Origin of the sequence: Streptomyces sp. NPDC001231 (assembly GCF_042896885.1) — a bacterium.
Lineage (GTDB): Bacteria > Actinomycetota > Actinomycetes > Streptomycetales > Streptomycetaceae > Streptomyces.
Window position 1 is genome coordinate 1 of the sequence record NZ_JBIAXS010000024.1, and the last position, 56,481, is coordinate 56,481.

Sequence of the window (56,481 nt, forward strand, 5' to 3'; positions counted from 1 at the left end):
CACCCCCCAGGTCATGCGTGCGACAGGGGGCAAACAGCCATACCGGGCCCGGGGGCCAGGCGCCCCGTTGCGGGGCCATGAGAAAGGTAACGGGGTCAACGTGAGGGCGCCGTGGCGGAGTTCCCCGTGGTTGTCGGGAACTCCGCCACGACGCCCGTGTGTTGCGTGCGTGGCGGGACGCGTCAGCGGGCGGCGCCGCCGTCGGCGTTGGGACCCTCGTAGTCCTCGCCGTAGGCGCCCTTCGCGGGCCGGCGGCGGCGCATGGGCGGCTCGACGCCGTCCGCGAGCCGGCGGGCGGTGAGCAGGAAGCCGGTGTGGCCGATCATGCGGTGGTCCGGGCGGACGGCCAGGCCCTCGATGTGCCAGTTGCGGATCATCGTCTCCCAGGCGGTCGGCTCGTTGAAGCAGCCGATCTCGCGGATGGACTCCACGGTCCGGGCGAGCTGGGTGGTGGTCGCGACGTAGCAGCACAGGATGCCGCCGGGGACGAGCGCCTTGGAGACGGCCTCGAGGCACTCCCAGGGGGCGAGCATGTCGAGGATGACGCGGTCGACGTCGGTGTCGGAGAGGTTGTCCTGGAGGTCTCCGACCGTGAGCTGCCAGGCGGGGTGCGGGCCGCCGAAGTAGCGTTCCACGTTCGCCTGCGCGATCTCGGCGAAGTCGGCGCGCCGCTCGTAGCTGTGCAGCATGCCCTGGTCGCCGATGGCCCGCAGCAGGAAGCTGCTGAGCGAGCCGGAGCCGACGCCGGCCTCCACGACGCGCGCGCCGGGGAAGATGTCGGCGAAGGCGAGGATCTGCCCCGCGTCCTTGGGGTAGACGACGGCTGCCCCGCGGGGCATGGACAGGACGTAGTCGGGGAGCAGGGGGCGCAGCGCGAGGTAGGCGACGTTGCCGGTGGTGCGGACAACGCTGCCCTCGGGTGCGCCGATCAGTTCGTCGTGCGGGAAGGACCCCTTGTGGGTGTGGAAGTTCTTCCCTGCTTCGAGCGTGAACGTGTAGTGGCGGCCCTTGGGGTCGGTCAGCTGTACCTGGTCCCCGACCTTGAAGGGCCCGCGGCGGCGGGCGGCACCGGTCGGTTCGGACATGTGACCAGCCTACCGGTCCCCGACGGGCCCTCCGACCACGCTGACGGGCCCTACGCGGAGGCCGACGGGCGGGCCATGGCCTTCACGAAGGCGCGCTCCACGTCGGCCGCGGACAGCACGCCGTAGATCTCGCCGGTCTCCTCCACCACGAGGTACTCGGTCGCCGGGGTGGCGCGCAGCACGTCCAGGAGGTCCTCTCCGGCGAGTTCGGCGGAGACGCGCATGCCGTCGGTGAGCTCCTGGGCGAGTTCGCTGGCGTAGACCCAGGGGCGGCGGTGTTCGGGTACGCCGACGATGGCGGACTCGCGGACGAGGGAGAGCGGCTCGCCGTGGCCGTCGACGACGACCAGGGCGCGGGCGCCGGCGGTGTTGGCGCGGCGCAGGGCCTCCGCCAGGGAGGTGTTGGCCTCGACCGGTACGGCGCGGCGGGTGAGGGCACGGGCGCGCAGTTCGGGGAGGTGCTCGCGCAGCCGGGCCATGCGCAGGCTGTTGCCGGCGCCGGTCCAGATGATCGCGGCCAGGATGGCGGCGAGCAGGGCGTTGGTGACGGTGCCCATGCCGACGCTGTCCTCGGCGGTGGGGCCGAGGGCTCCGGACTGGGTGACCAGGGGCAGTCCGATCAGGACGGCGACCGCGAGCGCGCGGCCGACCCAGGCGGCGGCGACGGTGCCGCTCATCGGCCTGCCGGTGATCTTCCAGACGACGGCGCGGAGCATGCGGCCGCCGTCGAGGGGCAGACCGGGCAGCAGGTTGAAGGCGGCGACGATGAGGTTCGAGATCATCAGGCCGGCCAGCAGGACACCGGCGACCGTGCCGCGCTCGAGGGGCTGCAGGGCGGCGTAGAAGACACCGGCGAGGATCAGCGACAGCAGCGGGCCGACGAAGGCCAGGACGAACTCGCGGCCGGGGGTCTCGGCCTCCTTCTCGATCTCGGAGACGCCACCGAAGAACTGGAGCTGGATGCGCCGGACCGGGAGCTTGAAGCGGAGAGCGGCGATGGTGTGGGCGAGCTCGTGGACGAGGACGGAGCCGTAGAAGGCGACCGCGAAGAACAGGGCGACGAGGTAGCGGGCTGCGCCGAGTTCGGGCAGCACCCGGTCGAGCTGTCCGCCGAACACCCAGGTGATCAGCGCGGCCACGAGGAACCAGCTGGGCGCCACGTACACGGGCACCCCGAAGGGCCGCCCCATGAGGAGCCCGCCCCTGGGGTCGCTCGGGCGCCGCGGCGGCTCCTGTCCGGCCCCGGAACGGGCGAGAGCGCGGTCGGGGTGGGCCTCGGGACGCGTGCGGTCGCCGGGAGCGTGGGCGGGACGTTCGGTAGGGATACCGGTTTCGCGTCCGGCGGCCGGGTCACCGCCGTGGGCGTAACCGCGCTCGGGGTGGGCGTCGGGGCTGACGTCGCCGGTGACGGGCGGCTCCGGCGGAGTGTCACCGGGGTGGGCGTCGTCGGTGGTGGGCGGCTTCCGTGGGGTGTCGCCGGAACGGTCCCGTCCCTCCGTCTCCTCCGGCTGCTTCGCCCGCTCCGTCTCCTCCGTCGTCTCCGTCGGCTCCTCCGTCCCGCCCTCCGCTCCGGGGGCAGGGGTGGCCGTCGGCGGGGCCGGCTCGGGCGGGGCCGCGGCGGCCGGCTCGGCGCCCGGGCCCACGGAGTCGGGGGCCGGGTCCACCGGGCCCGTGCGGCGATCTGCCGACTCGTCCTTGCCGGAACGCGGCTGTCCGCTCCCGCCGCTCACGTCCACGGTGTCCCCTCGTTCGAAGCACGTCTTCCGAGCCTGACGGCCGGAAGGTCTCGGGTCGATGGTATGCGGCCGTGGCAACCGGTCACGCCCGGCACCCCAATGTGTTTTCCCCGCTTCGGGCACAACATGACCGTCCCTGGGTCACTGTCAGTGGTGGGCCGTAGGGTCTGGTGCATGGAGACGAGCACGGAGGGCGAGCCCGGCACCCCGCACGACGCCGTCGGACCGGCCCGGTCACGCCACAGCGCGCCGCGGGCCGCCGAGTTGCAGCCCGCGCCGGAGTCGGCTCAGCCGCCGGACGCGGCGCGGACGACGGTCCCCGCACAGGCGGCCGCCGGGCAGGGCACGACGACCGGCGCGGCCGGCGCCGATCTCGTGGCCGCGGGCAGCGCGAGGGGCGACGAGGCCGTGACGAGTGGTCCCGACGTGAGCAGTGCGAGCGCTCACGGAGCCGCCGCGCACGCTGCGACGGCAGGCGGGGGCGCCGCCGGCCCTGTGGCTGCGGGCGGTGCGGGCGGTCCGGACGGCGGTGGGGCGGATGTGCGCGAGGCGGCTGCGGCGACGGGTGCGGACATGCCGGGCGGCGAAGGGGGCTCGCACGTGGAGGCCCGCCGGGCTGTCGTACCGCCCAGTTCGCTGTCTCCCTCGCGGGCCGGGGACTTCATGCAGTGTCCGTTGCTGTACCGGTTCCGGGTGATCGACCGGTTGCCGGAGAAGCCGAGTGAGGCCGCGACGCGGGGCACGCTGGTGCACGCCGTGCTGGAGCGGCTGTTCGACGCGCCCGCCGGGGAGCGGACCGCGCCACGGGCCAAGGAACTGGTCCCGGGCCAGTGGCAGCGGCTGCGCGAGGCGCGGCCCGAGCTGGTGGAGCTGTTCGCGGACGACACCGACGGCGAGCGGCTGGCGCGCTGGCTGGCGGAGGCGGAGCGGCTGGTGGAGCGCTGGTTCACGCTGGAGGACCCGACCCGGCTGGAGCCCGCCGAGCGGGAGCTGTTCGTCGAGGCGGAGCTGGACTCGGGGCTGACGCTGCGCGGGATCATCGACCGGGTGGACGTGGCGCCCACGGGCGAGGTGCGGATCGTCGACTACAAGACGGGCAAGGCGCCCCGCCCCGAGTACGCCGAGGGCGCGCTGTTCCAGATGAAGTTCTACGCCCTGGTGGTGTGGCGGCTGAAGAGGGTCCTCCCGCGACGGCTGCAACTGGTGTACCTGGGCAGCGGCGACATACTGACCTACGACCCGGTCCTCGCCGACCTGGAGCGAGTGGAGCGCAAGCTGCTGGCGCTGTGGGAGGCGATCCGGCTGGCCACCGAGACCGGTGACTGGCGTCCGCGCCCCACCAAGCTGTGCGGCTGGTGCGACCACCAGGCCCACTGCCCGGAGTTCGGCGGCACTCCCCCGCCCTACCCGCTGCCGGTGAGGGCGGCGGAGTCCGGCACGGCGGCGCAAGGCAGAATGGGGCCGGACTAGCGAAGGAGACTCACGTGGCCATCCGCGTCCTACTGGTCGACGACCAGCCGCTGCTGCGCACCGGGTTCCGGATGATCCTGGAGGCCGAGCAGGACATCGCGGTCGTGGGCGAGGCCGGAGACGGTCTTCAGGCCCTGGACCAGGTGCGGGCCCTTCAGCCCGACGTGGTGCTGATGGACATCCGCATGCCGCGGATGGACGGCGTGGAGGCGACCCGGCAGATCACCGGACCGGAACGGAACGGTCCGGCGAAGGTGCTGGTCCTCACCACCTTCGACCTCGACGAGTACGTGGTGGAGGCGCTGCGCGCCGGCGCGAGCGGCTTCCTGCTCAAGGACGCGCCCGCCAACGAGCTGGTGCAGGCGATCCGGGTGGTCGCGGCCGGCGAGGCGATGCTGGCGCCGAGCATCACGCGCCGGCTGCTGGACAAGTACGCCACGCATCTGCCCTCCGGGGAGGAGCAGGTGCCGGACACGCTGCACACCCTCACCGACCGTGAGGTGGAGGTGCTGAAGCTGGTGGCGCGCGGCCTGTCCAACGCGGAGATCGCCGCCGATCTGTTCGTCAGCGAGACGACGGTCAAGACGCATGTCGGGCATGTACTGACGAAGCTGGGGCTGCGCGACCGCGTGCAGGCCGCGGTGTACGCGTACGAGAGCGGACTGGTGCGCCCCGGCGCGCAGTAGCGGCGGCCCCCGCAACGCAAGGCAACGGCGAAGGGCGCCCCTCCCGGAGGATCGGGAGGGGCGCCCTTCGCCGTAGGGATGGTGGCGGATCAGCCGCCCACACCGCGGCCGAGCTCCCACAGCTGAAGCGTCGCCGAGGAGTTGAGGGCGTACGCGGTGCCCGTGATGTTGTCGCGGGCGGCGACGTACTGCTTGCCCTGCCAGAGCGGGATCAGCGGGACCTCGCTGGCGACGATGTCCTGAATGTCCGTCAGGCTGGCGGACGCGGAGAGCCGGTCGGCCTGGCGACGGGACTGCGGGATCAGGGTGTTGCGGATCTCGCTGTTGGCGTAGGGGGTGTTGAGGGTGTTGCCCTTGTCGAGGAACGGCGCCAGGTAGTTGTCGGCGTCCGGGAAGTCAGGGAACCAGCCCATGCCGTAGACGTCGTACTGGCCCTTCTTCTCCGCCGGGCGGAAGGTGTCCCAGGGGGTGCCCTGGATCTCGACCTCGAACAGACCGCTGCCGTTGAGCTGCTGCCGAAGGATCTCGAACTCCTTCTTGGTGGCAGGCCCGTAGTGGTCCGTCGTGTAGTGCATCGTCAGCTTGACCGGGGTGGTGACACCGGCCTTCTCCAGCAGCGAACGGGCCTTGGCCACGCTGGGGTCGCCGTACCGGTTGAAGAAGGAGTTGGAGTGACCGGTGATGGTGGCCGGGACCATCGAGTACAGCGGCTCGGCCTGGGTGCCGTAGACCTCGGAGACGAGTTCGCTGCGGTTGATGATCTGGGCCATGGCCTCACGCACGGCCTTGGTCTTCACCGTCGGGGCGTCGGTGTTGAAGGCCAGGTAGCGGATCTCCAGGCCGGCCGTCTCGATGATGCCGACCTTGCTGTCCTTGGCTGCCGACAGCGTGCGGATCTGCTCGGGCGACATGCTGCGGGTCATGACGTCGATGTCGCCCTTGTCCAGCGCGTCACCCATGGCGTCGGCGTCCGCGAAGGAGCGGATCTGCACCTTGTCGTTGTTGAGCTTCAGCGTCCCCTGGTAGTTGGGGTTCTTGGTGAAGACCCCGTCGACCATCTCGCCGTTCTTGATGTTGGCCTTCAGGGTGTACGGGCCGGAGCCGTCCACGGCGAAGCCCTCGCGGAGCTTGTTCTTCTCGTAGTCCTTGGGGTTGACGATGCCCGCGACGGGCGTCGACAGCTTGTACGGGAAGATGGCGTCGGCCGTGTTGAGGTGGAAGATGACCTCACGGTCGCCCTGGGTCTCCACGGTGTCCACGGTGGAGAGCAGGCCGGACACACCACTGTCCGCGTTGATGGACATGGCGCGGTCGACGGAGAACTTCACGTCGGCCGCGGTGATGGGCTCGCCGCTGGCGAACTTCAGGCCCTCACGCAGGGTGCAGGCGTAGCGCTCGTTGCCGCTGTCCGTGAAGCCGCACTTCTCGGCCGCCTCCGGGACGGGGTCGCCGTCGCCCTTGGGCTGGATCATCAGGGTCTGCACGGTCTGGCGCAGGATGTTCCAGGTACCGACGTCGTAGGCGTACGCCGGGTCCATGGGCGCCGGGGCGTCCTGCGAAGCGGTGAACCGGTCCGTGGTGCCGACGACGATGGCGTCGCCGCTCTTGCTGCCGCTGTCGGAACCGCCGCACGCGGCGAGTACCGGCGCAAGCAGACCGACCACGGCCGGCAGCACCAAAGTCTTGCGGTTCATGCTCGAGTTTCTCCAGAGCTGTCTTGTCCGTGTATCCGGCATGCAGGGTGTTGCGACGGATCACGGGGGCAGGGCCGATGTTCTCGCGACGAGATTAGTCCTCCCTCGCAGGACCGTTCGCGGCTACCGGAGTTGAGCTCCCATCACGCAGCGGAACCGGGTGCGGACGGACCGGAAACCCGTCACCGGAAGGATTCGTGCAGCGTTCCACCAAACGGGACACAAGGGCGCGCGCACGACATCCGAGAGGGTGCGGACAGCACGCTACGGACCCGTTGTCGACCCCCCATGAAGTGGGGAACGTCACACGCACAAGTAGGGGAACGGGTGCCGGAATTCAGCCATACGGCAAGCTTTGAATTCGCCCGGACATCCGGTTCGGGGGCCTTTTCCGCGGAACTTGGCACGCTGGGTGAACGGTTAGCGCATTTCTGTCATCAGACCGCGCAGAAATGACAGGTCCACGTCTTCAAGGGTGGGGACGACGGTCCGCCGGAAGGCCGGGGGGATGGGGGCGACCGAGGGGACGGCGACGACCCGGCAGCCGGCGGCCTCCGCCGCGGCGACTCCGGTGACGGTGTCCTCGATCACGGCGCACCGGGTGGGATCCGCGCCGAGGCCCGCGGCGGCCAGCAGGTAGGGGTCGGGGTGCGGCTTGGTGCGCAAGACCTCGTCGCCGGCCACGGACAGGGCGAAGTGCTGGGGGCCGAGCGAGGTCAGGACCCGGTCGATGATGCGGCGGTGGGAGGCGGAGACCAGGGCGGTGGGGATCCGCTGCTCGGACAGTTCGGCCAGCAGCCGTGCGGCGCCCGGCATCAGGGGCAGCGCGCCGTCGATACGGGCCTCGAAGCCCTCGTTCAGCAGGATGGTGACCTCGGCGAGGGTCACGGCGGCGCCGGTGGCCTCGATGAGGAAGCCCGCGCTGCGGGTCATGGGGCCACCGACGACGACGTGTCTCCAGGAGTCGTCGAGTCTGTGTCCGAGTGCGGCGAAAACCTCCACCTCGACGTCCCACCAGAAGCCCTCGGTGTCCACCAGGGTTCCGTCCATGTCCAGGAGCACGGCCTGCAAGGCTGAGCCTTCGGCCATACGGGTTCCGAGCGCCGGTACCGTGCTGGTCATCCGCGCATACCTCCTTGAGGGACGATCAGGCCGGTTCCCACACGGGGAACCGGCCTGCGATGGACCGACAATTGTACGACGCCCACAACCGAAATGCCCGCACGAACCGCCCACAACGGCATCGGCGCACGACGGCACCGTGGTTGCGCGCGAGGACGGCCGGTCCGCGGTCCGCTGCCCTCCGCACAGGCCCGCGGGACCGCTCGACCATGCCGGTGGCCCGGGCAAACCCCGGGTCAGCGGGCGTTGAAGTACTTGGCCTCCGGGTGGTGGATGACGATGGCGTCGGTGGACTGTTCGGGGTGGAGCTGGAACTCTTCGGACAGGTGGACGCCGATCCGCTCGGGGCGGAGGAGGTCGGCGATCTTGGCGCGGTCCTCCAGGTCGGGGCAGGCGCCGTAGCCGAGGGAGAATCGGGCGCCCCGGTACTTCAGGGCGAACATGTCCTCGATGTCGGCGGGGTCCTCACCGGCGAAGCCCAGCTCGGCGCGCACCCGGGCGTGCCAGTACTCGGCGAGCGCCTCGGCCAGCTGCACGGACAGCCCGTGCAGCTCCAGATAGTCGCGGTAGGAGTCGGCGGCGAACAGCCGCGCGGTCTCCTCGCCGATCCTGGAGCCGACGGTGACGACCTGGAAGCCGACCACGTCCCTCTCCCCCGACTCCTCCGGGCGGAAGAAGTCCGCCAGGCACAGCCGGCGGCCGCGGCGCTGGCGGGGGAAGGTGAAGCGGGTGCGCTCGTTGCCCTGGTCGTCCAGGATGATCAGATCGTCGTCCTTGGACACGCAGGGGAAGTAGCCGTGGACCACCGCGGCCTCCAGCAGGCCGTCCGTCTGGAGCCTCTCCAGCAGGCCGCGCAGCCGGGGCCGGCCCTCGCTCTCGACGAGTTCCTCGTAGGTGGGCCCGGCACCGGTGCGGGCCTGCTTGAGCCCCCACTGGCCCTTGAACAGGGCGCCCTCGTCCAGCCAGGACGCGTACTCCTTGAGCTGGATGCCCTTGATCACCCGCGTGCCCCAGAACGGCGGCTCGGGGACCGGGTTGTCGGTGGCCACGTCGGAGCGGACGTGCCCCTCCTCCGGCCGCTGCTCCTCGACCACCTGGGCGGTGGCGGCCCGCACCCGGCGCTGCCGGAGTTCGGGCAGCTTCGCCCCGGGCACGCCCCGCTTGACCCCGATCAGGGCGTCCATCAGGCGCAGGCCCTCGAACGCGTCGCGGGCGTAGCGGACCTCCCCGTCGTACAGCTCGTGCAGGTCCTGTTCGACATAGGCGCGGGTCAGGGCGGCGCCACCGAGGATGACCGGGTAGCCGGTCGCCAGGCCGCGGGCGTTGAGCTCCTCCAGGTTCTCCTTCATGATCACCGTGGACTTCACCAGCAGCCCGGACATGCCGATCACGTCGGCCCGGTGCTCCTCGGCCGCCTCCAGGATCGCCGAGACCGGCTGCTTGATGCCCAGGTTGACCACGTTGTAGCCGTTGTTGGACAGGATGATGTCGACGAGGTTCTTGCCGATGTCGTGCACGTCACCGCGTACGGTCGCCAGCACGATCGTGCCCTTGCCCGCCTCGTCGGTCTTCTCCATGTGCGGCTCCAGGTGGGCGACCGCGTTCTTCATCACCTCGGCCGACTGGAGCACGAACGGCAGCTGCATCTGCCCGGAGCCGAACAGCTCACCGACCACCTTCATGCCGTCCAGCAGGGTGTCGTTGACGATGTCCAGGGCCTTGCGCGTCTCCAGGGCCTCGTCCAGGTCCTGCTCCAGCCCGTTCTTCTCGCCGTCGATGATCCGCCGCTTCAGCCGCTCCTCCAGCGGCAGTGCGGCCAGTTCCTCGGCCTTGCCCGCCTTCAGCGACTTCGCCGTGGCGCCCTCGAACAGCTGCATGAGCTTCTGCAGCGGGTCGTAGCCCTCGCGGCGGCGGTCGTGGATCAGGTCGAGCGCGGTGGTGACCTGCTCCTCGTCGAAGCGGGCGATCGGCAGGATCTTGCTGGCGTGCACGATCGCCGAGTCCAGGCCCGCCTTGACGCACTCGTCGAGGAACACGCTGTTCAGCAGGATCCGGGCGGCCGGGTTCAGACCGAAGGAGATGTTCGAAAGGCCCAGCGTGGTCTGCACCTCCGGGTGCCGCCGCTTCAGCTCCCGGATGCCCTCGATGGTGGCCACACCGTCGCCCCGGGACTCCTCCTGGCCGGTGCAGATGGTGAAGGTCAGGCAGTCGACGAGGATGTCCTCCTCACGGATGCCCCAGTTGCCGGTCAGGTCCGCGATCAGCCGCTCGGCGATCTCCACCTTCTTCTCGGCGGTACGGGCCTGGCCCTCCTCGTCGATGGTCAGCGCGATCAGCGCCGCCCCGTGCTCCCGCGCCAGGGCCGTCACCCGTGCGAACCGCGACTCGGGTCCGTCACCGTCCTCGTAGTTCACCGAGTTGATCACCGCGCGGCCGCCCAGCTGCTCCAGCCCGGCCCGGATCACGTCCACCTCGGTGGAGTCCAGCACGATCGGCAGCGTCGAGGCCGTGGCAAACCGGCCCGCCAGCTCCCGCATGTCCGCGACCCCGTCCCGGCCGACGTAGTCCACGCACAGATCCAGCATGTGCGCGCCCTCGCGGATCTGCTCGCGCGCCAGCTCCACGCAGTCGTCCCAGCGGCCCTCGAGCATGGCCTCACGGAACTTCTTCGACCCGTTGGCGTTCGTCCGCTCGCCGATCGCCAGGTAGGACGTGTCCTGGCGGAAGGGCACGGTCTGGTACAGGGAGGCCGCGCCCGGCTCCGGGCGCGGGCTGCGCTCCACCGGGGACAGGTCCCGCACCCGCTCGACCACCTGGCGCAGGTGCTCCGGCGTGGTGCCGCAGCAGCCGCCCACCAGGGACAGTCCGTAGTCGCGGACGAAGTGGCCCTGCGCGTCGGCCAGCTCCGGCGCCGTCAGCGGGTAGTGCGCGCCGTCCTTGGTGAGCACGGGGAGACCGGCGTTCGGCATGCACGACAGCGGGACGCGCGCGTGCCGGGACAGGTAGCGCAGGTGCTCGCTCATCTCGGCGGGGCCGGTGGCGCAGTTCAGGCCGATCATGTCGACGCCCAGCGGCTCCAGCGCCGTCAGCGCGGCGCCGATCTCCGAGCCCAGCAGCATGGTGCCGGTCGTCTCCACCGTCACCGACACGATCAGCGGGACCTCGTACCCGGCGGTCTCCATCGCGCGGCGGGCCGCGATGACGGAGGCCTTGGTCTGGAGCAGGTCCTGGGTGGTCTCCACCAGCAGCGCGTCCGCGCCTCCGGCGAGCAGACCCTCGGCGTTCTGCCGGTAGGCGTCGCGGATGGCGGCGAAGGTGGTGTGGCCGAGCGTCGGCAGCTTCGTACCCGGGCCCATGGAGCCCAGCACCCAACGGGGGCGGCCGTCCGCGACGGTGAACGCGTCCGCCGCCTCACGGGCGATACGGGCACCCGCCTCGGACAGCTCGGCGACCCGCTCGGCGATGTCGTACTCGCCCAGGGCGGTGAGGTTGGCCCCGAACGTGTTGGTCTCCACGCAGTCCACTCCGACCTCGAAGTAGGCGGAGTGGACCGAACGGACGATGTCGGGGCGGGTGACGTTCAGGACCTCGTTGCAGCCCTCCAGCTGCTGGAAGTCGTCCAGCGAGGGCTCCTGGGCCTGGAGCATGGTGCCCATCGCTCCGTCGGCGACCACCACACGGGTGGCGAGTGCCTCGCGCAGGGCGGACGCACGGGTCCGGCTGTCGGCGGAAGGGGTCGGCGGCAACGAGGCCATGAAGGGGCTCCCTTGGGGTGCGACGGCTGTCGGCTTTGCGCGTTCCCGGGAGCGAGCACAGCACTGCCCGGGCGAGGCGCACGCCGCCAGGGTAGCCGGGACCGGCCCCTGACGGTCACGGCGTCCACCAAGCGGACGAGGATGACGGTCGTAACACCCCGGGTGGTGGCGGGGTCGCGCGACAGGTGACGGCCGACCATTGGCGGGGGATCGGCACGGACCGGTAGTGTTCGGCATTGCCGAACGGGCGCCACGACGAGAGTCGTCCGCCGGCGGTCGAAGGGGACGGAGGCAGGACGGCGATGGCACGGAACATCCAGTCGCTCGAGCGGGCGGCCGCGATGCTGCGGTTGCTGGCGGGCGGTGAGCGGCGGCTGGGTCTGTCGGACATCGCCTCCTCACTGGGCCTCGCCAAGGGCACCGCCCACGGCATCCTGCGCACCCTCCAGCACGAGGGCTTCGTCGAACAGGACGAGGCCTCCGGGCGGTACCAGCTGGGCGCGGAGCTGCTGCGCCTGGGCACCACCTACCTCGACGTGCACGAACTGCGGGCCCGCGCGCTGGTGTGGACGGACGACCTGGCCCGGTCCAGCGGGGAGAGCGTGTACCTGGGCGTACTGCACCAGCACGGCGTGCTGATCGTGCACCACGTCTTCCGCCCGGACGACAGCCGGCAGGTGCTGGAGATCGGGGCGATGCAGCCGCTGCACTGCACGGCTCTGGGCAAGGTGCTGGCGGCGTACGACCCGGTGGCGCACAGCGAGGCGGTCGAGACCGACCGCAAGGCGTTCACGGACCGGACCGTGTGCGGGATCGACGACTTCGAGCACATCCTCGACCTCACGCGCGCGCGTGGCTACGCCGCCGACGTCGAGGAGACCTGGGAGGGCGTCGCCTCCATCGCCGCGCCCATTCACGACCGGCGGCGGATGCCGGTCGGCGCGGTCGGCATCACCGGCGCGGTGGAGCGGGTGTGCCGCGAGGGCGAGCTGCGCCACGAACTCGTCGCGGCGGTCCGGGACTGCGCCCGCGCGGTCTCCCGGGACCTGGGCGCCGGACGCTTCTGACCACCACAGGAAGCCACAGGACCGCGAGCCGCGTCCCGCGCAACCGAGCGCGGGGCCACCGCGCACGTCCCGTACGACCAGGCACGGACCACGGCGCGCCGCCCGCGCGACCGGGCCGGTAGGTCTTCGGGCGCACCTGCATTCGCCATGCCCGCGCGGCCGGTCACCGTGCCCGCCGACCGGCATCACCGGCGCCGTGGAACGGGTGTGCCGCGAGGGCGAGCCCCGCCACGAACTCGTCGCGCCGATCCGGGACCGGCCCCACGGGACCGCGGCGCCCGGCGCTTCCGACCGCCACGGGATCACTGGGCGCGTCCCGTACGACCAGGCGCGGGGCCACTGCGCGCCGCCCGTCCAACCAGGGGCCGGCACACCTCGGGCTGCACCGGCTTTCGGGCTGCCCGATCGCCATGCCCGCTCGGCCCGCCGCCGTGGCACGCAACCGGCATCACGGGCGCCATGGATCGGGAGCACCGAGAGGACGGGCTCCCCCACGAACTGGTCACGGCGGTCCGGGACCGCGCCCGCACGGTCCCGCGAAGCCTCGGCGCCGGATGCTTCCGACCGCCGCACAGAGCTGCGGAACCACTGGGCACGGCCCGTGCGACCAGGCGCGGGGCCACCCCCTTGCGACGGGGCGCGGGGCCACTGCGCGCCTCACGCCTCCAGACGCACCGGCCTTCGCCGTGCCGACCCGGCGTGCCGCTGTACCCGTCAGCCTGCCTCCGCACCCACGCGGCCCGCCATCGCACCCTCGCGCGCCTGCCATCGCGCCTGCACGGCCGACCACCGTGCCCACGCGATCCGCCACCGCGCCCGCCCAGCCGGCCTCCGCACCCACGCAGCCCGCCCTCACGCCCTCGCGCGCCCGCTCGGCCGGCCGTCGGCCTCGGGCGCCCTTCGCGATCAGTAACGATCGCGGTTTCGTTACCGGGGCCCTTGACGACCACGTGGTGCGAGGCGAGACTCCCGTCCAACGGTCGGCATTGCCGAACACCTTGCGGTAATACGCGCTAGAGTGTGACAACGCCAAGGGCCGGCATCGCCCTCACCCACGAGGGCGCGAGCTCCCGGACGGAGGGACCCGGGGTTCGGCTACCTCTGGACGAAGGACAAAGGAGTCGCGGGTGTCCAGCTCCGACATCTTCATCGGCGAGACCATCGGTACCGCCGTGCTCATCCTGCTCGGCGGCGGCGTCTGCGCCGCGGTGACGCTGAAGGCCTCCAAGGCCCGCAACACCGGCTGGCTCGCCATCGCCTTCGGGTGGGGCTTCGCCGTGATGACGGCCGTGTACATCTCGGGCCCGCTCTCCGGTGCCCACCTCAACCCGGCCGTGACGGTCGCCCTGGCCATCAAGAACAGCGACTGGACCAACCTGCCGACCTACCTCGGCGGCCAGATGCTCGGCGCCATGATCGGCGCGACCCTGGTCTGGGTGGCCTACTACGGCCAGTTCCACGCCCACCTCACCGACCGGGAGATCGTCGGCGGCCCCGGCGCCCAGGCCACCGCCGCCAAGGCCGTCGAGGCCCAGGAGAAGGGCGCGGGCCCCGTCCTCGGCATCTTCTCCACCGGCCCCGAGATCCGGCACGCGGCGCAGAACCTCGCCACGGAGATCGTCGGCACCGTCGTACTGATCCTCGCGGTCCTCACCCAGGGCCTGAACGACCAGGGCAACGGCCTCGGCGTCCTCGGCGGTCTGGTCACCGCCCTCGTCGTCGTCTCCATCGGCCTCTCCCTCGGCGGTCCCACGGGCTACGCCATCAACCCCGCCCGTGACCTCGGCCCCCGCATCGTCCACGCCCTGCTGCCCCTGCCCAACAAGGGCGGCTCCGACTGGGGCTACGCCTGGATCCCGGTGGTCGGCCCGCTCATCGGCGGCGCCATCGGCGCGGGCATCTACAACGCCGCCTTCGCCTGACGGGCACCGCTCTCCGAGCCCTCGCGCGCAGCACGCCGCGCCGCACCCCGAACGCCGTACCCCCGCCCCATCGACCACGGACCCCAGGAGCAGACAGTGACGGACGCCCACACCGCCGGCCTCGCATCCCACGGCCAAGGGCCCTTCATCGCCGCCATCGACCAGGGCACCACCTCGAGCCGCTGCATCGTCTTCGACCGGGACGGCCGGATCGTCTCCGTCGACCAGAAGGAACACGAACAGATCTTCCCCAAGCCGGGCTGGGTCGAACACAACGCCACCGAGATCTGGACCAACGTGCAGGAGGTCGTCGCCGGAGCCATCGCGAAGGCCGGCATCACCCGCGACGACATCAAGGCCATCGGCATCACCAACCAGCGCGAGACCACCGTGCTGTGGGACCGGAACACCGGTGAGCCCGTCCACAACGCCATCGTCTGGCAGGACACTCGCACCGACGCCCTGTGCAAGGAACTGGGCCGCAACGTCGGCCAGGACCGCTTCCGCCGCGAGACCGGCCTCCCCCTCGCCTCCTACTTCGCCGGTCCCAAGGCGCGCTGGCTGCTCGACAACGTCGAGGGACTGCGTGAGCGCGCCGAGGCGGGCGACCTGCTGTTCGGGACCATGGACACCTGGGTCATCTGGAACCTGACCGGCGGCACGGACGGCGGCAAGCACGTCACGGACGTCACCAACGCCTCCCGGACCCTCCTGATGAACCTGCACACCATGGAGTGGGACCAGAAGATCGCCGAGTCGATCGGCGTACCGACGCGGATCCTGCCCGAGATCCGTTCCTCCGCCGAGGTCTACGGCGAGATCAAGGGCGGCAAGCTGGGCGACCTGCTCGGCGGCATCCCGGTCGCCTCGGCGCTCGGCGACCAGCAGGCGGCCCTGTTCGGCCAGACCTGCTTCTCCGAGGGCGAGACCAAGTCGACGTACGGCACCGGCACCTTCATGGTGATGAACACCGGCGACAAGATCATCAACTCGTACAGCGGGCTGCTGACCACCGTCGGCTACCGGATCGGCGACGACAAGCCGGTCTACGCCCTGGAGGGCTCAATCGCCGTCACCGGCTCCCTGGTGCAGTGGATGCGCGACCAGATGGGCCTGATCTCCACCGCCGCCGAGATCGAGACGCTCGCGCTGTCGGTCGAGGACAACGGCGGCGCCTACTTCGTGCCGGCCTTCTCCGGCCTGTTCGCCCCGTACTGGCACTCCGACGCCCGCGGGGTGATCGCCGGCCTGACACGGTACGTGACCAAGGCGCACCTCGCGCGCGCCGTCCTGGAGGCCACCGCCTGGCAGACGCGGGAGATCGCGGACGCCATGACCAAGGACTCCGGTGTCGAGCTGACGGCGCTGAAGGTCGACGGCGGCATGACCTCCAACAACCTGCTGATGCAGACGCTCGCGGACTTCCTGGACGCCCCCGTGGTGCGCCCGATGGTCGCCGAGACCACCTGCCTCGGTGCCGCCTACGCCGCCGGTCTCGCCGTCGGCTTCTGGAGCAGCACCGACGACCTGCGCGCCAACTGGCGCCGGGCCGCCGAATGGACCCCCCGCATGGACGCGGACATCCGCGACCGTGAGTACAAGAACTGGCTCAAGGCCGTCGAGCGGACCATGGGCTGGCTCGACGACGAGAGCTGACGAGAGCCGACGAAAGCTGACGAAAGCTGACGAGGAGCAAGAACAAGCGATGACCGGTCAGTCCACCCTGCAGTCCGTGCCCGCCCTGGGAACGGTTCCGTCCTTCGGCCCGAACCCGAGCCGTGCCGAGACCCGGGAGCAGCTCTCGAAGGCGGCCTACGACCTCCTCGTGATCGGCGGCGGCATCCTGGGCATCTCCACCGCCTGGCACGCCGCGCAGTCCGGTCTCAGGGTGGCTCTGGTCGACGCCGGCGACTTCGCCGGCGCCACCTCCTCCGCCTCCTCCAAGCTGCTCCACGGGGGCCTGCGCTACCTGCAGACCGGCGCGGTGAAGCTGGTGGCGGAGAACCACTTCGAGCGCCGTGCGGTCTCCCGCCAGGTGGCTCCCCATCTGGCGAACCCGCTCACCTTCTACCTCCCCGTGTACAGGGGCGGGCCGCACGGCGCGGCGAAGCTCGGGGCCGGCGTGTTCGCCTACTCCGCGCTGTCCGCCTTCGGCGACGGCGTGGGCCACCTGCTCAGCCCGGCGAGGGCCGCGCAGGACGTGCCGGAGCTGCGCACCGAGAACCTCAGGGCGGTGGCCGTCTACGGCGACGACCAGATGAACGACGCGCGCATGGCGCTGATGACGGTCCGTGCCGCCGTCGAGTCGGGCGCGGTCGTCCTCAACCACGCCGAGGTGACCGGTCTGCGCTTCACCCGGGGCAGGGTCACCGGCGCGGAGCTGAGGGACCGGCTGTCCGGCGAGGAGTTCGGGGTGGACGCCCGCCTGGTGCTGAACGCGACCGGCCCCTGGGTCGACCACCTGCGCAGGATGGAGGATCCGAACGCGGCGCCGTCGATCCGCCTGTCCAAGGGCGCCCACCTGGTGCTGAAGCGCACCTCCCCGTGGAAGGCCGCGCTGGCCACGCCGATCGACAAGTACCGCATCACCTTCGCCCTCCCCTGGGAGGACATGCTGCTGCTCGGCACGACCGACGAGGAGTACGAGGGCGACCCGGCCGATGTCGCGGTCGACGACCAGGACATCGCCCAGATACTCGACGAGGCCGCGTTCTCCGTACGCGACCGGCAGCTCGACCGCGACCTGATCACGTACGCGTTCGCCGGACTGCGGGTGCTGCCGGGCGGCCCCGGGGACACCGCCAAGGCCAGGCGCGAGACGGTGGTGACGGAGGGCAGGGGCGGCATGCTGTCCGTGGCGGGCGGCAAGTGGACCACCTTCCGGCACATCGGCCGGACGGTGATGAAGAAGCTGGAGTCCCTGCCGAGCGCCCCGCTGGGCGAGGACTACGAGCCGATCTCCTCGCTGCCGAAGAGGCTGCCGCTGCCCGGCATCGCCAACCCGCGGGCGGTCGCCCACCGGCTCCTCGTGGACCGTCCGGCGCCCGGTCCGCGCATGGCGGCCGACACCGCCAAGCACCTGGCCACGCACTACGGTTCGCTGGCCTTCGACATCGCCCGGCTGGCCAACGAGAACCCGGAGCTGGGCGAGCGGGTCCACCCGGACGCCCCGGAGATCTGGGCACAGGTCGTCTGGGCCCGGGACCACGAGTGGGCCCAGACGGCGGACGACGTGCTGCGCCGGCGTACGACGCTGACGATCCGCGGCCTGGCCACGGACGAGGTACGGGCGAAGGTGCGGGACGTGCTCGACCGGAGGCGACCCGACGGGCAGTGAGCAAAGCCGCCGGGCCGGCGCCGCGGCCTGCTCCCCCGCAAGGGGTGTCGGCCGCGGCGCCGAGCTGTGCGTTTTCCTCCCGTTCCTCCCGGGCCGGTCCGGGGAACCTCCATAATGGGCCGAGACATCCGATGTCTGCGCGGGCTGGGAGGCCGGTCATGGCGGTGACCGACGAGGCGATCGAGAAGATCAAGGGGATGATCGTCTCCGGTGTGCTGCGGCCCGGCGAGCGGCTGCCCAAGGAGAGCGAACTCGCCGCCGAACTGGGGTTGTCGCGCAACTCCCTGCGGGAGGCCGTGCGGGCGCTGTCCCTGATCCGGATCCTGGACGTGCGGCAGGGCGACGGCACGTACGTCACCAGCCTGGATCCCCAACTGCTCCTGGAGGCAATGGGGTTCGTCGTCGACTTCCACCGTGACGACACGGTGCTGGAGTTCCTGGCGGTGCGCCGCATCCTGGAGCCGGCCGCGACCGCGATGGCGGCGTCCCGCATCAGCGATGAGCAACTGGACGCACTCGACGCCCGGTTGGACGCGCTCGGCGGCGATCCCTCGGTGGAGGGGCTGGTCGCCTGCGATCCCTCGGTGGAGGAGCTGGTCGCCTGCGATCTCGAGTTCCACCGGGGCATCGCGCGGGGCTGCGGCAACTCGGTCCTGTGCTCCCTGCTCGACGGGTTGTCCGGGCCCACCACCCGGGCCCTCGTCCGGCGCGGACTGGCCCGGCGGGACGCGGTCGGCCGCACCCTGCGCGAGCACCGCGCGATCCTCGGCGCGCTGCGCGACCGGGACGCGGAGGCGGCGCGTTCGTGGGCCACGGTGCACATCGCGAGCGTGGAGCAGTGGCTGCGCTCGGCCCGGTGACCCATCGGAGGTGTGGACCGGTGGACGGGCGGGGCCGCCGGGGCGGCGATCATGGGTGTTCGAAGGACTCGGACGGGGCAGTGATCCGTTCACCCCCCCGTGCAAGGGGGCTGCGGACGCCCCCGCCGAACGCCGTAAGGTTGGTGGGTCAGGCGAGGGCACGTCGGAAGGAGGCGCTGGGTGATCGAGCTCGAGGGGGTTCCCGAGCTGATCGACCCGGTCATGGTGGCCGCGTTCGAGGGCTGGAACGATGCCGGCGACGCCGCCTCCACCGCGGTCGCGCATCTGGAGAGGGAGTGGAAGGGCGAGGTGTTCGCGGCGCTGGACGCCGAGGACTACTACGACTTCCAGGTCAACCGCCCCACCGTGTTCATGGACGGCGGCGTGCGCAAGATCACCTGGCCGACGACCAGGTTGTCGGTGGTCCGGGTCGGCGGCGACAAGCCACGCGACCTGGTGCTGGTCCGCGGCATCGAACCGTCCATGCGCTGGCGCTCGTTCTGCAACGAACTGCTCGGCTTCGCGCACGAGCTGGGTGTGGAGCTGGTGGTCATCCTGGGCGCGCTGCTCGGCGACACCCCGCACACGCGTCCGGTTCCCATCAGCGGGACCACGTCGGACACGGATCTGGCCCGCCGCATGGACCTGGAGGAGACCAAGTACGAGGGCCCGACGGGCATCGTCGGGATCCTCCAGGAGGCCTGCACGCACGCGGGTGTCCCGGCCGTCTCGCTGTGGGCGGCGGTCCCGCACTACGTGTCGCAGCCGCCGAACCCGAAGGCCACGCTGGCCCTCCTCAACCGTCTGGAGGACCTGCTGGACCTGCGCATTCCGCTGGGCGAGCTGCCGGAGGACGCGCGTGCCTGGCAGGTGGGCGTGGACCAGCTGGCCGCCGAGGACAGCGAGGTCGCGGAGTACGTCCAGACGCTGGAGGAGGCCCGGGACACCGCCGAGCTGCCGGAGGCGTCGGGCGAGGCGATCGCCCGTGAGTTCGAGCGGTACCTGCGGCGCCGGGACGGTGGCGGCCCGTCGTCGGGCGGCCACGCCACGGCGGACGGCGGTGACGGCGGCTCGTATCTGCGGGACGGCCCCGGCGGCCGGCCACGGCCGCCGCGACCGCCGAAGGCGGAGTCGGACGACGGGGACGCCGGGAACGACTCGTCGGAGGAGTGAACGGATCAGGGGCGGTGCGCGTGACGCGCACCGCCCCTGATGCCGTGTCCGGCCGGTCGGGTCAGAGAGCCACGCCCAGCAGGGCGTCCACGGCGCGCGAGACGAGGCCGGGGGCGCCGGTGTCCTCGCCGCCGCGCTCCTGCTGGAGGGCCACCCAGCGGTCGACCGCGGCGAGGGCCGCCGGGGCGTTCAGGTCGTCGGCGAGGGCGTCACGGATCTCCTCGACCAGCGCGTCCGCGGACGGGCCGTCGGGACGGGAGACGGCCGCGCGCCAGCGGTCCAGACGCTCGACGGCTTCCTGGAGCACCTGGTCGGTCCACTCCCAGTCGGAGCGGTAGTGGTGGGCGAGGAGCGCGAGGCGGATGGCGGCGGGGTCGACGCCGTCGCGCCTGAGCCGCGAGACGAAGACCAGGTTGCCCTTGGACTTGGACATCTTCTCGCCGTCGAGCGCGACCATGCCGGCGTGGACGTACGCCTTGGCCATGGGGAACTCGCCGGTGAGCACCTGGGCGTGCGAGGCGCCCATCTCGTGGTGCGGGAAGGCGAGGTCGGAGCCGCCGCCCTGCACCTCGAAGCCCATGCCGAGGTGGTCCAGCGCGATGGCCACGCACTCGATGTGCCAGCCGGGCCGGCCGCGGCCGAGGGAGCCCCCGTCCCAGTTCGGCTCGCCGTCCCGGGCGGCCATCCACAGCATCGGGTCGAGCGGGTTCTTCTTGCCCGGGCGGTCCGGGTCGCCGCCGCGCTCGGCGGACAGCAGCCGCATGGCCGCCGCGTCGAGGTGGGAGACCTCGCCGAAGTGGGGGTCGGACTCGACGGAGAAGTACACGTCCCCGTCGAGCTCGTACGCCGCCCCCAGGTCGCGCAGCCTTTCGACCAGCGGGACGATGCCGGGTATGGCCTCCACGGCGCCGATGTAGTGCCGGGGCGGCAGCATCCGCAGGGCCGTCATGTCCTCACGGAACAGGGCCGTCTCCTGCTCGGCCAGCTCCACCCAGTCGACGTCGTCGCGCTGCGCCCGCTCCAGCAGGGGATCGTCGACGTCGGTCACGTTCTGGACGTAGTGCACCTGCCGCTTGGTGTCGAGCCACACGCGCTGCACGAGGTCGAACGCGTTGTAGGTCGCCGCGTGCCCCATGTGGGTCGCGTCGTACGGCGTGATGCCGCAGACATAGATACGGGCGACGGGACCGGGGTCGAGAGTGACCGGACCACCGGTCGCGGTGTCGTGGATCCTGAGGTCGCGGCCCTCACCAGGCAGGGCGGGGACTTCGGAAGCGGGCCAGGCATGCATGTCATGAGCGTAACCGGACCGCGGTCCCATCTACGAACCGGACCACCCCGGATGGCCGGTTGACCCCTGTGCTCTCAGACCGGCGGCCATGGGATCGCCGGCCACTCCCCGCTCGGCTCGGGGTGTGTGCCGGAGGTGAGCAGCGCGGTCACGCGTGCGCGGGTGGCGTCGAGTTCGGCCGGGGTGATCAGGGCGGCCAGCCGGGTCGCGAGGGGGGCGCCGTCGCGGAGGGTGTCCTTCAGGGCCTTGAGGACGGCCAGGACCTCCGGAGGGAGCGGTTCGCCCGCCCAGCCCCACAGGAGGGTGCGCAGCTTGTTCTCGACGTTGAAGGTGACGCCGTGGTCGATGCCGTAGAGGTGCCCCTCCGGGGTCGGCAGCAGGTGCCCGCCCTTGCGGTCGGCGTTGTTGATCACCGCGTCCAGCACGGCCATCCGGCGCAGCCGCTCGTCGTCCGCGTGCACCAGCAGCGCCGTGCGTCCCTCGCCGACCTCGGCGAAGCCGATCGCCTTCCAGCCCGGGCCAGGTTCCTCGGCGTCCAGCAGCGCGAGCAGTTCGGCTTCCGGGGTCGCCTCGATCCACAGCTGGACCATGCCCTCGCCGTACGGGCCGTCGCGCAGCACGGTGGGCGGCACCAGGGACCAGCCGGTCGCCTCGGAGACCTCGTACGCCGCCACCTCACGGGCGGCGAGGGTGCCGTCGGGGAAGTCCCACAGCGGCCGCTCCCCGGCGACCGGCTTGTAGACGCAGGACGCCTCCCGGCCGTCGTACGCGACCGTGCAGAACAGCGCCGCGTTGGAGGCCTCGCGGATGCGGCCGCGCACGGTCAGCTCACCCTGGGCGAGCAGTTCGGCGGACTCGGCACCGGGCGTCACGCTCCGCGGCGGTATCCGTTCTGGCGCGGACATACGTGTCCTTCCGGGTCGAGCGGGAGGCTGCACAGCGGGCACGGCGGCCGCCCGGCGTTGACGACGTCGAGGGCGCGCTTGGCGAAGGCCCTCGCCTGCGCGCCGGTGAGCCGGACGCGCAGCATCGGGGGGCCGTTCTCCTCGTCCTGGAGCAGCCGCTCCTCGGCCTCGGCGAGGTCCTCCTCGGACTCCGCGTCGAGCTCGACGAGGGCCTGCGCCTCGACGATCATGCGCTGCTCCTCACCGTCCCAGGCGAGCGCCATGGTGCCCACCCGGAACTCCTCCTCGATGGGAGTGTCCAGCGGGCCGGTGTCGGCGATCTCGCTGGGCGCCATGGCGGGCACGGCGGCGCTGCCGCCGCTGCGGCGCAGCACCTCGTCCAGCAGTTCGTCCATGCGCTCGGCGAGCGCGGCGACCTGGGTCTTCTCCAGGGCCACGCTGGTCACCCGGGGGCCTGCGGTGGCCTGGAGGAAGAACGTACGGCGCCCGGGCAGTCCGACCGTGCCGGCCACGAAGCGGTCCGGGGGGTCGTAGAGGAACACCTGACGGGACACGTCCTGTCTCCATGGGAATCGTGAGAACGTCTGAATCGGGAAGTCTAGGGCGACCGCTTCACCCTACTGCGGCCGACGATCACGGTGCGCCCGCGCCGCCCCCGACCGGTGCGTCGTCGCCTTCCGGCTCCTCGCGCGGTGCCAGGGACGCGAAGTCCCCGGTGTCGCCGAGCCGTACCAGGAACGGCCGCAACCTGGTGTAGCGGATCGCGGTGACGGAACAGGGTTCGACGGAGATCCTCTGGAAGAGGTCCAGATGAAGGCCGAGCGCGTCCGCCACGAGGGACTTGATGATGTCACCGTGGGAGCACATCAGGTAGACGGCGTCGGCACCGTGGTCGCGCTCCACGCGCGCGTTCCACTCGCGCACCGCCTCGGCGGCGCGGGTCTGCATCGCGCGCATGGACTCGCCGCCGGGGAACGCGGCCGCCGAGGGGTGCGCCTGCACCACCTCCATCAGCGGCTCGTCCTTGAGCTCGGCGAGCTTGCGGCCGGACCAGTCGCCGTAGTGGCACTCGCCGATCCGCTCGTCCGTGTGCGCGGTCAGTCCCGGCCGGGCGTCCAGCAGCGGTCGTACGGTTTCCCGGCAGCGCTGCAGCGGACTGGTGACGACTTCGGCGATCGGCAGTCCGTCGAGCCGCCCCGGCAGCGCCGCGGCCTGCGCGGTGCCGCGTTCGTCCAGGGCGACCCCTGGGGTCCAGCCGGCGAGCAGTCCGGCGGTGTTGGCGGTGGAGCGTCCGTGCCTGACGAGGATCAGCGTGGGCATGCGGCCAGGGTAGGCGTACGGACGCTTCGGGTGGCGACCGGACGAGGGGAGGACACGCTCTGTGATCGTCGACTGCGCCGTCTACCGTGACGGCCACCGCACACCGGGCTTCGCCGACCTCTCCGACACCGGCTCTGGTCCTACCCGGCGGTGATCCTGCTGATGGCCGCTCTGGAGATGCTGCCGTACCGGCTGTTCGAGCGGCGGGGCCGGCTGTAGGTCCCGCGTCACCCGTCAGGCGAACTCGGGCGCCGGGGCGGCGGGTCCGCCGAGGGCGTCGCGGCGCTCGGGCATGCGCAGAGTCGTCATCCGGCGCCGGCCCACCAGCCGCTCGTAGGCGTACACGGCGTGGATGCCGGCCGCGAGGAGCGCCGACCTGGCCGCGGACCAGCCGAGGATGCGGCCCATACGGGACATGACGGCCAGGCTGACGTCGCGGTGGACGAGGATCTCGGCGAGCGCGCACGCGTGCAGCGTCCGCTGGATGGTCCGGCCGTACCCGGCGGCGGCGAGGCGCAGCAGTTCCTCGTGGCAGTAGGCGAGGTGGTTGTCCTCGTCGTCGGCGATCATCCGCACCGCCCGCCCGATGCCGGGGTGGTCGCCGAAGTGCCTGCACAGCAGCCTCATCTGCTCGCAGGCGCGCTGTTCGGTGACCCGGCTGTGGGCCAGGTAGACGACGAGGTCCTCCACGGTGAGCGGCTCGTCGGCGCGGAGCCGGTCGTGCGGGAGCCCGATGCCCCGCCGTTCCAGGAGCATCGTGTAGTCCGTCTCCGGGGGCACCGGCACGGGGTCCAGACCGCGGTTGCGCAGCAGGGCGCGGAAGATCCGGCCGTGCTTGTCCTCGTCCGACCCGTGGCGGGCGATCTTCGGGGCGAGGCCGCGCTCGCCGGGCGGTACGAGCTCCGCGATCCGGCCGTTCTCCCAGCCGCCCTGCGTCTCCCCGCCGGCCGCGATGGAGCAGAACAGCCGGAAGGACTCGTCGTGGTCGAGGATCTCCCGGAACAGGCTTCTGGGCGAAAGCACCGCGGGCCACCTCCCTGCCTGACTGCCGCGCAGCACGAGTCAAATGCGACCGCGCGGGTGCCGCAACAGGGATGAGGGCGCACTACGCCGAACGGAGGAGCGTGCGGCAGGCGACGGGGCGACCGGAACGGGGCCGGACACGGGCGTAACCGTGCAGCGGCGGGCGCGTTGTTCTCCGTGACGGCCGTGGCGGGGAAGACCCCCGAGCCCCCACCACGGCCGCGAAAAGCCACCGCCGTACCGCCCCCCGCCTGCCGTGTCGCGGCCGGCGGTCACGCCAGCCCGGCGCGCTCCAGGGCCTCGGTGCCGGCCCGCAGCGAGGCAAGCCGCTCCTCCAGCGTGAAGCCCGCGGGGGCGAGAGTCAGCGTGGTCACCCCGGCCGCGGCGTAGGCCTTCATGCGGTCCGCGATCCGGTCGACGGAGCCGAGCAGTGTGGTCTGGTCGATGAGCTGCTGCGGTACGGCGGCCGCGGCGCCCTGCTTGTCGCCGGACAGGTACTTGTCCTGGATCTCGGCGGCCTCCTTCTCGTAGCCCATGCGGCGGGCGAGCTGGTTGTAGAAGTTCTGCCTGCGGCTGCCCATGCCGCCGACGTACAGCGCGGTGTAGGGGCGGAAGGTGTCGGCGAGGCGGGACACGTCCTTGTCGTCGCCGACGGCCAGCGGCAGGGTCGGGCAGACGTCGAAGCCGTCCAGGGTCATGCCGGCCTTCTCGCGGCCGGCGCGCAGGTGCTTGACCGCCGTCTCCTCGAGGTGGTCGGCGGAGGGGAAGATGAGCAGCGCGCCGTCGGCGATCTCGCCGGTCTGCTCCAGGTTCTTCGGGCCGATGGCGGCGATGTAGAGCGGGATGTGCTCGCGCTGCGGGTGCACGGTCAGCTTGATCGGCTTGCCGGGACCACCCGGCAGCGGCAGCGTCCAGTGCTCGCCGTCGTACGTCAGCCGCTCCCGCGTCATCGCCCTGCGGACGATCTCGACGTACTCGCGGGTGCGGGCCAGCGGCTTGTCGAACTTCACGCCGTACCAGCCCTCGGACACCTGCGGGCCGGAGACGCCGAGGCCGAGCCGGAAGCGGCCGCCGGACAGCGAGTCCAGCGTGGCGGCCGTCATCGCCGTCATCGCGGGCTGCCGGGCGGGGATCTGGAAGATGGCCGAGCCCACGTCGATGCGCTCGGTCTGCGCGGCGACCCAGGTGAGCACGGTGGCCGCGTCCGAGCCGTAGGCCTCGGCGGCCCAGCACACGGCGTATCCGAGCCGGTCCGCCTCCTGCGCGACGGCCAGGTTGTCCCCGTCCATGCCGGCACCCCAGTAGCCGAGGTTGATCCCGAGCTGCATGCCGTTCCCCTTACCGATCAGTAACGTCCGTTGTGCGGGGAACACTAGCGCGGCCCCGCGGCACATGGCAGTGCACGACCTGCGGGACGGCCGGTTCGCGGCGCGCCCCGGCGGGCGGGGGCCGGGTTGTCCACAGGTCACCCGCGTACCAGCCGTGGCCAGTAATCTCGGCGACCATGGAGCAGAGGCATCTCGGCCGTACGGGCCTGCGCGTGTCCCGCATCGGCCTCGGCACCCTCACCTGGGGCCGGGACACCGACGAGCACGACGCCGCGGACATGCTGAAGGTGTTCTGGGAGGCGGGCGGCACCCTCGTGGACACGGCGGACGTGTACGGCGACGGACAGGCCGAGTACCTGCTCGGGCGGCTCATGGACGGCCTCGTGCCCCGCCGAGACCTGGTCCTCTCGACCAAGGCGGGCAGCGTGCCGGACCCGGACCGGCGCTTCGACGGCTCCCGCGGCCATCTGCTGGCCGCGCTGGACGCCTCCCTCACCCGCCTCGGCACGGACTACGTCGACGTGTGGCACGTCCACGCCTTCGACCCGCACACACCGCTGGAGGAGACCCTCCACGCGGTCGACCTCGCCGTCGGCAGCGGCCGGGTGCGCTACGCGGGCGTCTCCAACTTCTGCGGCTGGCAACTGGCCAAGGCCGCGACCTGGCAGCTCGCGGCGCCCGGCGCCCGGACGCGGCTGGCGAGCACGCAGATGGAGTACTCGCTGCTGCAACGCGGCGTGGAGCGCGAGGTGCTGCCCGCCGCGCTGGACCTGGGCGTCGGCCTGCTGCCGTCCTCACCGCTGGGCCGCGGCGTGCTGACCGGCAAGTACCGCAACGGAACGCCGCCGGACTCGCGGGGCGCCTCGGAGCACCTGGCGCCGTTCGTCGAGCCGTACCTGGACGACACGGCGGGCCGCATCGTGGACGCGCTCTCCACGGCGGCGGACGGGCTGGCGGTGACCCCGCTCCAGGTGGCCCTCGCCTGGGTCCGCGACCGGCCGGGCGTGACGGCGCCGATCGTCGGTACCCGCAACGCGCAGCAGCTCACGGCGGTGCTGTCAGTGGAGGCGCTTAGTCTTCCTGACGAGATCTGCCGGGCGCTCGACGACGTGTCGGAGCCCGTGCACCGCTATCCCGATCACGACTGGAGCACGCTGTGAGCACGGAGCCGGAGACCACGGAACAGACGGGGCCTGGCACCCCGGACCCCGGGGCGGACGACGGGCTCCGCCACGACGGCCCGGTCGGGGAGGGCGGTACGTCGGGGGGTGGGGTGTCGGAGGCCGAGGAGACCAGGGAAGACTGTGCCCCGGAAGGCGGGGCGGCCGCGGAGGGGGATGTCTCCGGGGCCGGAACGAGCGCGCGGAATGGCGCCTCGGAAGCCGAGGGGGCCGGGGGAGGCGACGCCTCGGACGGCGGGGCGAACTCGGAAGACGGCGCCTCGGACGGCGGGGCGGCCTTGGGAGGTCGCGCCTCGGACGGCGGGGTGAACTCGGAGGACGGCGCCTCCCAAGCCGGAACGACCGCGACAGACGGCGCCTCCGAGGCCGGTGCGGCCTCGGGCGGGGGCGTCGCTCCGGATGCGGGCGGCACCCCGGAGGACGGCGCGGGCGGCAGTGGCTCGGTGGAGGACGGGCAGTCCGGCGCGGAGGCGCAGCCCTCGAACGGCTCGCACGCCTCGGACGCCTCGGACGGGGGCGATCGGTCCGAGGCCGAGGCCGAGTTGGCGGCTCAGCGGGTCGAGCGGGAGCGGATCGAGCAGCGGAAGGCCGAGCGGAAGGGGCCGATCGAGAGCGGCGGCAAGCTCAGCGGCACGGCGGCCGACCTGCTGGCCGCCGTGCGGGCCGTGGAGAGCGGTGAGAAGCCCTCGGCCACCGTCTTCGCCGAGCCCGAGCCCGTACCGCGCCGTCCCGCCCCCGAACCGGCACCGCGGCCGAGGACCGTGGCGCCCGAGGCCGCCACCGCGCCCGCCGGGCCGGTGCCTGAGACCGTCCAGGCGGTGCGCCGGGTGCTGGCCCAGGGCGGCGCACCGGAGACGCTCGCCCCCCAGGTCGCCGCTGCCCTCGGCGAGGGCGCGGAGGAGCGACTGCACGCCGACCCCTGGCAGTTGCTGCACGTCACCGGCGTACGGCCGGAGCAGGCCGACGGGTTCGCGCGCGCCCTGCTCGGCGCCGAGTGCGGCCCGGACGACGAGCGCCGCGGCCGGGCCTTCACCGTGTGGCTGCTGGAGCAGGCCGCCCTCGCCGGGCACACGGCCCTGGAAGCCCCGGCCCTGACCGCAGCCCTGGCCCAGCGGTCGGTGCCCGACCCCGAGGCGGCCCTGAACGGCACGCTGGCGGAGGGCGAGGCCCTGGTGTTCCAGGACGCCCTTGAGGACGCCCCGGCCACCGAGGATGCGGACGAGGACGGCGGGCGTCCGGTGCGCGTCCTTGTCGGCCTGGAGCGGTACGCGCTCGCCGAGGAGAGTCTGGCCGACGGACTCTCCCGCCTGATCAACTCCGCGCCGAAGGAAGGCGGTTCGGCCTCGGACTGGGAGCGGGCCGCCGCCTCCGCGCAGGGCTCCGCCGCCGAGTTGCTCCGCGCCGTGGCCGGGCACGGGCTGGTGCTGCACACCGGCGGGGAGGCGTCCCGCGTCGAGCCCGCGCGGCTGCTGGGCGAGGCGGGTCGTCTCGGGCTGCGCGCCTGGGCCGCCGCCCACAGCCCGCTCGGCCGGGACGGCTTCGGGCAGCTTCTCGGGCGGCTTCCGCAGGCGCAGGAGCCCTCGGAGGCGCCCACGTCCGCCGTCGCCACGGTGGCCGGACTGCTGTCCGGCGCCGAGGGCCCCGGCCGGGACGAGGACGGTTCGCTCGCGCTGGACCTCCTCGTCGTGCTCGACGCGCCCCAACTGGACGTGGAGACGGCGGCCCTGCTGGTCGAGTCGCTGCCGGACGGGGCGCGGCTGGTGCTGGCCGGGGATCCGGCGGTGCTGTGGTCGGTGGGGCCCGGTCGGGTGTTCGCGGATCTGCTGGCGGCTCGGGTGTGCCCGCAGATCGCCTCGCGCCTGCCGGATCCGGGCCCGCTGGGCGAGCTGGTCTCCGGCGTCGGCGTCGGCGAGCTGAACCAGGTGGCGGCGCCCGGCAAGGAGGTTGTGATCGTCCCGGTGCGGGACGCGGGCGAGGCCGTGCACCGGACCGTACAGCTCGTCGCGGACTCGGTGCCGCGGGCGATCGGTGTCCCGGCCGAGCAGACCGTGGTGATCACCCCAGGGCACGGCGGCGCGGCCGGCACGCGTGCGCTGAACGCCGCGCTGAAGGAGCGGCTCAACCCGGGCCCCGGCCGCTTCGGCGGTTTCGACCCGGGCGACCGGATCGCCTACTCCCCCGCTCCGGGCCGTACGCTGCCCGGTCAGGTGGTGAAGGCCGACGCCGAGGGGCTGCACCTGTCCTGCTCGGGCGCCCACGTGGTGGTCGCGAAGGAGCGGGTGGAGACGCAACTGCGGCACGGATGGGCGCTGACCGCGCACCAGGCCGTGGGCGGCCGGTGGCCCGCGGTGGTCGTCGTGCTGCCCGGCGACGCGGCCAAGGGGCTCAGCCGCCCGTGGGTCTACACGGCGTTCAGCCGGGCCGCCCGGCATCTGTCCGTGGTGCACGGCGTGGAGCAAGCACTGCCCCGTGCCGTCGCCGAGATCCCGGCCAGGCCACGTACGACCCGCCTGCCCGCCCTGCTCCAGCCCCCGGCGCAGGATCCCGGGACACAGGAGCGAACGGCCGGCTGACATCCCGGAACTCCCGGAACTCCCAGAACTCCGGGAACACACGCCTCAGCCGCCGCGGAGCGGCCCGGCGTGCGACCGGGGCGGACCGGCGAGCGCCGGTCCGCCCACGGCCTCAGCGGTCATTCGCGTCCAGCGGATCCAGGTCCTCTTCGTCGAGCGGCGCGCTGAAGTCGTCCTCGTCGAGAACCCCGTCCTCGTCCTCGTCGAGGTCGTCGTCGTCCAGCTCGTCGTCCTCGTCGTCGAAGACCGCGCTGACGTCGAAGCGGCAGACGACCCGCTCCGGGTCGACGTGCTCGAAGGGGGCGTCCAGCCAGTCACCCGGGTCGGCGGGCTCGTCCGCGGCGGTGACCCACAAAGTCGAGTCACCCTCCTCCAGGCCGAACTCCTTGTGCCGGGAGGCGATCTCGTCCGGTTCGAACTCGCCGAACAGGATGCCGATCGCCCCGTGCACCGTGCCGGAGGCGCCCTCGGCGGTGCCCAGGACGGCCTCGGAGTCCGCGGCCTCCACCCGCTGGGCCTGCGCCAGCAGCCGCTGCGGCTCGGCCACGGCGTAGTCGCGACGGATCAGCACGCTGATCGCGTTCGGCTCCTCGGGACCTGTGTACGGCGGCAGCGAGTCGTCACCGGGGATCTCGAAGGGCGTGACCTCGTCGTAGCGGTCGTAGAGCAGTTCGTCGTAAGCCTCCGCCGCCGCGGCCAGCTGGTTGAACGCCTCGTAGACGGCCGGGTCTTCGTCCCCCGACCGGCGTTCGACCGCGGCCAGGTGGCGGTCGAGCGCGGTCTTGACCGCCTCGGCGGCGGCGCGTACCTCGGCAGCGGTGGGCTGCGCAGCATCAGACATAGTGCAGACGCTATCCGTACCGGGCCCCAGCCCGCACAATAGATGCGATGCCGGAATACGAATTTGTCGACGTGTACGTCCCGCGCGGGGTGTCCCGCAAGGAGACGGCACGTCTGCTGACGGACCACGCCGAGTACGGACACTGGGAGTTGTACCGTCTGAGCCTGCTGCGCGACGGCAGCCGCAGGGTGCGGTTGCGCCGGCGGATCATCCGCCAGGTGCGCGCCACGTGGTGAGCTGAGGCGGCCGAGCCACAGCGGGCCCCGCCGATGCGGGGCCCGCCTTGTCATGCACATCGCCGCTTTCGGACTACCTGGCGGAGGTCCGTGCCTTGCGGTACAGCACCGCACCCGCGAGCAGCGCGCCCGCGCCCACCGGCAGGACGGCGCCCATCGGCAGTTCGCTGCCGGTGTGGGCGAGCTGCGCCCGGCCGCTGGTCGCGGCGACGGACTGCGCCTCCGGCTGGTTCACCCGCGTCGAACCACCGGGGGTGCCGCTGCCGCCGTCCTCGGAGGGCGGCGTGGCCGGGGTAGCGGGGGTGGCAGGAGTGCTGGGTGTGCCCGGTGTGCCGGGCTGACCCGGAGTATCCGGGTGACCGGGCGTCCCCGGATGTCCCGGGGTCCCGGGGTGACTCGGGTGACCCGGGTGGCCCGGGTGACCCGGGTGGCCGGGATGCCTCGGTGTGCCGGGCGGGTTCTCCCGGTCGCCACCCGGAGGCGTGGTGTGGCTCCCGCCGCCGTTGGCGCAGTGGTTGCCCATGGCCGGGTTGGCCACACCGATCACGTCGACACTGTTGCCGCAGACGTTGACGGGCACGTCGACCGGCACCTGCACCGTGTTGCCGGAGCCGACGCCCGGCGAGCCGCTGGTGCGCCCCTGGGCGTGGGAGCCTCCTCCGTTGTTCCCGGACGCGCTGCCGCCGTGCTGGGCGCAGGTGTTGCCCGCCGCCGGGTTGAGCAGTCCGACGACGTTGATCGTGTTGCCGCAGACGTTCACCGGTACGTGCACCGGCACCTGCACCGTGTTGCCGGACAGCACGCCCGGTGACCGGGAGGCGGCGCCGGACGCGTCCGCGTCGGCGTGGGCGTAGCCGCTCGCCGCGGCGATCACGCCGGTGGCCGCGGCCACCGTCATCAGGCCCTTGCGGGTGACCTGTCGCATTTTGCTGAATCCCTGCCTTCGACCTTCTCGAACCTTCCGGAACGCGCGGTCGCATCCGTCGGAATTCCGTCGTCGCGACCGCGCCGATAAACCGGTCGACCCCGGAGCGCATGGCGGGCGCTCCGGGGTCGACGGGTTCAGACCCCCCACGGAGTCGATGGAGTCAGACCCTCACGGGGCGGGGCACAACGTCAGTGGTTGACGCAGGTGTTGCCGAAGGCGGGGTTCAGCAGCCCGATCACCGAGATCGTGTTGCCGCACACGTTCACCGGCACGTGAACGGGCACCTGGATGACGTTGCCGGAAACGACGCCGGGGGACTGCACGGCAGCACCCTGGGCGCCCGAGTCGGCGGCGGCCATCCCGGCGCCCGCGAGAACCAGTCCACCGGTGGCGACCGCGGCAGCGACGACCTTCTTGATCATTATTCCTCCTCGTTGACAAAGGCGATCTCATGTTGCTGATCGCATCACCTGTAACGAGGAGGAACTAATCGGGATACGAGCTTATGGTCGCATTCACTCTTCCCGGTCGTTCCCGCACGCGCGGTCGATTACCGGGGTCAAGCCGTCGATGACGAATCGGGGCGGAACTCAGGACGCGTCGATGAACCGGTCGAGCACGCGCACGCCGAACTTCAGGCCGTCCACCGGCACCCGCTCGTCCACGCCGTGGAACATGCCCGCGAAGTCCAGCTCCGGCGGCAGCTTCAGCGGCGCGAAGCCGAAGCCCCGGATGCCGAGGTCGTCGAAGGACTTGGCGTCGGTGCCTCCGGAGAGCATGTACGGGATGGCCTTCGCGGCCGGGTCCTCGGCCACCAGCGCGGACTGCATCGCCTCCACCAGGGCCCCGTCGAAGGTGGTCTCGACGGCCTTGTCGGAGTGCACGTCCTCGCGCTCGACCTTCGGTCCCAGGATCCGGTCGAGGTCGGCGAGGAACTCCTCCTCGAAGCCGGGCAGGAACCGCCCGTCGACGTGCGCGGTGGCCTCGCCCGGGATGACGTTGACCTTGTAACCGGCGCCCAGCTGCGTGGGGTTGGCGGTGTTGCTCAGGGTGGCGCCGATGAGCTTGGCGATGCCGCCGAGCTTCGCGATCGTGCCGTCCATGTCCTCCGGGTCGAGCTCGGTGCCGAGCGCGTCGCCCAGTTCGTCCAGGAAGGCGCGGGTGGTCTTGGTCACCCGCACCGGGAACCTGTGCCGCCCGAGCCGGGCGACGGCCTCCGACAGCTCGGTGATCGCGTTGTCCCGGTGGATCATCGAGCCGTGCCCCGCGGTGCCGGCCACGGTCAGCTTCATCCAGTGCATGCCCTTCTCGGCCGTCTGGATCAGGTACAGCCGTCGCTGTTCGCTGACGGTGAAGGAGAACCCGCCGACCTCGCTGATCGCCTCGGTGACCCCCTCGAACAGGTCCGGGTGGTTGTCCACCAGGTACCGGGCGCCGTACGTGCCGCCCGCCTCCTCGTCGGCGAGGAAGGCGAGCACGATGTCCCGCGGGGGCCTGCGTCCGCTGCGCAGCCGGTCGCGCACGACCGCCAGCGTCATCGCGTCCATGTCCTTCATGTCGACCGCGCCGCGCCCCCACACGCACCCGTCCGCGACCTCCCCGGAGAAGGGGTGGTGGGTCCAGTCGTCGGCGTTGGCCGGTACGACGTCGGTGTGGCCGTGGATCAGCAGCGCCGGCCGGGAGGGGTCCTCGCCCTCGATGCGGGCCACCGTCGAGGCCCGGCCCGGGTGCGATTCGAAGACCTTCGGTTCCAGGCCCACCTCGGCGAGCTTCTCGGCGACGTACTCGGCCGCCCTGCGCTCACCCGGTCCCGAGTGGTCGCCGTAGTTGCTGGTGTCGATCTGGATCAGCTCGCGGCAGAGGTCCACGACCTCGTCCTCGCCGGTGACGCCCCTGGCCGTGCCCGTCTCGCTCACGCTGCTTCCTCCCGCTGTGTGCTGGTGGCCACCCCGTGTGCCGGTGGTCCACTCATCCTCCCCCTCCCCCGCGCCAAGCCCAAGAGAGCCCCGGGCCCCGCCCTCCGCCGCCCGCCCCGGCCCGCCCGCGCGGTGGCCCCCTGGGGCGGGCCGGGTGATCGGGCCTGCCCGAAAGCCTGGTAATGTTTCCTTCGTCGCCGCGGGAAGGCCCGCGCGACAGACACCCCGTCCGGGTGGCGGAATGGCAGACGCGCTAGCTTGAGGTGCTAGTGCCCTTTATCGGGCGTGGGGGTTCAAGTCCCCCCTCGGACACCACCGGAAAACGGTGTCGACCAGTATCGGTCGGCACCGTTTTCGCGTTCCCACCGCACGTCGCATCAGGGCTACACGTGCGCCGCCGCCATGTGGTCCGTGAACCAGTCCCGGGCCAGGTCGGTCACCGTCTCCAGGGCTCCGGGCTCCTCGAAGAGATGGGTGGCACCGGGGACGACGTCGAGGTGGCTCTCGCAGCGCAGACGGGACTGCGCCTGGCGGTTGAGGTCGAGGACGACGGTGTCGGCGCCGCCGACGATGAGCAGGGTGGGAGCGGTCACGTCCGGCAGGCGTGGCCCGGCCAGGTCGGGACGGCCGCCTCGGGACACCACGGCGGCTATGTGCGCGCCGGGTTCCGCCGCTGCCCAGAGGGCGGCGGCCGCGCCTGTGCTGGCGCCGAAGTAGCCGACCGCCATCCGCTCGGCGCCGGGACGGCCGCGCAGCCAGCCGGTGGCGGCGGTGAGCCGGGCGGCCAGCAGCGTGGTGTCGAACACGTTGGCCCGCTCCCGCGCCTCCTCCTCGGTGAGGAGGTCGAACAGGAGGGTGCCGAGGCCGGCCCGGTTCAGGCCCTCGGCGACGAAGCGGTTGCGCGGGCTGTGCCGTCCACTGCCGCTGCCGTGCGCGAAGACCACGATGCCGACGGCCTCGGGGGGCACCGTCAGATGACCGCCGAGCCGCACGGCGCCGGCCGCCACCGCCACCTCGAGGTCGACGGGGAACCGGTGCGAGCGGCCCGCCGCCCGGCGGAGGCAGGCGACGACGTCCTCGTCGTCGAGCTGGGCGAAGTCGGCGTAGAACTGGCCGACCGCGAAGAAGTCCGGCGGGGTGGCCAGGCACACGAGCTCGTCGGCCTCGTCGCCGAGCCGGTGCGTCCAGTCCGGCGGTGCGACGGGGACCGCCAGCACGGTCCGCGCGGCCCCGCGGGCGCGTACCGTCCGGCAGGCCGCCCGCGCCGTCGAGCCGGTGGCCACGCCGTCGTCGACGACCACCGCGGTCCGGCCCGCGACGGCGACCGGTGGCCGTTCGCCCCGGTAGCGCTCGGCACGCCGCTGGAGCTCGTCGCGTTCGCGCTCCTCCACGCGCGCGAGTTCCCCGGGTGTGACGCGTGCCTCGCGCAGCACGTCCTCGCCGAGTACGCGTACGCCGTCCTCGCCGATCGCCCCCATGCCCAGCTCCGGGTGGAAGGGCACGCCCAGTTTCCGTACCAGGCACACGTCCAGCGGGGCGCCCAGGGCCTCCGCGACGACCTCGGCCACGGGGACGCCGCCGCGGGGCAGGCCGAGCACCACGACGTCCTGGCCGGTGAGGTGTTCCAGACGGGCGGCCAGCCGCCGTCCCGCGTCGAGACGGTCCGTGAAGAGCACCGTTCGGCTCCTTCACTCCCTGGACGTCCACAGGGGGACGGGGGGCGTCGCCTCCGGCGCTCCCACCGCGTCGATGTCGCCCGCGGCGGCGCGCAGCAGCTCGCGGCCGAGCGCGATCAGCGCACGGCCGGCCGCGAGTTCGTCGCCGATCTCGGGCACCGCCATGTCGTACGGATTGCGGCGGGCCTCCGCCCGGGTCTCCAGGACGTTGTCGCCGGTGTCCAGGACGATCCGGGCGGTGGTGTCCGGATCGTGTTCGGACAGATACAGATTGAGCCGCCACTCCTTGACGGAGGGAGGCCGGATGCCGACGGGTCGAGTCATCGTCCGTGTCTCCTCAACTCCGGTGGGAAGCAAGGCCACACTGTCGAGGCGACGAGTGACCCGGCGTGGCCTCCTTATTCCACTGTGCCCCCGTCGCGCGCGTGCCGCACGGGCGCGACGGGGGAAGCGGGCGTACCGGGGGCGGGCGGGTGCGCCACCGCGGGCAGAATGGGGGGCATGACCACGCGTTCCTGCCCGTGCGGGCTGCCCGAGCCGTACGAGAGGTGCTGCGGCCGCTACCACGGTGGTGGTGCCGCCGCGCCGACCGCCGAGGCGTTGATGCGGTCCCGGTACTGCGCCTTCGTGCGGCAGGACGCGGGGTATCTGCTGCGGACCTGGCACCCGCGGACCCGGCCGGCGCGGCTCGACCTGGATCCCGGGATGCGCTGGACGGGTCTGGAGATCCTCGGTGCGACGGACGGTTCGGCGTTCCACGGCACCGGGACGGTGACGTTCCGGGCGTCCTACCGGGGTGGCTCGCTGCTCGAACGCAGCCGGTTCGAGCGGGTCGACGGGGCGTGGGTGTACGTGGACGGGGACTTCCCCGAGCAGTGAGGGAGCGCCGGGCTACGGCGCCAGGACGTCCAGTTCCTGGAGGGCCCCGACGGTGATCTCGCGGGTCAGCCGCTCGGCGCGGTCCGCGTCGCGGGCCCGGACCGCCTCGGCGAGCTGGACGTGGAGGGTGACGGCGGCGGGGTCGGGCTCCTCGAACATGACCTCGTGGTGGGTGCGGCCCGCCAGGACCTCGGCGACGACGTCGCCGAGGCGGGCGAACATCTCGTTCCCGGAGGCGCTGAGGATCACGCGGTGGAAGGCCATGTCGTGGACCAGGTACGCCTGAAGCCGGTGGTGGCCGCGTGAGTTGGCCACCATGCCGAGGGCGCACTCGGTGAGTTCGGCGCACTGCTCGGGGGTCGCGAGCCGGGCGGCCAGCCCCGCGGCGACCGGTTCGACGGCGGAGCGCAGCACGGTCAGCGACCGCAGCTGCCGGGGCCGGTCGGCGCCGGCCAGGCGCCAGCGGATGACCTGCGGGTCGTAGACGTTCCACTCGGTCTGGGGGAGCACGGTCACGCCGACGCGGCGGCGCGAGGCGACCAGGTGCATGGACTCCAGGACGCGGACCGCCTCGCGCATCACGGAGCGTGACACGTCGAAGCGCTGCGCCAGTTCGTCGGTGCGCAGCACGCTGCCCGGCGGATACTCGCCCGCGGTGATGGCGGGGCCGAGGGTGTCCAGTACGCGGCCGTGCAGCCCTCGGCCCGGTGTGCTCATGCACTCAGCGTACGGGGCGGATCACACTCCCAAAAAGTCAGACTTATATGTCACAGACTCTTGAATTAGTCGTACCTATGGGTTTCAGTATGGCGGACGCCGGATGTCGGCGTCCCATGTCGAGGAAGACAGCGAGACAGTGATGCGCACCCCCCACGTCGTCGTGGTGATGGGCGTCGCCGGCACGGGCAAGACCACGATCGGTCCCCTGCTCGCCGCCCGGCTCGGCGTCCCGTACGCCGAGGGCGACGACTTCCACCCGCAGGCCAACATCGCCAAGATGACGGCCGGGATCCCGCTCGGCGACGAGGACCGGTGGCCGTGGCTCGACGCCATCGGCGCCTGGGCCCACGGGCGGGCGGGGCTGGGCGGAGTGGTGAGCAGCTCGGCGCTGAAGCGGTCGTACCGCGACCGGCTGCGGGCCGCGGCTCCCGGCGTCGTCTTCGTGCACCTGACGGGCGACCGGAAGCTCATCGAGGACCGGATGGGGCACCGCCGGGGTCACTTCATGCCGACGGCGCTGCTGGATTCCCAGTTCGCCACGCTGGAGCCGCTCCAGCGGGACGAGCGGGGCGTCGCGGTCGACGTCTCCGGGTCGCCCGAGGAGATCACCGCACGCGCCGTGGCCGCGCTGGACGGCCTCGACAGCTCCACGCAGTCCTCGCGGTCCTCCGAGGAGCCGCGGCCCTGAGCCCCGGCGCCTCTCCCCCACGCTCGCCGACTGCGGCACACCTCTCCCCACCGTCCCTCTTCACCTGCAAGGGAACACCGTGACCAGACTCAGCGTCGAGATGCTGGCAGCGGACGCGCCCCCGCCGATCACCTCGGCCGGCCACGCCCAGCTCGGCATCGCCGTCCTCGCGGGCATCGCCGTCATCGTCCTGCTCATCACCAGGTTCAAGCTGCACGCCTTCCTGTCCCTGACCATCGGATCGCTGGTGCTCGGCGCGGTCGCCGGGGCACCGCTCGACAAGGCGATCGCCAGCTTCACCACCGGCCTGGGCTCCACCGTCGCCGGCGTGGGCGTGCTGATCGCCCTCGGCGCGATCCTCGGCAAGCTGCTCGCCGACTCCGGCGGCGCCGACCAGGTCGTCGACACGATCCTGGCGAAGGCCAGGGGCCGGGCGATGCCGTGGGCGCTGGTGCTGATCGCCTCCGTGATCGGTCTGCCGCTGTTCTTCGAGGTCGGCATCGTGCTGCTGATCCCGGTCGTGCTGATGGTGGCCAAGCGCGGCAACTACTCCCTGATGCGCATCGGTGTGCCGGCGCTGGCCGGTCTGTCCGTGATGCACGGCCTGATCCCGCCGCACCCCGGCCCGCTGGTCGCCATCGACGCGGTCAAGGCCAACCTGGGCGTGACGCTGGCGCTCGGCATCCTCGTCGCGATACCGACGGTGATCATCGCCGGTCCGCTGTTCGCCAAGGTCGCGGCCCGCTGGGTGGACGTCCCCGTTCCGGACCGGATGCTGCCCCAGCGCCCGTCGGAGGAGCTCCAGCGGCGTCCGAGCTTCGGCGCCACGCTGGCCACGGTGCTGCTCCCGGTGGTGCTGATGCTGGCCAAGGCCCTGGTCGACATCGTCGTGGACGACCCGGCGAACATGACCCAGCGCGTCTTCGACGTCATCGGCTCCCCGATGATCGCGCTGCTCGCCGCCGTACTCGTCGGCGTCTTCACGCTGGGGAGGCCGGCCGGGTTCAGCAAGGAGCGGATCTCCTCGACCGTCGAGAAGGGCCTCATGCCCATCGCCGGCATCCTGCTGATCGTGGGCGCGGGCGGCGGCTTCAAGCAGACGCTGATCGACGCCGGGGTGGGCCAGATGGTCCTGGACATCTCCAAGGACTGGTCGATCCCGGCGCTGCTGCTGGCCTGGCTGATCGCGGTGGCGATCCGGCTCGCGACCGGTTCGGCGACCGTGGCGACCATCTCGGCGGCCGGTCTGGTCGCCCCGCTCGCGGCCGACATGTCGACCACCCACGCCGCCCTGCTGGTGCTGGCCATCGGCGCCGGCTCGCTGTTCTTCAGCCATGTCAACGACGCCGGTTTCTGGCTGGTGAAGGAGTACTTCGGGCTGAGCGTCGGCCAGACGATCAAGAGCTGGTCGGTCATGGAGACGATCATCTCGGTGGTCGCGGGCGCCCTGGTCCTGCTGCTGTCCCTGGTGATCTAGCGGTACGCCGGCGGCGGCCGTGACCGGGTGGTGGTGCCCTCGGTCACGGCCGCCGCGGCCGTACGTGCCTTTCCGCCGGTGGGCCTACGGGCGCCACAGCGGGTGTTCCCCGGTCGCCCACTCGCGGGTCACCAGACCGGTGCGCAGGCCGCGCCGGGCCTCCGGGTCGCCGAGGGCCATGCCGATGTGGCCGGCCAGGACGACGCCGATGGTCAGGGCGAGCCAGTCGTGGACGAAGGTCGCGCTGGTGCGCCAGGCCACCGGGGTGAGATGGGTGAACCACATCAGCAGGCCGGTGCCGAGCATGACCAGGCCGGCGCCTGCGATCCAGGCGGCGTAGATCTTCTGGCCGGCGTTGAACTTTCCGGCCGGGCGGGAGGCGGGCCGGCGGTCGCGGCGCAGGGCGGCGCGCAGCCAGACCCGGTCGTGCCGGCCGAAGCGGTTGAGGAGGCGCAGGTCGGCGAGGAAGGCGCGGGAGGCCAGGCCCAGCAGGACCGGTACGGGCAGGGCGAGGCCCGCGCACTCGTGGACGCGGACGACCAGTTCGCGTCGGCCGACCAGTTCGGCGAGCTGGGGGATGTAGAGGCAGGCCGCCGTCACCACGCACACGCCCATGAGCGCGGCCGTGGTCCGGTGCACCCACCGCTCGGCCCGGGTGAAGCGGCGGACGCGGGTGCCGGGCGGGGCCGGGGCGTCAGCTCGTAGGGACATCGGAGCGTCCGTTCGAACGGCCGACCCAGGCGTCGACGTCGTAGCCGAGGTTCTCCCAGTAGCCGGGCTCGACGCGGTCGGTGACGGTGATGCCGGAGAGCCACTTGGCCGACTTGTAGAAGTACATGGGGGCCACGTAGAGGCGGACCGGCCCGCCGTGCGCGTGGGTCAGGTCCTTGCCCTGCATGCGCAGCGCGACCAGCACGTCGGGGCGGCGGGCCTGGTCGAGGGTGAGGCTCTCGGTGTAGGTGCCGTCGAAGCAGGTGAACCGGACGGCTCTGGCGCCCGCCCGCACTCCGGCCGCGTCGAGCAGCCGGGAGAGCCGTACGCCCTCGAAGGGTGTGCCGGGCACCCGCCAGCCGGTGACGCACTGGACGTCGCGGACCATGCGGGTCCGGGGCAGGGCCCTGAGGTCGGCCAGCGTGTAGGTGGCGGGGTGGTCGACGAGGCCGTCGACGGTGAGGCGGTAGTCCGTGGCGTCCTTGTGCGGGACCGAGGCGGCGACCGAGTAGTAGCGGAAGCCGCCGCCGTTCGGCAGCAGGCCGGTCAGACCGGTGGGGTCCTTTCCGGACACCGCGCCGAGGAGGCCCTCCATGCCCCGTTGCAGAGTGGGTGCGGTGGCCACGCCGAGGGCGCCGAGGCCGACGGTGGCGAGGAAGATGCGGCGGCCCACGGGGCGGCCTTGTTCCTCGGGTGCTTCGGGGTTCACCGGATTCCTCCCAGGATGTTCCGGCTCTGAGGTCGGGGTGGGGGCACTGCGCGCTTGATCGGGTACGCTGCGTGCTGTGTGTTGCGAGAACCAAGCACGCACGACGTGCTGAGCGAGAACCAAGCCAGCACATCGACTCTCGAGTCTTTGGGGAACCCGGGCTGGTTCCAACCCGGCTGGTGCTGAGAGCGTCAGACTCGTTCGCTCGCTGAGCGAGAGAGCAGCTTGAGCCAGGAATCTCCCTGCTTCATCTGGGAGAGGGTTCAAGTCTTCATTCGAGCACCCGTGACCCCCGGCAGACCAGGGGTCCCGGATGTTCGTCAGATTTCCGTCACTGTTCCCTGCGCTTACGGCGCCGTCTCCACCGCTTCCGTCTGCGCGGCCTTCTCCAGCTGGAAGGCCTCGTTGCCCAGCCCGATGCGGGCGTGTGCCTCCGGCCGGCGGGAGCGCAGTACGGCGCCCTGGACCAGGCCGACGACGAGGGCGAGGCCGATGATGCCGGGCAGCACCCGGCTCAGGGCCGAGCCGGGGCCGGCGTCGACCAGGACGTCGAAGTCCTTGACCGTGTAGGCGGCGATCACCAGCAGGGCCAGGCCGGCCACGGCGGAGGTGACCAGCCGCCAGGCCTGCGCGGCCGCCGCGCCGCGCCGTACGAAGAAGACGATCACCGAGACGCTGGCGGCGGCCATCAGCACGATCACGCCGAGCGCGCCGAGGTTGCCGAACCAGGTGAACAGGTGCAGCACGGGCGCGGTCGGGTCGCCGGTCGGCTTGTCGTCGGTGACGGCGAAGGCGATCACGATGACCAGCGAGACGACGGTCTGCGAGAGGGATCCGGTCGCGGGCGCGCCGCTGGAGCTGGACGTGCGCCCGAAGGCGGCCGGCAGCAGGCCCTCGCGGCCCATGGCGAAGGCGTACCGGGCGACGACGTTGTGGAAGCTCAGCATGGCCGCGAACATGCCGGTGACGAACAGGACGTGCAGGACGTCGGTGAAGGTGCCGCCGAGCCGCGACTCGGTCAGGGTGAACAGCAGCCCGGCGCTCTCCTTCTGCGCCGTGCCGATGATCGCCGAGGGGCCGGTGGCGACGGTGAGGGCCCAGCTGCTGATCGCGAAGAAGACGGCGACGCCGGCGACGGCGAGGAACATCACGCGCGGGACCAGGACGTGCGGGCGGCTGGTCTCCTCCGCGTACACCGGGGCCTGCTCGAAGCCGAGGAAGGCCGCGATGCAGAAGCACAGCGCGGTGCCGATGCCGGCGCCGGCGAGGGTGTCCGGGTTGAAGGCGTGCAGGGACAGGCCCTCCTTGGCGGGGTCGGCGATCGCCGCCACGTCGAAGATCACGACGAGTACGACCTCGATGACGAGCAGCACGCCGAGCACGCGCGCGTTGACGTCGATCTTCAGCCAGCCGAGCACGCCGACGACGGCCGCGGCCGCGAGCGCGGGGATCCACCAGGCGACGGTGACGTCGGCGTAGGTGGCGAACAGGTTGGAGACCTCGAAGCCGAAGATCCCGTAGATGCCGGCCTGGAGCGCGTTGTAGGCGACGAGGGCGACGAGCGCCGCGCCGGCGCCCGCCGTGCCGCCGAGGCCCCGGGAGATGTAGGCGTAGAAGGCGCCCGCGTTGTGGACGTGGCGGCTCATCTCGGCGTATCCGAAGCTGAAGAGGATCAGTACGGTGCCGAGGACCACGAAGAGCAGCGGTTGTCCGACGATGCCCATCACCGCGAATGTGGTGGGCATGACACCCGCGACCACCATGAGCGGGGCGGTCGCCGCGAGGACGGAGAGCAGCAGACCCCCCGTGCCGAGGCGGTCGGCGCGCAGGGCGCGATCCTGCCCCTTGAAGGTGCTGATGCCGCCACCGTCGGCGGTGGTTCTGCTCGTGCTCGAACTGCCCGTCGTCATCGGGGGTTCGTCCTTTCGGGCGTCGGGGTCGTGGTGCGTACGGGGTTGCGGGGCACTACACCGCACCGAGCGCGCCGGCGCGCGCGATGCGGAAGGCGGTGTACGGATCTCGGCCGGGGTACGCCCACGGCGCCTGGGTGGGATGGCCGCCGATGCGGTGGAACAGGGCGGCGGCCTCGGCACCCCGGCCCTCGCAGTGCTTGGCGTGGGCGAGGAAGTTCAGATCGACCAGGCGGCGGGCATGCCCCTCCTGCTCCCACTCCAGCCACCAGTCGAAGGCGGCCTTCATCACCTGTCGGGCCCGGCGGCCCGTCCAGTGCCCGGAGGCGGCCGGGTCGGCCTGTGCGTGACCGGCGCCGGCCAGGACGCGGTAGCGCTCGGCGTGCGCGACCACCGGGAGCATGGCCAGCGGTGAGTCGGCGGGCGCCTGCTCGGCGGCCCAGTTGGCGAAGTCGTACACCTCGTGCAGCGGGTCCGGGCCGGCGTCGGCGCGCCGCTCGGCCAGCTGGGCCACCATCAGGTGGTGGGCGTGGTGGTGGTCGGGATGGCGGTGGCGGACCTTGTCGAAGAGGCGGACCACCTCCTCCTCGTCACCCAGGCCACGTTCCAGCAGGAGCAGGCCGAGCCACGGCGTGGGGTCCTCGGGCGCCAGCTCGGCCGCCGCCCGGCAGGCCTCGCGGGCCCGGTCGGGCTTCTCCCTGCCGCACAGGGCGCCCTGCACCAGGGACATGCCGAGCAGGACGGAGGCGTCGGCGGACTCGGGTTCGGCGAGCAGCCAGTCACGGGTCCAGGCCGCGGTGTGGGACTCCTCGGCGAGGACGGTGACGCGGTGTCCCCGGCGGTCCCAGTCGTCCTTGGTGCGCACGAGCAGCGAGCGCACCACCTGCCACCGGCCCTGCGCCAACGCCACGCGCGCGTCACGGAGTTCGGTGTCGTCGAGAGCGGTGTCGAAGGCCTGGGCCGCTCGCTTGCGGCCGCGTCCGAGGGGAGGCGGGGGTGGGGACACCGCGGGACTTCCTCACGCGCTCTTTGTTTCGTGGCCCGGTACGCCCCGGGAGCGGCCCCCCGTTCGGCCCACCGGCCTCGGCTTGCTCGTCGGTCATCGGCTTGCCATCGGCTGATCACGGACAGCAAACCCCCAGCCAATGCGCTCCGTCAAGGGTCGCCCCCGCGTTACACGCGTCAACTGCCCTTACAGAGGCGGTACTTGTGAAGACGCCCGGTCTCCGGGCCGTGACGGCGTCCCGTCCCGCGGGAGGGTCACTCCTGTGGCGTACGCCATGGCACGGCGGTGCCGAGGGTTCCACCGTGGTCCAGGGCCGCGCCATCGCCCCCGACCGCGGGGCGTCGTGACCGGGCGGACCGCCCGAATCCGGGCCATCCCGGCAGCGGGCCGGACCCCGGGACGCTACAGTCGGCGACTACGCACCCCGTGGCCCGGCCGGATGATCGAGGTACGCAGCGTGTCGGTTCTGGTTGTGATTCTCGCCGTGAGCGCCGCCTGCTGCCTGGGCTTCGGTTTCGTGCTCCAGCAGAACGCGGCCCAGCGGGCACCGCTCGGCGACTTCCTCTCGCCCCGGCTGCTGCTGGACCTGATGAAGGTGCCGCGCTGGCTGGGCGGTCTGGGGCTGATGATCGGCGGCATGGTGCTGGGCGCCTTCGCCCTGGGCCGGGGCGAGATCTCGCTGGTGGAACCGCTGCTGGCCACGAACCTGCTGTTCGCCCTCGCCCTGTCCCGACGGCAGACCAGACAGCCACTGGGCGGCCAGGGCTGGGCGGGGCTCGCCCTGCTGGCCGGGGGCGTGACCGCGTTCATCGTGGCGGGTCGGCCGCGCGCCGGCAGCGCCGTCACCGACCCGCTGCGGCACTGGCTGATCATCGGCGTGATGGTGGGTGTGGCCCTGCTGCTGACGGCGTACGCCAAGCGCTCGCGGCTGAGTTGGGGACCGGTCCTGCTGGCGGTGGCCGCCGGGCTCCTCTACGGCGTGCAGGACGCGCTGACCCGGGTGAGCGGGCAGCGGTTCTCGGCGGGCGGCTGGACGGAGCTGTTCACCGGCTGGCAGCCGTACGGCCTGCTGGTGATCGGCGTCACCGGGCTGATCCTTATGCAGAGCGCCTTCGAGACGGCGCCGCTGCGCATGTCCCTGCCGGCCCTGACCGCGGCCGAGCCGCTGGCCGGGATCGCCTGCGGGGTGGGCTTCCTCGGCGACCGGCTGCGCACCGACACCGGGGCGCTGGCCTGGGAGGCTTCGGGCCTCGCGGCCATCGTGACGGGCATCGTCCTGCTCGGCCTGCACCCGGCGATGCCGTACGGGGCGGCGGTGTCCGAGCGGAAGCACGACCTGCAAGCGCGCTGAGCCGGGCCCGGCCCGCGGCCACGCGGACGGTGACGGCCGCCCACCGGGACGGCGGCCTGCTTGCACGGCGGCCTGCTTGGATGGCGGCATGAGCGCTGAAGACGAGATCCTCGACATCGTCGACGAACAGGACCGGGTCGTCGGGCGGTCCCCGCGCGGCGAGGCGTACGCCAAGGGGCTGCGCCACCGCTGCGTCTTCGTCCAGGCCCGGGACGCGGAGGGCCGCCTCTTCGTCCACCGGCGCACCTCCACCAAGCTGGTCTTCCCCTCCCTCCACGACATGTTCGTCGGCGGTGTGGTCGGCGCCGGCGAGGCCTACGACGACGCGGCCCTGCGCGAGGCCGAGGAGGAACTGGGGGTGACGGGGCTGCCCCGCCCCGAGTACCTCTTCAAGTTCCTGTACGACGACGGCGCCGGCCGCACCTGGTGGTCGGCTGTCTACCAGGTCCGCTGCGACCTGCCGGTACGGCCGCAGGCCGAGGAGGTCGCCTGGCACGACTTCCTGCCCGAGGACGAGGTGGAACGCCGCCTGGGCGAGTGGGAGTGGGTACCGGACGGGCTGGCCGCCTACGAACGGCTGAAGGCACACCGGTCAGGGGGGTGAACCGGCCCCGGTGGCGGCACGGCTACGGCAGCCGCCTCTCACCCGCGCGTGCGAAGGACGGGCGGCGGCTACGGCCGCAGTGCCCGCAGCAGCAGGTCGGCCAGGTGGTCGGCGACCTGCTGGGGACCGAGCGGGCCGTCGGGCCGGTACCAGGTCGACAGGTGGTGGACGGAGCCGAAGTGGTAGTCGACCACGAGGTCCGCCGGGGTCGCCGTGGAGAAGACGCCGGCCCGCTGGCCCTCCTCGATGAGCGCGCGGAAGCGTTCGTGGTAGCGCCGGCGCTCGGCGCGCACCTGCTTGTTCTTCTCCGGGCTCAGGTGGTGCATCGAGCGGAAGAAGATCATGGCGTCGTCGAGGTTCTCGATGGTGGTGACCACCACGTCCGCCGCCGCGTCCCGCAGCCGCTTCTCGACCGGTTCGTCGGCGTCCGCGAAGGCGTCCAGACGCTCCTGCTGGACCCGCAGCACGCGCGCGTACACCTCGTGCAGGAGATCGTCCTTGGAGCCGAAGTAGTGGTAGAGCGCGCCTTTGGTGACACCGGCCGCCTCGACGATCTCCTGCACCGAGGTGCGGTCGTAGCCCTGCTCGGCGAAGAGCCGGGTGGCGGCGGCCAGGAGCCGCTGCGGCACCGGAGTGCCGCCTGAGTCCGTCGTCCTGGGCACCTGCCGCCACCTGCCTTCCGTGTTCCTGCTCGCTGTGCTGCCTACGGGAACGCAGTTCCCGACGGAGGATCTTCCCATTTGCCGTCCCCGGCAAGTCCGGCAGGATCTCGGTCGGCCCCGGTCGCCCGCGCCCCCGGCGTCAGCGGGTCTCCTCCCATTTCCGCTGGATGTGGTTCATGTTCGTCAGCCAGCGGTCGGGGTCGGCGGACCGGGCCCGGTAGAACCCGGCGACCTCGGGGTGCGGCAGGATCAGGAAGCGGTCCTCGGCGATACCGTCGAGCAGGGCGTCGGCCACGCCCTCCGGCTCGATCGCGGTGGGCTGGAGCACCAGGTCGCCGGCACTGCCGGTGGCGGCCAGCATGCCGGTGCGCACGCCCTGCGGGCAGATCGCGTGCACCTTGATCCCGCGGTGGCGGTAGGTCAGCGACAGCCACTCGGCGAAGGCGTACGCGCCGTGTTTGGTGACGCTGTAGGGAGCCGCGCCGATCATGGTGAGCAGCCCGGCCGCGGACACGGTGGAGACGAACCGGCCGCTCCCGCGTTCCAGCCAGGCGGGGAGCAGCGTCTCGGCGGCGCGGACGTGGGCCATGACGTTGACGTCCCAGGCCTGTGCCCACACCTCCTCCCCGGCCGCCTCCGAACCGCCCGAGCCGAGGCCCGCGTTGGCGCAGTAGACGTCGACCGTGCCGCCGAGCGCGTCACGGGCCGCGGCGACGACCTCGGAGGCGTCGCCCGGGACCGCGATGCCGCCGATCTCGCCGGCGACGGACACGGCCCGGTCGGCGTCGAGGTCGTTGACGACGACCCGGGCGCCCTCGGCGGCGAACCGGCGGGCCAGCGCGGCGCCGATACCGCCCCCGGCCCCGGTGACGACCACTCCCGCACCCTGCACGGCTTGCACCATCGGTCTCCTTCGGCATGGCTCCGACACGACACGACACGGATCGACTCGACTCCGCCCCACCAGACTAACCAGTCGGTATGTGGTGCCGGAAGGGATGTTCCGCAGGAGGCGCCGTCCGCTTCGTTCCCTGGGGGACGGACGCACGCTAGCGTGCGTGAACATGACACCCGCAGCGATCACGGAGGTCACTGTATGAAGCTGTCCAGACGGAGCCTGCTCGCCACCACCGCCGCCGCGGCGGCCTCCGGAGCCGTGGCGGCCCCGGCCCAGGCCGCCCCCGGTGGCAACCGCCCGCTGCGCACCGGTTTCGAGCGCCTCGACGCCGAGGGCTACGCCTCCCTGCGCGGGCAGCTGGTCGGAGTCGTCACCAACCCGACCGGCGTCACCCGGGACGTGCGGCACATCGTGGACGTGATGCACGCCGACCGCCGGGTGAACCTGGTGGCCGTCTTCGGCCCCGAGCACGGCTTCCGCGGCACCGCGCAGGCGGGCGGCTCGGAGGGCCGCTACGACGACCCGGCCACCGGACTGCCGGTGTACGACACGTACCTCAAGAGCGGGCAGCCGCTCGCCGACGTCTTCACGGCCTCCGGCGTGGACACGGTCGTCTTCGACATCCAGGACGCGGGCGCCCGCTTCTACACCTACATCTGGACGCTCTACGACTGCATGGAGGCCGCGGCCCTCGCCGGCAAACGGTTCGTGGTGCTCGACCGGCCCAACCCGGTGACCGGCCGGGAGGCACTGGGTCCGGTGCTGCACGAGGAGTTCGCGACCTTCGTCGGGCGCCGGCCGATCGCGCAGGCCCACGGCATGACCGTCGCCGAGCTGGCGCGACTGTTCAACGGCGAGTTCCTCACCACGCCGGTTCCGCTGGAGACCGTCCTGATGACCGGCTGGAGGCGGTCGGACTTCTACGACGTCTCCGGGCTGCCCTGGGTGCCGCCGAGCCCGAACATGCCGACTCCCGACACCGCCCTGGTCTACTCCGGAACGTGCCTGTTCGAGGGCACCAACCTGTCGGAGGGACGGGGCACCACCCGCCCCTTCGAGCTGCTGGGCGCGGCGGGCGTCGACGGGCGCTGGGCGGCCGCGGCCAGCGCGCTGCGCCTGCCGGGCGTGCACTTCCGGGAGGCGTACTTCACGCCCACCTTCTCCAAGTTCCAGGACAAGACCGTCGGCGGGGTGCAGATCCACGTGCACGACCGGGACGCCTTCGATCCGGTGCGGACCGGGATCGCGCTGCTCGTGACCGCCAAGCGGGTCTGGAGCGGGTTCGCCTGGCGCTCGGACAACTGGATCGACAAGCTCACCGGTTCCACCCGGGTGCGCACGATGATCGACGCCGGCGCGGGCACGGACGAGGTGGTGGCGGCCTGGCGGCAGGAGCTGGCCGCGTTCCGGAAGACCCGGAAGGAATACCTCCTCTACTGATGAGCCGTGACCCCTGGCCGGCCCGGCCCGTTGGCAGGACGATGCGCGACACATCGCTCCGCTTCCGGGGACGAGGGGGTCGGTCATGGCGGTACCGGACATCAGCGTGGCTCCCTACTGGGAACTGACCTTCGACGCCGACGGGGACGTGGACGGCGCCGAGCGGGACCGGCTGCTCGCCGGCGTCGAACGGCGGGCGGTGCGCGACCTGATCGTCTTCGCGCACGGCTGGAACAACGACCGTTCGGGCGCGACCCGGCTCTACAGCAGCTTCTTCGAACCGGTCCCGCGGCTCGCCCCGGCGGCCCGGATCGGGTACGTCGGGGTGGTGTGGCCGTCGATGCGGTTCTGCGACGAGCCCATCCCCGGCTTCCCCCGGTCCACCGCCGCCGGGCCGGTGCCGTCGGCGGCGCTCGACAAGGACACCCGGAAGGCGCTGCGGGACACCTTCCCCGGGCGGGCCACGGTGGTCGACGCGCTCGCGCGCATGCTGGACGGTCCCGCGCGCGAACCGGCCGCGCTGGAGGAGTTCGGACGGCTGGTGCGGCGGCTGGTCGAGGGCGTGTCGCCGGGGCCGTGGGCCCGGTTCGCGGCGGACACCGTGACGGAGGGCGTGCCGTGGCGCGAGCCGGCGATGTTCGCACGGCCCGCGGCGGAGGTCTGCGCCGAGTTCGCCGACGCCCTCGCCGGGCTCGGGGACCCGGGCGGGCGGCGGTCGTTCACGCTGCCGAACCCGTGGGACGGCGCGAAGGAGCTGCTGCGGCAGGCGACGTACTACACGATGAAGCGGCGCGCGGGCACGGTCGGCGAGCGGGGGCTCGGCCCGGTGGTCGGACGGCTCGCGCAGGCGGCGCCCGGGGTGCGGGTCCATCTGGTGGGCCACAGCTTCGGCGGGCGGCTGGTGTCGTTCGCGCTGAGCGGGCTGCCCGAGGAGGTGCGGACGGTGAAGTCCGTGACACTGCTCCAAGGGGCCTTCTCCCACTACGCGTTCGCGCCCCGACTGCCCGGAGATCCGCGCGCGGGCGGGGTGCTGCGGGGCCGGGAGCGCCGTGTCGACGGCCCCCTGGTGTGCTGCCACTCCCGCTTCGACACGGCCCTCGGCACGCTGTATCCGCTGGCCTCGCGGATGGCGGACGACGACCGGTCGGTGCTCGGCCTCGACGTCGGCTCCCTGCTCGGGGCCGCCTGGGGCGCGATGGGGCACGACGGCGTGCAGGCGGTGCCCGGCACGCGCGCGTGCACCCTCTCCGCGGCCCTGGCCGGGCCGTTCCCGGCGTCGGGATGCGTGAACGTGGACGCGGCCGAGGTGGTCAGGCGCGGTGGTCCGCCGTCCGGCGCGCACAGCGACATCGTGCACCCGGAGCTGGCGCGGGTGGTGCTGGCGGCGGGCCGTGTCCGCTGACACCGGCCCGCCGCCCGTTCGGAGGGTCTAGTGCTGTGACCGGAAAGGTTTGCCGGGAAGCTCGCGGCGTCCGGTGCGGTGCATCGCAAGGCGGAGCATTGCCCGCGTACTGGATGTACTCGGGTGATGCGACAACGCGGCGAGGTGCCGTGCCGGGCGTCGCGAGCCGGTGAACCTTTCCGGTCGCAGCACTAGCGGTGACCGGTGTACTCCACGACCTGCTGGAAGGTCGGGCGGTTCTGCCAGCTGATCTTCCCGTGCTTGATGCCGCCCAGGACGCGCTGGACGATCGAGTCGGCGCACCACTGGTCACCCGCGGAGCACTGGTCGTCGCCGGGGTAGACCTGGGCGGCGGTGGCTCCGGCCGCCTGCTTCAGCGTGCCGATCAGGGTGTCCCGGCAGGCGTTCAGGCTGCCGCCGCCGCAGAACGTCCGCGCCAGCGGACCCCGCACCGGCTCACCGAGCACCGCCCGGATGTCCTTGTCGACATAGCTCCACCAGCCGTACTGGAAGGCGCTTCCGGCGTGCGAGCCGGTCGGGCCGTGCCCGGCCGACGGGGACTCGTCGACCGGCAGGTTGGCGGTGAAGGCGCCGTACAGGTCGCTGCCGAGCCCCGGTTCGAACTCGGCCTTCACCAGCAGCGGCCACCAGGCGTCCAGGATCCGGATGGCCTCGGCGTTGGCGTAGGTCTTGGATCCCGCCGAGGTCTCGGTGCGTTTGGCGCCCGCGGACAGCCATGTCCGGAGCTTGCCCACCGCGGCCGCGGCCGTGGGGTCGGTCACCGGCGAGCTGTTGATCACCTTCAGCAGGTTCGGCAGCACGTCCTCGGCCCTGAGGTCGGCCACGGCAGCGTCCGCCATGGCCTTCACCAGCGAGGCTCGGGTCACCCCGCCGGCCGCGACCAGCTTCTGCACCCGGTCCTCCAGCAGGTCGCCGCGGTGCACGGAGCCGTTGCCCCAGGAGGCCGCGGAGTAGTCCAGGGCCTGCTTGTTGTTCCAGGAGACGTAGTAGTCCTGGTCGACGGAGGCGGGGTGGGCGGAGGACGGGGTGTAGTCCGCGATGTTGACCGCCGGGTCCCAGTTCCGCCACTCGTACGCCGGCTGCGCCCACACCGGGAACTCGGTGTCCACGCCGCTCGCCCGCACCGGGTTGTCGCCGCTGTTGTAGTACGCGGTGTGCCGGGAGTCGGCGTAGAACCAGTTGAACGTGTAGTTGATGTGCTGCGCGGCCTTCTGGAAGTCCTCGGGGCCCTTGACGAAGTCGGGGTCGTTGAGCATCTGGAAGCCGATGATCGAGTCGGCCTCGTGCAGGAAGGAGGAGCGCAGGGTGGTGTAGGCGACCTTCTTGCCGCCGACGGTGGCGCGGTACTCGACCGGGCCGTACTTCGTGCGCCACACGCGCATGGTGTAGGAGCCGGCCGCCGTTCCGTCGGCGACGGTGGGCTTCCAGGAGTTGGTCTGCTCGACCTTGTCCATGGCCGTGCAGGTGCCGCGGTACAGGTAGTGGAAGTCGTCCTGGCACAGTTCGACGGCGTAGGTGTCGATGATGTCCTGGCCGGAGGTCGTGGCGCTCCACGAGTAGTCCTGGCCGCGGCCGAGTTCGACGTACATGCTCAGGCCGGCGAAGGAGGCGCCGCGGGCGCTGATGCCCGGACCCTGGATCTCCTGGAGCATGAGCAGCTGGGGCGCGAAGTAGCCGGTCTGCGGGCCGAAGACGGCGACCGGGTGGCCGCTCGCGGTGTGCTCGCCGCCGACGACGAGGGCGTTGGACATGCCGCGCCGGGCGGAGGTCAGAGCGCTCTTCGCGGCCGAGGAGGTGGCGCCCCGCGCGGCCGCGGTCGCCGCGCTGCCGGTGCGGTTGTGCACCAGCGGCTCCTGGGCCACCGAGCCGGCGTCGGGCAGGGCCCGGCCCCTGGGGTCGTCGGGCTTCGTCGCGTACGGGTAGCTCCTGCCGTCGTGCACGGTCAGGACGGCCTCGGGGTCGTTGCGCTCACGGAAGGACTCCCAGATCCTGGTGCCCTCCTCGACGCCGAACTTGGACTGGGCGGCCAGCAGGGACAGCGCGTTGTTCACCTCGCCGCCGCCGCCCGAGCCGAACAGGGCGCCGACCACGGAGCCCAGCGCGACCAGGTCGGTGACCTTGAAGTGGGCGATGGTGCCGGCGTTGGTGATCGAGTCCTTGTGGCCGGTCAGGACGTACTCGCCGGGGAAGTAGCGGCCGGAGTCGGAGGCGTCGATGTAGGCGTTGATGCCGTCGAGGTAGGCGTTCACGTCGACGAGGGCCTGCTGCCCGCGGGCGCCGTTCCCGGCCACGGCGCGGTCGATCTGCGCCTGGAGGTCGGCCTCGGTGTACGGGGCGTTGCGCCAGAACTCCTGCTCCAGGCCCTGGTTGGCGGCCGCGCCGCCGGCGAAGGAGGTCAGCTGCCCGCGGCCGACGTGCCGGAAGACGTCCATGAGCCACAGCCGGTCCTGGGCGGCGGCGTACCCGGCGCCGAACTCGGTGCCGTAGCGGGTGGTGCCCGTGATGTGCGGCACACCGGTCTTATTGTCGCGGACGATCGTCACGTCACTGCGGCCCGCGGGTTTCTCGGTGGAGGCGACCTGCCCGGAGGGGACGCCGAACGAGGCGTCGTTGAAGAAGGAGTTGATCTTCGCGTCGGTGAGCGCCGGGTAGCCCGTGGCCAGGTTGGCGTACGGGCCGAGCTGGTCCTCGGCGTGGCTCGGCTGGGTACCGAAGGCCTGGTTGAGGAGGATCTGGGCGAGGGTGGCGTTGCCGTTCTCGCCGGGCGGCAGGATGTCGGAGCACTGGCCGCCGCAGTAGTCGTTCGAGGCCGCGGCGGTCGCGCCGGCGGCGCTGCCGGCCGGCGTCCCGGCCGCGGCCGCTTGGGAAAAGGGTGACAAAAGACCGGCAATGAGGACGCATACCGATGCGGTCTTCAGGAACCCGGGGAATCTGCGGGGAGTTCTCAGTCTGTCAAGCGCGAAATGTGGGGTGCGCCGGTGCATGGCAGCTCCTCCCGACGGGGGTGGTGCCGGGACGTTACCGCCGGTATCCCTCGGGGGGAAGATGAACATGCGTCACTTTTTGGGGGCACCTCGTGAGGGTCAACCAGGGCGGCGTTATGGCGGGCATCGGAAAACGGATGGAGCCGGATCGGATGTCGGCACGTCTATCCGGCGGAGCCATCACGACGGCTCCGTACGACGACGCCGCAGTGACCGAAGTGCGGATGCAGGTGTGACGGAGGTGCAGGGCGATGGCCGGTTTCCGGAGTCTGGCGAGACAGGTGAGGGACCCGCGGTGCGATCTGGCGCTGCGGCGTTACTCGCTGCGCAAGTGCCTCGAGCGGTTCGCTCCCTATGGGCACAGGGCGACCTGGGACCATCTGTGCTCCCGGGCCGGGTTCGGTCCCGAGGACAGGTCCCCCGATCCGGTGCGGCTCGTGGCCGCACTGGACGAACTGGAAGAAGCGCGTTCGGTGTGGCTCGACTACGAGGCCGGGTTCGCCAGACGCCGTAAGCAGGAGAAGCACGACGGGCTGCGCAGGCCGGGCAGCGTGGACGACTGGCACCGGATGACCTGGGGCGGCTTCGGGGTGGCCTGGTGCGACGACCCTCGGGTACACCCGAGGGAACCGCTGGCCGAGGTGCTGAGCCGGCTGATCGCCGCGCTGGAGCGCGAGCCGGGCGCGGCGTGCCCGGTGTGCGGCGGCGAGCGGCTGGCCTGGACGTACGACCTGGATCACGAACCGTCGTCCGGCCCGGTCTGCACGGTCTGCGGGATCCTGGTCCCGCTGCCCGTTCTCACGCCCGAGGCCCTGGCGTACGCCAGGCGGGGGCGGCTGTTGATGTCCGCCTGACCACGACGGCAGGCCCTTGAGGTGAGGTGCGCCGGTCCTGCCGGGCGGATGACGGGGCGCCTCGGAGCCCGCCCGGCGGCCGGGGGACCGCCGGCGCCCGTCGGCACGGGGCGGACCGGCGCGTCTCACAGGGCGGTCCGGGGGGGTTCGGCGCGGCGGCGGCCGGTTCCGCCAGGATGCGCTGCCGCCGGCCGCGGGGGGACTACGCGCGGCCGGCGCCGCTCCCCCGCTCCGCCATCAGGCGCGAGCCCGTCAGACGTTCACCGAAGACGTCGTCCGGGTTGGACAGCACACAGGTGTCCAGGGACAGGCAGCCGCAGCCGATGCAGTCGGTGAGGTGGTCGCGCAGGCGGTTGAGCTGCCTGATGCGCTCGTCGAGTTCGGAGCGCCAGGCCTCGGAGAGCCGGGCCCAGTCCTCCCGGGTGGGGGTGCGCTCCTCGGGGAGCCGGGCGAGCGCCTCACGGATCGTGGCGAGCGGGATGCCCACGCGCTGCGCCGCCCGGACGAAGGCGACCCGGCGCAGCGTGTCGCGGGAGTAGCGGCGCTGGTTGCCCGATGTGCGGCGGCTGCTGATCAGACCCTTGGACTCGTAGAAGTGCAGGGCGGAGACGGCGGCGCCGCTGCGGGCCGACACCTGGCCGACGGTCAGCTCGTGGATCTTCTCGGGGATCTGGGGCACCTCTCAGAGCCTACCCACCGCGTCACCCGCCCGGTCCGTTGACAGGGGCCCCGGACCCGGCCATGCTAAGCAGTTGCTTAGACTTCGACCGCGAGGCGGGAGGCCGGACACATGGCAGAGCCGAGGATCTTCACGTCCCCCGACGAACTCAGGGCGGCGGTGGGTGAGCGGCTGGGGTACACCGACTGGCTGGAGATCGACCAGAAGCGGATCGACCTGTTCGCCGACGCGACCGGCGACCACCAGTGGATCCACGTGGACCCGGAGAAGGCCGCCGCGGGCCCCTTCGGCACGACCATCGCCCACGGCTATCTGACCCTGTCGCTGCTGCCGATCTTCGGGCCGCAGCTGATCGCGGTCGAGGGTGTGCGGATGGGCGTCAACTACGGCACCAACAAGGTCCGTTTCCCCGCCCCCGTCCCGGTCGGCTCACGACTGCGGTCCACCGCCGTGATCACCGGCGTGGACGACGTGCCGGACGGGGTGCAGGCGACCGTCGCCTTCACCGTGGAGCGCGAGGGCGGCGACAAGCCGGTGTGCGTGGCGGAGTCGGTGGTGCGGTACTACTTCTAGGGCCTCTCGGGGAAGGTGGCGGTTCTAGGGCCGCTCGGGAAGGTGGCGGCCGGCCCCGACCATCCGCAGCACGAGGTCGGCGTACAGCGCGCCGACCTCCTCGGGGGTGCGGGGGCCGTCGAGGTTGAACCAGCGGGCGACGTCGATGCACAGGGAGAGCACGGCAAGCGTGGTGCCGCGCACGTCCGGCACGTCGAACTCGCCCGAGGCGACGCCGTCCTCGATGATCCCGCGCACCTCGGCGTCGACCTGGCGGCGCAGTGCGAGGATCTCCGCGCGGGCGTCCGGACCGAGCGAGTCCAGTTCGTACTGCACGACCCGGGCGGTGGTGCGCCCGCCCGCGTGCCAGCGCACGAAGGAGCTGACGGCGTCGGCGAGCCGCTCGGTCGCGCCGCCCTCGCGCCGGGCGGCGGTGCGCAGGATCTCCAGCGCCTTCTCGTGGCCGATCCGGCTGATGCGGTGGAGCAGTTCTTCCTTGGTCCGGTAGTGGATGTAGAGGGCGGCCGGGCTCATTCCGGCCCGGCCCGCGATGTCGCGGGTCGTCGTCGCGTGGTAGCCCCGTTCGGCGAAGGCCTCCACGGCGGCCACGAGCAGCCGCCGGGCCGCGTCCGGGGTGACCTCGCCCCACGGCTGCGGGTCACCGCCGGCCGTCTCCTCCGCCGTAGTCATCGCTCGCCCCTCTTTCGCGTCAGGGGGTCCACCATACCGCCGAGGGTGAGCGCTCGCTTAGCCTGCTGGGCCGGCGGTGCGGCGCGGCCCGCGGCCTCACAGCTTCTCGAAGGGATCGTGTTCGGAGAGCAGCTTCTCCAGCCGCGCCTGGTCGACCCGGCTGACGATCCGGCCGGCCTCCTGGCGGTCCCTGATCACCTTGGCGAGCGTGAACGCGGAGGTGACAAGGTACAGGACGGCGATGGCGAGGAAGGCGCGCACCCAGGCGTCGGCGTCCAGTCTGAAGATGCCGATGGCGGTGGCGGCCATGGCGATGCCGAAGGAGGCGACCGCCTGGCCGTAGAAAGCGGCGGTGCTCTGCTGCTTGACCGGTGTGTCACTCATGGCGACCAGCGTCGGCCCACGGGCCCGCCGCCGCATCCGCCGGGATACTCAGCTCGCGTACTCAGAACTTCGGCTACCGGCACCGGGGCCCGCAACGCCCGCCCGCGCGGGCGCCGCCTGTTCGATCCCGCGGCTCTACGATGTGCGCCATGGCCCGACCCCGCACCCCGCTCCTCAGCACCGGCCGCATCGTCGCGACGGCGCGGGAGCTCGTGGACGCGGAGGGCCTGGCGGCCGTCTCCACCCGCCGGCTCGCAGCCGAGCTGGGGGTGAGCGGGCCCTCGCTCTACAACCACTTCCGGACCAAGGACGAGATCCTGGAGGCGGTCGCGGACTCGGTGAGCGCCCAGGTCGACCTGTCCATGTTCGAGGACGGCCGGGACTGGCGGACCGCGCTGCACGACTGGGCCGTGTCCTACCGGGCCGCCCTGCGCGACCACCCGAACGTCGTTCCGGTCCTCGCCCGCGGCCCCGGCCGCCGTCCCGCCGCGCTGCGGCTGGCCGACGCGGTCTACGGCGCGATGGTCGACGCGGGCTGGCCACCGGCGCAGGCGACCTCCATCGGCGCGCTGATGCGGTACTTCATCATGGGCTCCGCGCTCGGCTCCTTCGCCGGGGGCTTCGTGGACGACGCCGGGGCCTACGACCCGGCCGACTACCCGCGTCTCGGGCAGGCCCATCTGCTGGCCGAGCAGCAGGAGAAGATCGACGAACGGGCCTTCGAGACCGGTCTCG

General features: G+C 72.2%; 49 protein-coding genes and 1 tRNA gene (1 of these 50 only partly in view). 22 read left to right on the top strand and 28 right to left on the bottom strand.

All coding sequences use genetic code 11. The features are described 5' to 3' along the window. Positions 1-182: 182 nt before the first annotated feature. On the bottom strand, positions 183-1,085 hold the full coding sequence (locus tag ACFY3J_RS26540; RefSeq protein ID WP_365434771.1) for a tRNA (adenine-N1)-methyltransferase: 903 nt from the start codon (positions 1,083-1,085) through the stop codon (positions 183-185). 50 nt (positions 1,086-1,135) lie between these two features. Further along, on the bottom strand, positions 1,136-2,821 hold the full coding sequence (locus tag ACFY3J_RS26545) for a site-2 protease family protein (RefSeq protein ID WP_384175316.1): 1,686 nt from the start codon (positions 2,819-2,821) through the stop codon (positions 1,136-1,138). A 573-nt stretch (positions 2,822-3,394) separates the two neighbouring features. On the opposite strand from ACFY3J_RS26545, the gene ACFY3J_RS26550 reads away from it, so the two are divergent. Beyond that, on the top strand, positions 3,395-4,291 hold the full coding sequence (locus ACFY3J_RS26550) for a RecB family exonuclease (protein WP_390841919.1): 897 nt from the start codon (positions 3,395-3,397) through the stop codon (positions 4,289-4,291). A gap of 14 nt (positions 4,292-4,305) precedes the next feature. Beyond that, positions 4,306-4,977 (top strand): response regulator transcription factor, encoded by a 672-nt coding sequence (locus ACFY3J_RS26555; RefSeq protein WP_100567746.1) that lies wholly within the window; start codon positions 4,306-4,308, stop codon positions 4,975-4,977. An 89-nt stretch (positions 4,978-5,066) separates the two neighbouring features. On the opposite strand, the gene ACFY3J_RS26560 is transcribed toward ACFY3J_RS26555, so the two are convergent. From ACFY3J_RS26560 to metH, 3 genes are all read right to left on the bottom strand, one after another. After that, positions 5,067-6,671: an ABC transporter substrate-binding protein gene (locus tag ACFY3J_RS26560; RefSeq protein ID WP_384175314.1), complete on the bottom strand. Its 1,605-nt coding sequence runs from the start codon at positions 6,669-6,671 to the stop codon at positions 5,067-5,069. A 420-nt stretch (positions 6,672-7,091) separates the two neighbouring features. Then, the gene (locus ACFY3J_RS26565) at positions 7,092-7,793 is read right to left on the bottom strand and encodes an HAD family hydrolase (RefSeq protein ID WP_384175312.1); all 702 of its coding nucleotides are present in this window, start codon (positions 7,791-7,793) and stop codon (positions 7,092-7,094) included. 236 nt (positions 7,794-8,029) lie between these two features. After that, on the bottom strand, positions 8,030-11,548 hold the full coding sequence (gene metH / locus ACFY3J_RS26570) for a methionine synthase (protein ID WP_390841879.1): 3,519 nt from the start codon (positions 11,546-11,548) through the stop codon (positions 8,030-8,032). A gap of 302 nt (positions 11,549-11,850) precedes the next feature. Here metH and ACFY3J_RS26575 point away from each other — a divergent pair, with 302 nt between their 5' ends. The 6 genes from ACFY3J_RS26575 to ACFY3J_RS26600 all read left to right on the top strand — a co-directional run bounded on the left by ACFY3J_RS26575 (position 11,851) and on the right by ACFY3J_RS26600 (position 19,907). Continuing rightward, on the top strand, positions 11,851-12,615 hold the full coding sequence (locus ACFY3J_RS26575) for an IclR family transcriptional regulator (protein ID WP_141362506.1): 765 nt from the start codon (positions 11,851-11,853) through the stop codon (positions 12,613-12,615). A gap of 1,127 nt (positions 12,616-13,742) precedes the next feature. Further along, positions 13,743-14,537: an MIP/aquaporin family protein gene (locus ACFY3J_RS26580; RefSeq protein ID WP_390841880.1), complete on the top strand. Its 795-nt coding sequence runs from the start codon at positions 13,743-13,745 to the stop codon at positions 14,535-14,537. A 96-nt stretch (positions 14,538-14,633) separates the two neighbouring features. Next, positions 14,634-16,193 carry a glycerol kinase GlpK gene (gene glpK / locus ACFY3J_RS26585; RefSeq protein WP_384175306.1) on the top strand — a complete coding sequence of 520 codons (1,560 nt, stop codon included), beginning with the start codon at positions 14,634-14,636 and terminating at the stop codon, positions 16,191-16,193. 49 nt (positions 16,194-16,242) lie between these two features. Next, positions 16,243-17,874 (top strand): FAD-dependent oxidoreductase, encoded by a 1,632-nt coding sequence (locus tag ACFY3J_RS26590; RefSeq protein WP_384175304.1) that lies wholly within the window; start codon positions 16,243-16,245, stop codon positions 17,872-17,874. 158 nt (positions 17,875-18,032) lie between these two features. Then, positions 18,033-18,734, top strand: a complete 702-nt coding sequence (locus ACFY3J_RS26595; protein WP_390841881.1) for a FadR/GntR family transcriptional regulator — start codon at positions 18,033-18,035, stop codon at positions 18,732-18,734. Positions 18,735-18,914: 180 nt separating this feature from the next. Next, positions 18,915-19,907: a PAC2 family protein gene (locus tag ACFY3J_RS26600; protein ID WP_384175300.1), complete on the top strand. Its 993-nt coding sequence runs from the start codon at positions 18,915-18,917 to the stop codon at positions 19,905-19,907. Positions 19,908-19,968: 61 nt separating this feature from the next. Here the strand turns inward: ACFY3J_RS26600 and mshC are convergent, their stop codons facing one another. From mshC to ACFY3J_RS26630, 6 genes are all read right to left on the bottom strand, one after another. Then, positions 19,969-21,198 carry a cysteine--1-D-myo-inosityl 2-amino-2-deoxy-alpha-D-glucopyranoside ligase gene (mshC, locus tag ACFY3J_RS26605; RefSeq protein ID WP_390841882.1) on the bottom strand — a complete coding sequence of 410 codons (1,230 nt, stop codon included), beginning with the start codon at positions 21,196-21,198 and terminating at the stop codon, positions 19,969-19,971. Between the two features lie 74 nt (positions 21,199-21,272). After that, complete coding sequence (locus tag ACFY3J_RS26610) at positions 21,273-22,103, bottom strand: SCO1664 family protein (RefSeq protein WP_390841883.1); 831 nt, start codon at positions 22,101-22,103, stop codon at positions 21,273-21,275. Continuing rightward, positions 22,067-22,657: a DUF3090 domain-containing protein gene (locus tag ACFY3J_RS26615; protein WP_141362492.1), complete on the bottom strand. Its 591-nt coding sequence runs from the start codon at positions 22,655-22,657 to the stop codon at positions 22,067-22,069. Before ACFY3J_RS26615 ends, ACFY3J_RS26610 begins: the two co-directional genes overlap by 37 nt. A 79-nt stretch (positions 22,658-22,736) precedes the next feature. After that, positions 22,737-23,423, bottom strand: a complete 687-nt coding sequence (locus ACFY3J_RS26620) for a histidine phosphatase family protein (RefSeq protein WP_384175294.1) — start codon at positions 23,421-23,423, stop codon at positions 22,737-22,739. Between the two features lie 234 nt (positions 23,424-23,657). Continuing rightward, the gene (locus ACFY3J_RS26625) at positions 23,658-24,446 is read right to left on the bottom strand and encodes a ferritin-like domain-containing protein (protein WP_390841884.1); all 789 of its coding nucleotides are present in this window, start codon (positions 24,444-24,446) and stop codon (positions 23,658-23,660) included. Between the two features lie 272 nt (positions 24,447-24,718). Next, the gene (locus tag ACFY3J_RS26630; RefSeq protein ID WP_390841885.1) at positions 24,719-25,774 is read right to left on the bottom strand and encodes an LLM class F420-dependent oxidoreductase; all 1,056 of its coding nucleotides are present in this window, start codon (positions 25,772-25,774) and stop codon (positions 24,719-24,721) included. 176 nt (positions 25,775-25,950) lie between these two features. Between ACFY3J_RS26630 and ACFY3J_RS26635 the strand changes: the two genes are divergently transcribed. Both ACFY3J_RS26635 and ACFY3J_RS26640 read left to right on the top strand, forming a co-directional pair. After that, positions 25,951-26,934 carry an aldo/keto reductase gene (locus ACFY3J_RS26635; protein ID WP_384175288.1) on the top strand — a complete coding sequence of 328 codons (984 nt, stop codon included), beginning with the start codon at positions 25,951-25,953 and terminating at the stop codon, positions 26,932-26,934. Between the two features lie 326 nt (positions 26,935-27,260). Continuing rightward, positions 27,261-29,528 (top strand): helix-hairpin-helix domain-containing protein, encoded by a 2,268-nt coding sequence (locus ACFY3J_RS26640; RefSeq protein ID WP_390841886.1) that lies wholly within the window; start codon positions 27,261-27,263, stop codon positions 29,526-29,528. A 112-nt stretch (positions 29,529-29,640) separates the two neighbouring features. Here the strand turns inward: ACFY3J_RS26640 and ACFY3J_RS26645 are convergent, their stop codons facing one another. Beyond that, positions 29,641-30,369: a hypothetical protein gene (locus ACFY3J_RS26645; protein ID WP_384175284.1), complete on the bottom strand. Its 729-nt coding sequence runs from the start codon at positions 30,367-30,369 to the stop codon at positions 29,641-29,643. A gap of 47 nt (positions 30,370-30,416) precedes the next feature. Here ACFY3J_RS26645 and ACFY3J_RS26650 point away from each other — a divergent pair, with 47 nt between their 5' ends. Next, the gene (locus tag ACFY3J_RS26650; protein ID WP_030244084.1) at positions 30,417-30,605 is read left to right on the top strand and encodes a DUF5703 family protein; all 189 of its coding nucleotides are present in this window, start codon (positions 30,417-30,419) and stop codon (positions 30,603-30,605) included. Between the two features lie 73 nt (positions 30,606-30,678). Here ACFY3J_RS26650 and ACFY3J_RS26655 read toward each other — a convergent pair whose 3' ends face one another. The 3 genes from ACFY3J_RS26655 to ACFY3J_RS26665 all read right to left on the bottom strand — a co-directional run bounded on the left by ACFY3J_RS26655 (position 30,679) and on the right by ACFY3J_RS26665 (position 33,449). Beyond that, positions 30,679-31,530: a chaplin gene (locus ACFY3J_RS26655; protein WP_384175282.1), complete on the bottom strand. Its 852-nt coding sequence runs from the start codon at positions 31,528-31,530 to the stop codon at positions 30,679-30,681. Positions 31,531-31,721: 191 nt separating this feature from the next. Then, a complete protein-coding gene (gene chpH / locus ACFY3J_RS26660; RefSeq protein WP_141362476.1) occupies positions 31,722-31,955 on the bottom strand; it encodes a chaplin ChpH in 234 nt (77 codons plus the stop codon). Between the two features lie 168 nt (positions 31,956-32,123). Continuing rightward, entirely contained in the window at positions 32,124-33,449 is a 1,326-nt protein-coding gene (locus tag ACFY3J_RS26665; protein WP_384175280.1) for a M20/M25/M40 family metallo-hydrolase, read from the bottom strand. A gap of 227 nt (positions 33,450-33,676) precedes the next feature. On the opposite strand from ACFY3J_RS26665, the gene ACFY3J_RS26670 reads away from it, so the two are divergent. Beyond that, positions 33,677-33,764: transfer RNA gene (locus tag ACFY3J_RS26670), tRNA-Leu, on the top strand. Positions 33,765-33,832: 68 nt separating this feature from the next. On the opposite strand, the gene ACFY3J_RS26675 is transcribed toward ACFY3J_RS26670, so the two are convergent. Together ACFY3J_RS26675 and ACFY3J_RS26680 are read right to left on the bottom strand one after the other, a co-directional pair. After that, on the bottom strand, positions 33,833-35,125 hold the full coding sequence (locus ACFY3J_RS26675; RefSeq protein WP_390841888.1) for a phosphoribosyltransferase family protein: 1,293 nt from the start codon (positions 35,123-35,125) through the stop codon (positions 33,833-33,835). A 12-nt stretch (positions 35,126-35,137) separates the two neighbouring features. Beyond that, positions 35,138-35,449 carry a dsRBD fold-containing protein gene (locus ACFY3J_RS26680; protein WP_141362470.1) on the bottom strand — a complete coding sequence of 104 codons (312 nt, stop codon included), beginning with the start codon at positions 35,447-35,449 and terminating at the stop codon, positions 35,138-35,140. Positions 35,450-35,626: 177 nt separating this feature from the next. On the opposite strand from ACFY3J_RS26680, the gene ACFY3J_RS26685 reads away from it, so the two are divergent. After that, a complete protein-coding gene (locus ACFY3J_RS26685; protein ID WP_384175276.1) occupies positions 35,627-36,004 on the top strand; it encodes a YchJ family protein in 378 nt (125 codons plus the stop codon). 12 nt (positions 36,005-36,016) lie between these two features. Here the strand turns inward: ACFY3J_RS26685 and ACFY3J_RS26690 are convergent, their stop codons facing one another. Then, positions 36,017-36,721, bottom strand: coding sequence for a FadR/GntR family transcriptional regulator (locus tag ACFY3J_RS26690; RefSeq protein WP_384175274.1), 705 nt, complete (start codon positions 36,719-36,721; stop codon positions 36,017-36,019). Positions 36,722-36,863: 142 nt separating this feature from the next. Between ACFY3J_RS26690 and ACFY3J_RS26695 the strand changes: the two genes are divergently transcribed. Together ACFY3J_RS26695 and ACFY3J_RS26700 are read left to right on the top strand one after the other, a co-directional pair. Then, complete coding sequence (locus tag ACFY3J_RS26695; RefSeq protein ID WP_384175733.1) at positions 36,864-37,412, top strand: gluconokinase; 549 nt, start codon at positions 36,864-36,866, stop codon at positions 37,410-37,412. 79 nt (positions 37,413-37,491) lie between these two features. Continuing rightward, entirely contained in the window at positions 37,492-38,889 is a 1,398-nt protein-coding gene (locus tag ACFY3J_RS26700; protein WP_384175273.1) for a GntP family permease, read from the top strand. Between the two features lie 84 nt (positions 38,890-38,973). Here the strand turns inward: ACFY3J_RS26700 and ACFY3J_RS26705 are convergent, their stop codons facing one another. From ACFY3J_RS26705 to ACFY3J_RS26720, 4 genes are all read right to left on the bottom strand, one after another. Then, positions 38,974-39,600 carry a cytochrome b/b6 domain-containing protein gene (locus tag ACFY3J_RS26705; RefSeq protein ID WP_390841889.1) on the bottom strand — a complete coding sequence of 209 codons (627 nt, stop codon included), beginning with the start codon at positions 39,598-39,600 and terminating at the stop codon, positions 38,974-38,976. Beyond that, entirely contained in the window at positions 39,584-40,309 is a 726-nt protein-coding gene (locus ACFY3J_RS26710; RefSeq protein ID WP_390841890.1) for a molybdopterin-dependent oxidoreductase, read from the bottom strand. The genes ACFY3J_RS26705 and ACFY3J_RS26710 overlap by 17 nt, the downstream gene beginning before the upstream one ends. Before the next feature lie 347 nt (positions 40,310-40,656). After that, positions 40,657-42,219, bottom strand: a complete 1,563-nt coding sequence (locus ACFY3J_RS26715) for an APC family permease (protein WP_390841891.1) — start codon at positions 42,217-42,219, stop codon at positions 40,657-40,659. 55 nt (positions 42,220-42,274) lie between these two features. Then, complete coding sequence (locus tag ACFY3J_RS26720) at positions 42,275-43,225, bottom strand: hypothetical protein (RefSeq protein WP_384175265.1); 951 nt, start codon at positions 43,223-43,225, stop codon at positions 42,275-42,277. Positions 43,226-43,682: 457 nt separating this feature from the next. On the opposite strand from ACFY3J_RS26720, the gene ACFY3J_RS26725 reads away from it, so the two are divergent. Then, entirely contained in the window at positions 43,683-44,576 is an 894-nt protein-coding gene (locus tag ACFY3J_RS26725) for a DMT family transporter (RefSeq protein WP_384175263.1), read from the top strand. Between the two features lie 88 nt (positions 44,577-44,664). After that, complete coding sequence (locus ACFY3J_RS26730; RefSeq protein ID WP_384175261.1) at positions 44,665-45,180, top strand: NUDIX hydrolase; 516 nt, start codon at positions 44,665-44,667, stop codon at positions 45,178-45,180. A gap of 68 nt (positions 45,181-45,248) precedes the next feature. On the opposite strand, the gene ACFY3J_RS26735 is transcribed toward ACFY3J_RS26730, so the two are convergent. Both ACFY3J_RS26735 and ACFY3J_RS26740 read right to left on the bottom strand, forming a co-directional pair. Continuing rightward, complete coding sequence (locus ACFY3J_RS26735) at positions 45,249-45,842, bottom strand: TetR/AcrR family transcriptional regulator (RefSeq protein ID WP_384175259.1); 594 nt, start codon at positions 45,840-45,842, stop codon at positions 45,249-45,251. Positions 45,843-45,981: 139 nt separating this feature from the next. Then, positions 45,982-46,746 carry an SDR family oxidoreductase gene (locus tag ACFY3J_RS26740; protein WP_390841892.1) on the bottom strand — a complete coding sequence of 255 codons (765 nt, stop codon included), beginning with the start codon at positions 46,744-46,746 and terminating at the stop codon, positions 45,982-45,984. Between the two features lie 192 nt (positions 46,747-46,938). Here ACFY3J_RS26740 and ACFY3J_RS26745 point away from each other — a divergent pair, with 192 nt between their 5' ends. Continuing rightward, positions 46,939-48,180, top strand: a complete 1,242-nt coding sequence (locus tag ACFY3J_RS26745) for an exo-beta-N-acetylmuramidase NamZ domain-containing protein (RefSeq protein WP_384175255.1) — start codon at positions 46,939-46,941, stop codon at positions 48,178-48,180. Positions 48,181-48,265: 85 nt separating this feature from the next. Then, on the top strand, positions 48,266-49,582 hold the full coding sequence (locus tag ACFY3J_RS26750; protein ID WP_384175253.1) for a serine-threonine protein kinase: 1,317 nt from the start codon (positions 48,266-48,268) through the stop codon (positions 49,580-49,582). Positions 49,583-49,773: 191 nt separating this feature from the next. Here ACFY3J_RS26750 and ACFY3J_RS26755 read toward each other — a convergent pair whose 3' ends face one another. Beyond that, entirely contained in the window at positions 49,774-52,587 is a 2,814-nt protein-coding gene (locus tag ACFY3J_RS26755) for a penicillin acylase family protein (protein ID WP_390841893.1), read from the bottom strand. A 251-nt stretch (positions 52,588-52,838) separates the two neighbouring features. Between ACFY3J_RS26755 and ACFY3J_RS26760 the strand changes: the two genes are divergently transcribed. Further along, entirely contained in the window at positions 52,839-53,441 is a 603-nt protein-coding gene (locus ACFY3J_RS26760) for a hypothetical protein (RefSeq protein ID WP_384175249.1), read from the top strand. A 202-nt stretch (positions 53,442-53,643) separates the two neighbouring features. On the opposite strand, the gene soxR is transcribed toward ACFY3J_RS26760, so the two are convergent. Then, positions 53,644-54,120 carry a redox-sensitive transcriptional activator SoxR gene (gene soxR / locus ACFY3J_RS26765; protein WP_384175247.1) on the bottom strand — a complete coding sequence of 159 codons (477 nt, stop codon included), beginning with the start codon at positions 54,118-54,120 and terminating at the stop codon, positions 53,644-53,646. A gap of 111 nt (positions 54,121-54,231) precedes the next feature. Here soxR and ACFY3J_RS26770 point away from each other — a divergent pair, with 111 nt between their 5' ends. Then, positions 54,232-54,693: a MaoC family dehydratase gene (locus tag ACFY3J_RS26770; protein ID WP_384175245.1), complete on the top strand. Its 462-nt coding sequence runs from the start codon at positions 54,232-54,234 to the stop codon at positions 54,691-54,693. Positions 54,694-54,717: 24 nt separating this feature from the next. Here ACFY3J_RS26770 and ACFY3J_RS26775 read toward each other — a convergent pair whose 3' ends face one another. Both ACFY3J_RS26775 and ACFY3J_RS26780 read right to left on the bottom strand, forming a co-directional pair. After that, on the bottom strand, positions 54,718-55,362 hold the full coding sequence (locus tag ACFY3J_RS26775) for a TetR/AcrR family transcriptional regulator (RefSeq protein WP_384175243.1): 645 nt from the start codon (positions 55,360-55,362) through the stop codon (positions 54,718-54,720). 96 nt (positions 55,363-55,458) lie between these two features. After that, complete coding sequence (locus tag ACFY3J_RS26780) at positions 55,459-55,746, bottom strand: YiaA/YiaB family inner membrane protein (RefSeq protein ID WP_384175241.1); 288 nt, start codon at positions 55,744-55,746, stop codon at positions 55,459-55,461. Positions 55,747-55,895: 149 nt separating this feature from the next. Here ACFY3J_RS26780 and ACFY3J_RS26785 point away from each other — a divergent pair, with 149 nt between their 5' ends. Then, positions 55,896-56,481: the 5' portion of a TetR/AcrR family transcriptional regulator gene (locus ACFY3J_RS26785; protein WP_384175239.1), read on the top strand. Its footprint extends 56 nt past the window's final position; the window shows 586 of its 642 coding nt (coding positions 1-586); it begins with the start codon at positions 55,896-55,898; its stop codon lies off the right edge, out of view.

Excerpts from the sequence above, each read along its gene's own strand:
- ACFY3J_RS26540 (WP_365434771.1), bottom strand. The coding sequence starts at position 1,085 with ATGTCCGAACCGACCGGTGCCGCCCGCCGCCGCGGGCCCTTCAAGGTC.
- ACFY3J_RS26550 (WP_390841919.1), top strand. The coding sequence starts at position 3,395 with ATGCCGGGCGGCGAAGGGGGCTCGCACGTGGAGGCCCGCCGGGCTGTC.
- ACFY3J_RS26560 (WP_384175314.1), bottom strand. The coding sequence starts at position 6,671 with ATGAACCGCAAGACTTTGGTGCTGCCGGCCGTGGTCGGTCTGCTTGCG.
- ACFY3J_RS26565 (WP_384175312.1), bottom strand. The coding sequence starts at position 7,793 with ATGACCAGCACGGTACCGGCGCTCGGAACCCGTATGGCCGAAGGCTCA.
- metH (WP_390841879.1), bottom strand. The coding sequence starts at position 11,548 with ATGGCCTCGTTGCCGCCGACCCCTTCCGCCGACAGCCGGACCCGTGCG.
- ACFY3J_RS26575 (WP_141362506.1), top strand. The coding sequence starts at position 11,851 with ATGGCACGGAACATCCAGTCGCTCGAGCGGGCGGCCGCGATGCTGCGG.
- ACFY3J_RS26590 (WP_384175304.1), top strand. The coding sequence starts at position 16,243 with ATGACCGGTCAGTCCACCCTGCAGTCCGTGCCCGCCCTGGGAACGGTT.
- ACFY3J_RS26595 (WP_390841881.1), top strand. The coding sequence starts at position 18,033 with ATGGCGGTGACCGACGAGGCGATCGAGAAGATCAAGGGGATGATCGTC.
- mshC (WP_390841882.1), bottom strand. The coding sequence starts at position 21,198 with ATGCATGCCTGGCCCGCTTCCGAAGTCCCCGCCCTGCCTGGTGAGGGC.
- ACFY3J_RS26610 (WP_390841883.1), bottom strand. The coding sequence starts at position 22,103 with ATGTCCGCGCCAGAACGGATACCGCCGCGGAGCGTGACGCCCGGTGCC.
- ACFY3J_RS26620 (WP_384175294.1), bottom strand. The coding sequence starts at position 23,423 with ATGCCCACGCTGATCCTCGTCAGGCACGGACGCTCCACCGCCAACACC.
- ACFY3J_RS26630 (WP_390841885.1), bottom strand. The coding sequence starts at position 25,774 with ATGCAGCTCGGGATCAACCTCGGCTACTGGGGTGCCGGCATGGACGGG.
- ACFY3J_RS26635 (WP_384175288.1), top strand. The coding sequence starts at position 25,951 with ATGGAGCAGAGGCATCTCGGCCGTACGGGCCTGCGCGTGTCCCGCATC.
- ACFY3J_RS26645 (WP_384175284.1), bottom strand. The coding sequence starts at position 30,369 with ATGTCTGATGCTGCGCAGCCCACCGCTGCCGAGGTACGCGCCGCCGCC.
- ACFY3J_RS26650 (WP_030244084.1), top strand. The coding sequence starts at position 30,417 with ATGCCGGAATACGAATTTGTCGACGTGTACGTCCCGCGCGGGGTGTCC.
- ACFY3J_RS26655 (WP_384175282.1), bottom strand. The coding sequence starts at position 31,530 with ATGCGACAGGTCACCCGCAAGGGCCTGATGACGGTGGCCGCGGCCACC.
- chpH (WP_141362476.1), bottom strand. The coding sequence starts at position 31,955 with ATGATCAAGAAGGTCGTCGCTGCCGCGGTCGCCACCGGTGGACTGGTT.
- ACFY3J_RS26680 (WP_141362470.1), bottom strand. The coding sequence starts at position 35,449 with ATGACTCGACCCGTCGGCATCCGGCCTCCCTCCGTCAAGGAGTGGCGG.
- ACFY3J_RS26685 (WP_384175276.1), top strand. The coding sequence starts at position 35,627 with ATGACCACGCGTTCCTGCCCGTGCGGGCTGCCCGAGCCGTACGAGAGG.
- ACFY3J_RS26690 (WP_384175274.1), bottom strand. The coding sequence starts at position 36,721 with ATGAGCACACCGGGCCGAGGGCTGCACGGCCGCGTACTGGACACCCTC.
- ACFY3J_RS26695 (WP_384175733.1), top strand. The coding sequence starts at position 36,864 with ATGCGCACCCCCCACGTCGTCGTGGTGATGGGCGTCGCCGGCACGGGC.
- ACFY3J_RS26705 (WP_390841889.1), bottom strand. The coding sequence starts at position 39,600 with ATGTCCCTACGAGCTGACGCCCCGGCCCCGCCCGGCACCCGCGTCCGC.
- ACFY3J_RS26715 (WP_390841891.1), bottom strand. The coding sequence starts at position 42,219 with ATGACGACGGGCAGTTCGAGCACGAGCAGAACCACCGCCGACGGTGGC.
- ACFY3J_RS26730 (WP_384175261.1), top strand. The coding sequence starts at position 44,665 with ATGAGCGCTGAAGACGAGATCCTCGACATCGTCGACGAACAGGACCGG.
- ACFY3J_RS26740 (WP_390841892.1), bottom strand. The coding sequence starts at position 46,746 with ATGGTGCAAGCCGTGCAGGGTGCGGGAGTGGTCGTCACCGGGGCCGGG.
- ACFY3J_RS26745 (WP_384175255.1), top strand. The coding sequence starts at position 46,939 with ATGAAGCTGTCCAGACGGAGCCTGCTCGCCACCACCGCCGCCGCGGCG.
- ACFY3J_RS26750 (WP_384175253.1), top strand. The coding sequence starts at position 48,266 with ATGGCGGTACCGGACATCAGCGTGGCTCCCTACTGGGAACTGACCTTC.
- ACFY3J_RS26755 (WP_390841893.1), bottom strand. The coding sequence starts at position 52,587 with ATGCACCGGCGCACCCCACATTTCGCGCTTGACAGACTGAGAACTCCC.
- ACFY3J_RS26760 (WP_384175249.1), top strand. The coding sequence starts at position 52,839 with ATGGCCGGTTTCCGGAGTCTGGCGAGACAGGTGAGGGACCCGCGGTGC.
- ACFY3J_RS26770 (WP_384175245.1), top strand. The coding sequence starts at position 54,232 with ATGGCAGAGCCGAGGATCTTCACGTCCCCCGACGAACTCAGGGCGGCG.
- ACFY3J_RS26775 (WP_384175243.1), bottom strand. The coding sequence starts at position 55,362 with ATGACTACGGCGGAGGAGACGGCCGGCGGTGACCCGCAGCCGTGGGGC.
- ACFY3J_RS26780 (WP_384175241.1), bottom strand. The coding sequence starts at position 55,746 with ATGAGTGACACACCGGTCAAGCAGCAGAGCACCGCCGCTTTCTACGGC.